Origin of the sequence: Shewanella sp. K8, from assembly GCF_028823715.1 — a bacterium.
Taxonomy (GTDB): Bacteria; Pseudomonadota; Gammaproteobacteria; order Enterobacterales; family Shewanellaceae; genus Shewanella; species Shewanella algae.
In genome coordinates this window covers 115,343-162,128 of sequence record NZ_JAPEHY010000006.1, presented here as the reverse complement: position 1 = coordinate 162,128, position 46,786 = coordinate 115,343, and the positions used below count along the sequence as shown (strand labels likewise).

Below are 46,786 nucleotides of genomic sequence, written 5' to 3'. Positions count from 1 at the left end.
CCCCGATTTGTTCTCGTCATACTGTGTTGGCTTGATAGGTGAAATGCTTCCATCTTTTATTCGCGATTGGGAGCAAGGTAAAGAGCGCTACATGGATATGAACCCTAGAGATAGGGTCATAAATACTAAGGGGCAACCTAAGTTTGGTGGGTGGATTTTTAATGGTTTTGACACTCGTAGACGTAATGGGCGCAAGCAAATGGTTGGTGCTGATGCTGAACATCACGATTCGATTATAGATGCTATTGAAAATGACTTATTACCTGAGCTGGAGAATGTAACAGCTTATCATGCTGTTCCAGATTTTATCGACGAGGATGCCATTGGGATGATTGAAGACCTAAACGTAATGGCACCAGATAGTATATTTCAAAATATTCCGATTAGGTATCTGTCTCGAGTAAGGCCTACCAATGCGCTTAGAGGTCGGGGGCAATGGGCTCAAAATCAGATTGAGTTGATGAACGATATGGCTGATGAGTACGACAGTATTGCTGAATATATAGTTGAGAACTTCTAACCCCGAAACCTTTCCAATCCAGCAGCCGTAGACAAACCGGGACAATGACAGCACGTTCATTGTCCCGGTTTTTTATGGCCTTCATATCTCACCACCGCGCCCTGGATGGTGTTCGTGCCTGAATTCGCCACGAACTGGCCGATAAATTTCGTATCGACAGCAAAAGAGAAAGGCCCATAAGGGCCTTTTCTCATTTCGCTTGCTACAGCTATAGCGGCTTATTCATCTTCTGCCGGTGGCACATAGCCTTCAATCTGTACTTCCTGACCTTCGAACAGGAAGGCAACCATCTGCTCTTCCAGCAGTTTGCGATCATCGACATTCATCATATTCAGTTTCTTTTCGTTGATCAGCATGGTCTGTTTTTTCTGCCACAGTCCCCAGGCCTCTTTGCTGATATTGTCGAAAATGCGCTTGCCGAGTTCGCCGGGATACAGTTGGAAATCCAGGCCATCGGCTTCTTTCTTGAGATAGACGCAGTTAACTGTGCGTGCCATGTTTACTCCTTGGTCAGACTCGGTTCCAGGCTGGCCAATACCCGCTCTGTTGCAGCGGCCAGTCCCACCCGGGAAGGTTGGTTTAAGTTATACCAGAGACAGGGTTTGGGTTCCATTACCCTGTCTTTACTCTGGGCGCTGTGACCTTGGTCCAGCAGCGTGTTTGTGGCTACTTTGCTCTTTAGCCGCAGCAGCATAGGCTGGGCGTCCAGGTGAAAGTGGCTGAAGGTGTGACGAAAGCCGGGCAGTTCAGTGATGCTGTGCTCTGCAAGCCCCAAGGCTTTGGCGGCTTGCAGCAGGTTTTGTCTGTTGCTGAACTCGGGGAAACACCAGAGGCCGCCCCAGATCCCGGCGGGTGGCCTTTGCTGCAGCAAGATCTCGCCATTGTGTTCCAGCACCAGTAGCCAGGCTTCTTTGGCCGGAATCGCCTTCTTCGGTTTCTTGCCGGGGAATTCGCCCTGGCGCCCCATAAGCTGCGCCTTGCAGTCGCGGGCGACCGGGCACTGGTCACAGGCGGGGCGGGAGCGGGTGCATATGGTGGCACCTATATCCATCATCGCCTGGTTGTATTTTTGGATCTCGGCCTTGGGCGTGAGTGCTTCAGTCAGCTGCCAGAGTTGGTTTTCCACATCCTTTTGCCCGGGCCAACCTTCTATGGCGCCGTGGCGGGCGAGTACCCGTTTGACGTTGCCATCCAATATGGGGTGATGTTGCCCCAAAGACAGCGACAGCACCGCCCCTGCGGTTGAGCGGCCAATGCCCGGCAGTGCCAGTACCGAGTCAAAGTCGGTTGGAAACTCGCCGTTAAACTCATCACGCACCTTGATGGCGGCCTTGTGCAGGTTACGGGCGCGGGCGTAATAGCCCAGACCTGTCCACAGATGCAGCACTTCGTCCGTGTCGGCATTGGCCAGGCTGACGACATCGGGGAAACGGGCAATGAATTTTTGGAAGTAGGGGATAACAGTCGCGACCTGGGTCTGCTGCAACATGATTTCAGAAATCCATACTTTGTATGGGGTCTTTTGCTGTTGCCATGGCAGAGTCTTGCGACCATTCAAGTCGTACCATTTTACGATACGTTCTGCGAAAGAGGCTGTTTTGTTCATCGGCGCAGTGTAGCCGCAGCCAAGGGGCGAAACAAGGAGATTGATCCCCCCAAATGATTGACTTATTTCGTTCTTGTGGATTGTTGGTATACTTTTTCAGCATCAGGGCTTGCACTGTATGGTGAACTTTGGATAATGCCCTTCTTTTTTCAAACCTCTCTAGGGGCAAAAATGAGCGAAGTCACAACGGCCGAGTTTAACGAAGAAGGCAAGTATCTGCGCAAAGTAAGAAGCTTTGTGCTGCGTGAGGGTCGCCTCACCAAGGGCCAGGCCCAGGCCATAGAAGCGCATTGGGGCAGCATGGGGCTGGATTATTCCCCCGAGCCGCTGGATTTGAACGCCGTTTTTGCCCGTGAGGCAGACACAGTGCTGGAGATAGGTTTTGGTATGGGTGCCTCACTGGTGACCATGGCCAAGGAAGCCCCCGAGCTTAACTTTATCGGTATCGAAGTGCACAAGCCTGGTGTGGGCGCCTGTCTTGCCGATGCCGGCGAAGCCGGAGTCACCAACCTGAGAGTATTCCATCACGATGCCATGGAAGTGCTGGAGCATGCCATTGCCGATAATTCTCTGGCGCGGCTGCAGCTGTTTTTTCCCGACCCATGGCATAAGAAACGCCACCACAAGCGCCGCATAGTGCAGCCGGCCTTTGCCGAGTTGGTGCGTCGTAAACTGAAAATTGGCGGTGTGTTCCACATGGCTACCGATTGGGAAAACTACAGCGAGCATATGCTGGAAGTGATGAATGCAGCCCCCGGCTATCGCAACCTTTCCAGCGATGGCACTGTAGTGCCACGCCCGGATTACCGTCCGTTGACCAAGTTCGAGGCCCGCGGTCAGCGCCTGGGTCACGGTGTTTGGGATCTGATGTTCGAACGTACAGAGTAATTACACCTGAGGGAGAAGCAGTATGGCTATTCGCAGTCGTCGTTTGCGCAAGAAGTTGCGTGTTGATGAATTCCAGGAGTTGGGATTTGACGTTAGTTGGCGTTTTGCCGACTCTGTGTCGGAGGAACAGATAGATCCCCTGGTCGACCGTTTTATTGATGAAGTCATAGAACCTAGAGGCTTGGGCTTCCACGGTGGCGGCCACAGAGAATGGGAAGGCATTATTGCCACCCAAAGAATTGGCAAGTGCACCGAAGATGACAGAAGCGCAGTCAAGGCATTCTGGGAAGCTCAGCCAATCAGCGAGTTGGAAGTTACTGAGCTGTACGACATTTGGTGGAGTTAATCCCGGACGAGGCCTTGCTTGAGCAGGTGCTCGACAGGGTTCGCCCTCTGATTGGCCAGGGTAAGGTGGCGGATTATATTCCGGCCCTTGCCCGGGTCAATGCCAACAAGCTGGGGATTGCCGTCACTATGGCCGACGGCACCACAGTGGGGGCAGGGGATTATTTAGAGCCTTTTTCCATTCAAAGTATTTCCAAAGTGTTCAGCCTGACACTGGCGCTGACACTCTATGAAGAAAGCGAAATCTGGAGCCGGGTAGGCAAAGAGCCGTCGGGTCACTCATTTAATTCTCTGGTGCAGGTGGAGTTGGAGCGCGGCATTCCCCGTAATCCCTTTATCAATGCCGGTGCGCTGGTCATAGCCGACTTGCTGCAGAGCCGCCTCGGAGCGCCCAAGCACAGAATGCTGGAAGTGGTTCGCCGTTTGGCGGGTAATCCGCATATCTGCTACGACAAGGTGGTGGCCGATTCCGAGTATCAGCATAGTGCCCGCAATGCCGCGATTGCCTATCTGATGAAGTCCTTCGGTAACTTCAACAATGATGTGGATACTGTGCTGCGAAGCTATTTCCATTACTGCGCCTTGAAAATGAGCTGCGCCGATCTTTCCCGGGCCATGATGTATCTGGTCCAAGGCGGTAAGGCAATGGATGGCAAAGAGCTGATATCACCGCTGCAGAGCCGCAGACTCAATGCGCTTTTGGCTACATCCGGGCTTTATGATGGCGCCGGTGAGTTTGCCTACCGGGTCGGCATGCCGGGCAAGAGTGGTGTCGGTGGTGGTATAATCGCCGTGATCCCCGGTGACATGTCCATCTGTGTCTGGTCGCCGGAGCTTGACCGCAGCGGCAACTCACTCGCCGGAACGGCAGCGCTGGAGCAACTCAGGCTGGCCGTTGGCCGCTCAATCTTCTGATCCCAAAGGCAGCATTCCGCTGCCTTTGTTTTTTACGCCATACCATAGCTTTCAGCCTAAAGTTGCATATTAAGCGCTTGCCGGGTTTCCGGCGACGGATGTTTCTCATTGCCTGCCGCAGGCTTATGCACAGGCGATCCTGTGACTCGGCGTTAATACGTCCTTGTAGCCTCGACGAAAACATCTGACCTACATGGACGTAGGAAATGCCGAATTTGTCGGGAACAGAATTCGGCCTTGTTTTCGACGGTCACAGTTCCGCCTGTGCCAGGGAAATAGGCGTATGTTAGTGGGTATATAAGCAATTTCAAGCAACGCTATGATTGCAGAATTGCACCAAATTCCCCTCGGTGTCGCCGAAAGCCGTTGGCGCAAATAACGTGGCTGAGGCATGGATGCCGAAGCAGCGTCAGTCGAATCAGGGATGAGCGTCTGAAGCGGTAGTTATTTGCGCCATTAGGCCGAGGGGCTTTCGACACCGTGTGGGGCGGCAAGGGAGATCCAAGAGGGGATTGCTGTTGATCCCTTCTTGGTCGGGTGTGGGGCGAAGCTCCACGACTTTAGGCCGCTGGCACAGCGGCTATCATGGCTGCCAGCTAAAAGTTACTAATTAGTATTGGCAGGGCCTCCGGCGACGGATGTTTCTCATTGCCTGCCGCAGGCTTATGCACAGGCGATCCTGTGACACGCTGTTAACCCATCCTTGGGCGCTCGACGAAAACGTCCCTGTTTTCGACGGTCACAGTTCCGCCTGTGCCTGGAATTAGGCGTATATCTGCAGCTCAAAACAACTCTGTGTGGGAAGAGTTGCACCAATTCCCCCTTCGGAGCCGCCGCTGGCGTTGTTGCAAATTGGCGTAGCCGAGACAGGGATGTCGAGGCTCGAAGGTCGAGCAAGGATGCGAGTCCTGAGTGTAGCCAATTTGTTTCATAAGCCAGCGGGGATTTCGGCTACGTCGGGGTGTCCTTGGGGATGCAAGGGGCTTTGGACAAGCAAAGCCTCTTGCTCGGTGTGGTGTGGAACACCACGACTTTAGGCCGCTGGCACAGCGGCTATTATGGCTTTTAATCCCGAATGCAGTGAAGAAAAGGAACAGTCTAGGCCATCCAGAGCTTTCCCTGTTAAACCTTTCTTTGGTTTCTTGTGTCTTATTCATCATAACGGCTACAAGTTGGTAAAATTTGCCACTCCTAGATGGTGGATTTTCATATTTTGCTGCCATACTTGATATTTATTCTTTTAGTATCAGTTAATTATAACTTTGGCACAAAGTCTGCTTTATTCTGAGCCATAAGCGGTAACCAAGTTTACTCGGCAGATTAAAACGAGAGGGAAGACAGAATGAAACAAGCGATTGGTGGAATATCTTTGGTGTGTGCACTGTTTGCGGCGGCGCCTGCTATGGCGATCAACTTTGAGCCAAGAGATGAGCAATGCGAGATGTCACTCAACTACGACATCTCACTGGAACCCAAGAAGCTGAGTGTCAGTAATCAAGGGAAAGAACACTATCGAATTGAGCCGGGCCGCCTCTACGTGGAAGGTGAAGAAGTGGCCTTGAATGCCGAGCAGAGCAAGCTTGTCAACGAGTACTCGGATGCCATGGCTCAGCAGTTACCCGAAGTCATCTCTTTGGTGGAAGATGCCGTCATCATGGCGAGCGAGGCCGTGAGCATGGCCCTGACACCACTCTTGGGTGATGCCGCCGGTGCCAAGTTGGATGAAACCATGGACAGTCTGCAACAGAGAGTCTATGAAGTGGCTCATCGCAATGGTGACCAGTACTTCCTGGGGGCCACCGAAGAGTCGCTGGAAAACGCCTTTGGTGATGAGTTTTCCAAAGAAATAGAGCAACTGGTGCAGCAGTCGCTAGGCAGTTTGATGATGGCCATGGGCAGCGCCATGATGTCAGGTGAGGGCGAAACCTTTGATGAGAAGATCAATGCCTTCAGCCAGAAGATGGAAAAGATGGGCAAGGATATTGAAGTGCAAATGGAGTCCCGCGCCCAAGAGATGGAGCAGAGAGCCGACGCGCTTTGCGACAACTTCCAACGTTTGGTGGTGCTGGAAGACAAGTTACGCAAGCAGATCCCTGAGCTGGGCGAATTCCAGGTACTGTCCGGCAAGGTTGAACTGCAGCAATAAGATTTAAGCTGGTGATTCCCCCTGTATCTTCCCCTCCCTTGATACAGGGTTTTTTTATTGATTATCTGTTGATTATGCCATCACTGCGGCGGTTTTTTTGGCTCAAGGCTATCCTTGGGTTAGAGTCAATAAGAAAGAATTGGTATACTTCGCAAAAATAATAAAACTGACACCCAAGTCAGGACTCAGTGACTCTACCCAGTGCGCTTTCCAAAACCCGGCAGCCCACACCCCATTTTGGGGTCTTGACGGTGAGGCCCGTCGCTTTTCCAGGAAAGCTTTTACCAGTGTTGTAAACGGCTTAAGGCGACTTTCATGTTAGAACTGTTAGAACCTATCGCTATTTTCACTCATGTCGCCCGTGCCGGCAGCTTCAGTGCCGCGGCGCGCAGGCTTGGAATATCCAAATCCAAGGTCAGTACCCAGGTTGCCGATCTTGAACATAAACTCGGGATCCAGTTGATCCAGCGAACAACCCGTAGCTTAAGCCTCACCGAAGCCGGTAATCTGCTGTATGTGCAGGGGGAAGAACTGCTCCGGGATGCGGATCAGGCGGTGGCCAGTGTGCACAACCTCAATGATGCCACCCGAGGCGTGCTCAAGGTAGGGATCTCCCAGTCGTTCGGCACCATGCACATTATTCCGGCACTGCCCGAGTTTATGACTCGTCACCCGGATCTCGAGCTGCAGGTGAGCCTGTTGGACCATAAGGTTGATGTGGTCAGTGAAGGCCTGGATCTGCTGCTGACCATGTCAGAGCAACTGCCTCTGGGTATGGTGGCCCGCCCGCTGATGAAGTGTCAGTTCCTGTTGGTGGCATCCCCCGGGTATGTTGCGGCCCACGGTATGCCGGCCCGGCCGGAGCAGCTGGTGGAGCACAACTGTTTGGTTTACCACGGTGAATGGCATGAGCACAGCGTCTGGCAATTCAAGAAGGGCGATGACTACTGTGAGATAGGGGTTTCGGGTAATTTCAGAGTCGACAATGCGCCGGCGCTCAAGTCTGCCGCTGTCAGTGGGCTTGGGGTGGTTTATCTCGCCAGTTATCTGCTGGAAGATGAAATAGAAAAAGGCACTCTGGTTCCTCTACTTCCCGATTGGCAACTGACCCACCATCTGCCGCTGCAGGCGGTTTATCCAAGACGTAAACACTTGGCTCCCAAGGTGAGTGCCTTTATCGAGTTCATTAAGGATCACATAGGTACACCACCCTATTGGGACAAAAAATACGCAGATCTGTTTGCCCTGCGCCAGGAAAAATAAAGAAATATCGTTCTTATAATAGAACAATGAAAAACACTCAAGTTCCGCTTGGGTGTTTTTTGTTTTTATATCATATAGATATTGAGATTTTGTTGGTTTTTTTATCGCTTTATTGTTTAGTGAATCCTAAAGGTTTTTAATAATCTTGTTGCAGTCTGTTCTGAAATCAATACAATGGTTGCAGTTGATTCGGGTGGAACCAACATACGGGTGTGCCGTGGGACTGACCCCTCCTGCTGTAGACTGCTTGGTTCAACACAGAGTGTTAAGCCCTTATCAATGCCGACCCAGGTTTTCGAACTAAAACAATGTCGGCCTTAAAACCATCATCCTGATTTTGGTTTACCCCGGCCCAGGTGGCCGGGGTATTTTTATGCCTGTTTTCAGGAGGGAATCAAGCGCATAAAAAAGCCGCTCACGGGAGCGGCAGTTGATTCAATTTCAAGCCTGGCTTTGCGCGGCCACCCAGTCTTTTACTTCCTGCTCAAGTACATCCAGCGGCAAGGGGCCGTTTTGCAATACCAGGGTGTGGAAGGCGCGAATGTCGAAACGCTCACCCAGCGCCTCCTTGGCGTAGGCTCTAAGCGCAAGTATCTTGTTCATCCCCACCTTGTAAGCGGTTGCCTGCGAGGGCATAACTATGTGCCGCTCAACCATTTTTACTGCGTCAGATTCGGCATTGGGAGTGTTGTCCATGTAATAGGCTATGGCTTGCTCTCGAGTCCATTTCTTGGCATGGATCCCGGTATCTACCACCAAACGGCAGGAGCGCCATAGCTCCATCGCCAATCTGCCAAAATCTGAGTAAGGATCGCTGTAAAGCCCCATCTCCTTGGGGAAGTACTCACTGTAAAGGCCCCAGCCCTCGATATAAGCCGTGTAAGAGCCGAAGCGACGGAAGCTGGGAAGTCCTTCCAGTTCCTGGGCTATGGCTATCTGCATGTGATGCCCGGGGATCCCTTCATGGTAGGCCAGTGCCTCCATTTGGTATTTGGGCATAGCCATTATGTCATAGAGGTTGGCATAGTAAGTTCCCGGACGACTGCCATCGGCCGAGGGCTGGTTGTAGAAAGCCTTGCCGGCAGACTTCTCCCTGAAGGCTTCCACCTGTTTGACTATCAAAGGCGCTTTGGGCTTTATCTTGAACACTTCATCCAGGCGCGAGTTCATGTTATCGATAAGGGCGGTGGCCTCTCTCAGGTAGTCCCGGCGGCCGGCGTCATTGTCCGGGAAGTAGAAGCCCTCATTCTGGCGCATAAACTCGAAGAAGGCTTTGAGATCGCCCTTGAAGCCAACTTTGTCCATGATGGCGCGCATTTCGCCGTGGATCCTGGCGACCTCGTCCAGTCCTAATTGATGAATGGTATCGGCGCTCATCTCTGTGGTGGTGGTATTGGCCAGGGCATTGTTATAGAAGGCGCTGCCGCTCGGGAATTTCCAGACACCATCTCTGCTGTCGGCCCGTTTTTCCAGGGTTTCGAGATAGGCAATCAGCTTTTGGTAAGCTGGCCTCAATTGTTCTTTGAGGGCGATGGCGGCTTGATCCAGCAGTTTATCTTGGGTGTCTTCATCCAGCTTGAGTTTTGCCAACTTGCCCTTGAAGTCATCCCAGATGGCGCTGTCCGGCTCACCATCAAACGGCGCGCCATGAATAATATTGCGACTGTCTGAAAGTACGTGGGGGAATACGAATTTGGGGGCGATTATGCCTTCCTCGGCGCGAACCTCGAGGGCGGTGATCAGCTGCTCGAACAGCTCAGGAACCCCGGCTATACGGCTGATATAGGCGCGGGCATCGGCTTCGTCGGCTATCGAGTGTTGGTTTATCAACAGTGAGGGCACCAGCGAGTGAATGCCGTACATCTGGTTGACCGGGTAGTTGTAGTGGCGGAACTTATCATCGCGGATCTGGCGTTGCAGCTTGGCGGTCAACAGCTCCAGGCTCAACTTGCTCTGTGGGTCCAACTTTGTCGGATCCAGTTGTGACAGGCGCTCAAGCTGCTGCTTGGCGCGAGCAAGCGCGGCATCATCGGCTGCATCTCCCAGTGAGTCCCATTTGCCGTAATCTGTTTTGATACCAAGAAAGGTCTGCCGCACCGGGCTGGCGGCAACATCTTCGTTGAAGATGGCTTCAAACAGGGCGTTGGCTTTGGCGGATTCGGCCTTGATGACCTCAGGAGCCAGGTTTGATGCTTGGTTACTCTGCCCGGAGACGGAGGCTGGGGCGAGAAGGGGATAACTGCTGCTTAAAACGGCGCCAAGGGCCAGCGTCAACAGACTTTTTCTTATGGTTATAGGCATGGACAACTTCCTTTTTGCTTGGCAATGGCAGGCCTGATGACGATGGCCCGAGTCAGGAAAGACGCACAGAAACCGCGACTGCTATGGCTCATTTGCGTCTAAAGAAGTTAATCCTAATGAAATACGGTAATTAAGTATTGGCGTAAATGTTAGAAAATATTTCCTCTTGCTGCTTTCGCTTTGGCAGTAGCAAGAGGAGGCTAATAAGAGATGGAGTTAACAAAACTGCGACAGCAGATCGTTGACGAACATATGCCCCTTGTTGGTGAGCTTCCAGTAACCGGGAGTGATCTCCACCAGCCCGCGCTCGGCGGCCTGCTGCATGCCTTTATCCAGGGTGTTGGCCGCAACGCCGGTGCGCGCTTCAAATTCGCTCCAGGGGATAGGGCTCATCAGTCGCAGCCTGTTCATCAGGTACTCCAGCGCCCTGTCTTCTGGCAGTACATAGCTCTCCTCAAACAGATAATCCTCTGTGGCCAAGTATCCCTTTGGATGTTTTATCTTTACCGTGCGTACTATGCGGTCCTGCTCCGGTAGCGTCAGCTTACCGTGGGCGCCGCACCCAATCCCCAGATAATCACCGAACTCCCAATAGTTGAGGTTATGGCGGCACTGAAAACCGGGTTTGGCGTAGGCGGATATTTCATACTGCTGGTAGCCAAGGGCCGCAAGTCTTTGCTGGCCCTGTTCATAGATGTGCCAAAGCGCTTCATCGTCCGGCAGCTGCGGCGGGCGTGAATGAAACAGGGTATTGGGCTCTATGGTGAGCTGATACCAGGACAGGTGCGGAGGATTGAGCGCCGCCGCCGTGTCGATATCGGCCATGGCTTCTTCAAAGCTCTGGTTCGGCAGACCGTGCATCAGATCCAGGTTAAAGCTCTGGTATCCGGCTGCAGCAACGCCTTTGGCGGCGTTGACGGCTTCATCCTTGCCGTGAATTCGCCCCAGCAGGTTGAGCTTGTCTTTGGCAAAGCTCTGCACACCGATGGAGAGGCGAGTGACACCTGCGGCGCGGTAAGCGCTGAAGTCATCATGTTCCAGAGTGCCTGGGTTGGCCTCCATGGTGATCTCTATGTCATCGGCAAAGGCAATGCGCCGGTTCACGCCTTGCAGCAGTCTGCCTATCTGGGCAGCATCGAACAGAGAGGGGGTGCCGCCACCGATAAAGATGCTGTGCAGTTGCCGGCCTTGAACATAGTGCAGGTCGGCGTCGAGATCGCCAAGCAGGGCATCGACATATTCCTGCTGCGGCAGCTCACCCTGTTTTCCGTGAGAGTTGAAATCACAGTAAGGGCATTTCTGCACACACCAGGGAATATGAATATAGAGACTCAGCGGTGGCAGCGTCAGCATCAGCCGAGGATCCCCTGTTGTTTGAAGGCTTCAAGCAGCAATTTCAGCGCCTTGCCTCTGTGGCTGAGATGGTTCTTTTCATCACTGCTGAGCTCGGCGGCAGTTTGCTGGTAACCACAGGGAATGAATACGGGATCATAACCATGGCCGTTGTCGCCCTTGGGTTCAAAACCTATTTCCCCTTCCCAGGCGGCCTGGCAGATGATGGGAGTCGGATCCTTGGCATGACGCATATACACAAGTACACACTGGAAACGGGCTGTACGGGGGGCAGGCGTTGCCTCTATGGCGCCAAGCAGCTTGTTGTAGTTGCCTTCGGCCGTGGCGTTGGCGCCACTGTAACGGGCGGAGTAGATGCCGGGAGCGCCGTCCAGAGCATCAACTTCGAGGCCTGAGTCATCGGCAATAGCGGGCAGGCCGGTGATTTCGGCGGCATGGCGCGCCTTGATAATGGCATTTTCAACAAAAGTGGTGCCGGTTTCCGCCACTTCAGGCACATCGAATTGGTTTTGTGGCAACACCTCAATATTGAAGGCGTTGAACATCTCGGCGAATTCTTTGAGTTTTCCCTTGTTGCCACTGGCAAGCACTATCTGTTTCATCTTGGATTTTCCTTATTTCACAATGCCGGCAATAGTACCATTTTGCAAAAGAGTTTACTCACTCAGCGACAATGAAAAGGTGCGAAAACAAGTAGAGCCGTGGAAGGTTTGAGCCCTAATGGCTGTTGTCGTTTCTCTAAGTCGGCGGTCAATAGCCACTCGGGGCGGCCATAAAAAAACGCCGCTCATTCGGCGGCGCTCTATTGACGGAATGTACAGCTCAATCGACGTAGAATTTCTGTTTAAAGGCCAGAGTGGTGTTGAGCTCGTTGCCGTGTTTGATCAGGATTTGAAAGTTGATCTCCTGATCGTCGCGATAGGGCACCTCGGCAATATAGTAGATGGCATCACCCTCGCGAATTTCGCGGAATTTCAACTGCATTCTGGCATCGATAAGATTGTTGGCCAGGCCGGATATCTCGACCGGTACTGCCGGATTGCCCTCTTCACTGGTATCCAATACGGCGATATTGATGATACCCGTGTAACGGCTGCGTTCTATGCCGTAGCTCTTGGCGATGGATGGCGTCAAAAAGGTGCTGCCCAGCGCCATATAGTGAATATCGAACTGGCCGACGGTCTGCTTCTGTTCGGCTTGGGCGACACCGGCCAGAGAGCCGAGACACAAAAGCAGGGTCAAAAATTTGCGCAACATAATGCTTTACCTGAGGTTAAGTGTGTTGAATTGATTATAGTCCCTTGTCTGCTGCCATGGCATCAGAGCAAGGCCTCGATTTCAGCGGGCAGTATCTTGGGCGCTTCAATACGCACCTGCTTGTGGCGGCCCAGTTCTCCCTTGACTATGGCTATCTGTCCCTTGGGCACCTTGAAGGCCTTGGACAGATACTTGGTCAGGTGGGCGTTGGCCTTGCCGTCCACAGGTGGCGCGGTAATGGCCACCTTGAACTCTTCACCATGCAGGCCAACCAGTTGATCCCGGCTGGCCTTGGGCTGGATATAGAGATTGAGCAGTAGATCCTGCTGCTCCCAACTAACGGCTTTCATCAAGCGATGGCCCAGAAAGGAATCGTCTTGGCCAGCAGTATGTTGACGAAATTCATCAACACCATCAGCACCAGCAGCGACAAGTCCAGCCCGCCCATGGGCGGCAGGAAGCGGCGAATGGGCGCCAGCAGCGGCTCGGTCAACTGCATCATCACATATTCAATCGGGTTGCGCCCCTGGCTGACCCAACTGAGGATAGCGCGAATGATCAGGATCCAGAACAGCAATACCCCGGCCTTTTTGAACAAGGACACCAGGGCAAACATCAAGGTTGCAACCAGGTTGAACGCCTGGCCCGCCATCAGGGTCAGCAAGAGTATTTTGACTACCACTACCAGTAGCGCCAGCACCACAGAGGCCGTATCCAGACTGCCTATGGAGGGCAGTATCCGCCGCATGGGCGCCACAATAGGATGGGTGGCTTTGACGATAAACTGGCTGAAGGGGTTATAAAAATCTGCCCGCACCAGCTGCAGCCAGATCCTCAGTATGACTACCATAAAATAGAGGTCGAATACGACTGTAATCAGGTAAATCAATGCTTCATTCATGAAAAGTTTCGCCCTTGGGTCGTTTAGAATTCTTTGGCCATGGCTTCAGCCCTGGCAATACAGTTATTCATTGCTTGCTTGATCAGTCCCTTGAGATCACTTCGCTGGAAGGTTTCCACCGCCTCATGGGTGGTACCGCCCTTGGAGGTGACATTCTGTCGCAGTTGGCCGGCGCTCAGCTGAGGATTTTGAATCACCATCTGTGAGGCACCCAGAGCCGCCTGCTGCACCAATAACCTGGCCTTGGATTCATCCAGCCCCAGCTCTTTGGCCGCATCCATCATGCCTTCCATAAACAGGAAAAAATAGGCTGGAGAGCTGCCCGCCAAGGCGATCACCAAATTGAGATCCGCTTCTTTGTCTACCCACAGGGTCTCGCCGCCACTGGCCATAATCTGCTGACAAAGATCTTTATCTGCCTGCTCAACCCCACTTGCGGCATAAAGGCCTGTCATGCCATAGCCAAGTTGGGTTGGGGTGTTGGGCATGGTGCGGATAAGCTTAATCTGCTGGCCGAAGTAGTCATTGTATTTGGCGGCCGGGATCCCTGCCGCTATGGTAATAAACAGCTTGTCGGCCAGCGGCAGTGTTGCCAGTTGCTCACACACCTGCTGCATCAGTTGCGGTTTGACCGACAGCACTATGATATCGGCCCAGTCACAGGCGGCTTGGTTGTCTGTGGTGGTGAGGATGCCGAAATCGCGCTTGAGTGCATCGAGTTTACCTGTGCTTGGGTTACTGGCCTGGATCAATTCAGCCGGATAACCGCTGCCCACCAGCCCGCTGATGATACTGCGGCTCATATTGCCGGCGCCGATAAAACAGATTTTCTTTTGAGCCATGCTGTCCCCTGTCACTTGTGATTGGAGTGTATCCCGCATCGGGTTTGACCGTGCGGGAGATATTAGTATTTGGGCCAATACTATCAAAAACAAGGTCTCAGCGGCCAATCTCAGATCTTATTGACTGGTTTATCAGCCGTAGTTCCGCTCGCCGAAAATAGCGCTACCGACTCTGACCATGGTAGAGCCCTTGGCGATGGCGAGCTCAAGATCCTGACTCATACCCATGGACAGGGTATCCACCTGTGGAAACTTGAGCTTCAGTTCGGCAAACAGTTGCTGCATGTGCGACAGCTCCGCCTCAAGCCTTGGGCCTTCACCGGCACTGGGAATTGTCATCAGTCCCCTGAGTCTGAGGTTGGGCAATGAGTCCACCAGGCTTGCCAGCTCAAACATTTCGCTCTGTGTTGCTATTCCTGCTTTGGAACTTTCACCCGAAACATTGATTTGGATGCAGATTTCCAGTGGTGGCATGCCTTCTGGGCGCTGCTCCGACAGGCGGCGGGCAATTTTTTCCCGCTCCAGGGTGTGCATCCAATGGAAGTGCTCGGCGACAATTCTTGATTTATTGGATTGCAGCGGGCCGATAAAGTGCCATTCTATATCGGGACAGCGCTGCGCCAGTTCCATGGCTTTCTGTTGCCCCTCCTGGACATAGTTTTCGCCAAAGCAACGTTGCCCGGCGGCATAAGCTTGTTCAATGTCGGCGACCGGCTTGGTCTTGCTGACAGCCAGCAGCTTGATCTCGCTTGCATTTCGGGACGAAATTTGCGCCGCTTGAGCTATCCTGCGCTGGGCTAGCGCCAGTCTGTCTGCTATTGTTGTCATGATGTAAACTTTTTGGTTGAACGGATATCCCAAACTATGGAAATCACTGAATTATTGGCCTTTAGTGTAAAGCATAACGCTTCGGATCTGCACCTGTCGGCCGGTGTGCCTCCCATGATACGCGTCGACGGCGAGGTCAGAAAGATTAATGTCCCTGCGCTTGATCACCAAGGGGTTCACAGACTTGTCTACGACATAATGAATGACAAGCAGCGTAAGGATTATGAAGAGTTTCTGGAAATCGACTTTTCCTTTGAAGTCCCCAATCTGGCGCGTTTTCGTGTCAATGCCTTCAATCAGTCCCGCGGCGCCGCCGCGGTTTTTCGTACTATTCCCAGCGACATTTTGACTTTGGAACAACTGGGCGCACCGGAAATCTTCAAGAAAATTGCTTCATATCCTCGTGGCCTGGTGTTGGTAACCGGCCCCACAGGTTCGGGTAAGAGTACCACCCTGGCGGCGATGATAGATTACGTCAATGAGAACCGCCACGATCATATTCTCACCATTGAAGACCCTATCGAATTCGTGCACCAAAACAAGCAATGTCTTATCAACCAGCGGGAAGTGCATCGCCATACCCACAGCTTTAACGCCGCCCTCAGAAGCGCCCTGCGTGAAGACCCCGATGTCATCCTGGTCGGTGAGATGCGGGATTTGGAAACCATACGCCTGGCGATGACCGCGGCAGAAACCGGCCATTTGGTGTTCGGTACCTTGCACACCACCTCGGCGGCCAAGACCATTGACCGTGTGGTTGACGTATTCCCCGCAGGCGAGAAGGACATGGTGCGTACCATGTTGTCTGAGTCGTTGCAGGCGGTTATCTCCCAGACCCTGATCAAGAAAGTTGGCGGCGGCCGGGTGGCGGCCCATGAGATCATGATGGGAACCCCGGCTATCCGAAACCTTATCCGTGAGGACAAGGTGGCACAGATGTATTCTGCTATCCAAACCGGTATGGCCCATGGCATGCAAACCTTGGAGCAGAGCCTGCAGAACCTGGTGAATCGCGGCTTGATCAGTCGGGAAGATGCCATGGCCAAGAGCTCCAACAAACAAGCGAATTTCTAAGGAGTTCCCATGGAAGTCAGACCTTTTCTCAAGGCTATGGTGGATCGCAAGGCCTCGGATCTCTTTATTACCGCGGCTTTTCCTCCAAGTGCCAAGGTGGACGGTGAACTCAGGCCGCTGGCGGAAAACGCCTTTACCCCGGCGCAGTCGCTGGAGTTTGTTGAGTCTTTGATGACGCCGGAGCAGAAAAAGGAGTTTCACGAGACCCGCGAATGTAACTTTGCTGTGGGCGCCAAAGAGTTGGGGCGTTTCCGGGTCAGTGCCTTCTGGCAACGGGAGTCGGCGGGCTGCGTGATGCGGCGCATCGAAACCAAGATCCCTACTGTGGAGCAGCTGTACCTGCCGCCCATTCTCAAAGATTTGGTAATGAGCAAGCGCGGATTGGTGATCATGGTAGGGGGAACCGGTACGGGTAAGTCCACCTCGCTGGCGGCACTTATCGGTTACCGTAATGCTAATGCCAGGGGACACATACTCACCATCGAAGATCCGGTGGAATTTGTTCACCAACACGGCAAGAGCATTATCACCCAGCGGGAAGTGGGTATAGATACCGAGTCGTTTGATGCGGCACTCAAGAGCTCATTGCGCCAGGCGCCGGACGTTATCCTTATCGGTGAGATCCGTACCCAGGAAACCATGGAGTTTGCCCTGTCGTTCGCCGAAACCGGCCACTTGTGTATGGCAACCCTGCACGCCAACAACGCCAACCAGGCGCTGGATCGCATCATGCACCTGGTGCCAGAGAGTAAGCACCAACAACTGCTATTTGACCTGTCGCTTAACTTGCGCGGTATTGTGGCCCAGCAGTTGGTGCCCAAGGTGGACGGCAGCGGCCGGCGCGCCGCCATCGAAGTGCTGATCAACACCCCCAGGGTGGCCAGTCTTATTCAAAAGAACGAGCTGCACGTGCTCAAGGACACCATGGCCAAGTCCAACGAGCAGGGGATGCAAACCTTCGACCAGGCGCTGTTCAAGCTCTACTGTGAAGGAGAGATCAGCTACGCCGATGCACTGCATCATGCCGACTCACCTAACGACCTGCGACTCATGATTAAACTCCACAGCAATGACACCGGCAATTCAGGTTTCATGGAGGGAGTTACCCTGGATATGGATTAGTGGGAAAGCACTGCAAAAGGCGTCGGAATGACGCCTTTTTTGTTTGTATTGAGTGGATTGTTCGAAAAAGAGCTATCTTTTTGTTATTGTGTTGCGCCTGTTTTGTGAAAAGGATGGAAGGGGAATGCAATTGCAGCAAACCACTTTATTTTCAGCTTTGGGTCTGGCTCTGGCCGGTTGTTTCACTCTGCCGGCCGCGGCCGTGCCGGTTTCCGACGAGCTGGATATCGGCGGGGCGGTACGAGTCAACTATGGCTGGAAAGACTATGATGACGATGCCAAGTTGGAGTTCGAGCTGTTTCGCGCCGATGTCAAATACGATAACGGAGAACTGTTCGCGTCGGCTCAGTACCGCTGGTATCAGGATCAGGATGTGATCCAGCATGCCTTCTTTGGCTATCGCTTTTCAGAAAACTCGGACATTCGCCTCGGGGTCACCCAGGTGCCTTTCGGTTTGCTGCCCTATGCGGCTCATTCCTTCTGGTTCGGCGCGACTTATTATCTCGGCTTTGAAGACGACTATGATGCCGGTATTCACTGGCAGTACAACAAGGACGGCTGGCGCTACGATCTCGCCTGGTTTGCCAATGATGAATATGGCGACGGTAGCCGCTTCAAGCGCTATTCCTTCGATGTCGCCACCACAGAAAACGCCCCCTATGAAGAGGCCGGGCAGTTTAACGCCAGAGTCGAGCGCAGCCTGAAGTCCGGTGAGTTTGCCCATAAACTGGGCGCTTCTGTGCAATATAGCCGTTTGGACTACAAGCCAATGGCCGGCGCCGTTGCCGGTGAAGACACAGATGGCTTGGCGGTAGCAGCCCATTGGCAAATGGATTGGCACGCCTGGCAGACTCAGGTGCAGTATCTGCATTATGACTATGACATGCCCGGCGAGCGTTTGGCGCTGTCGGCCTTTGCCTACCCGTTTGAGATAGCGGCCGAGGCCGATGTGCTCACATTTAACCTGTCGCGCACCATAGATGTTGATTGGGGCCCTATCACTCAGCTCAACTGTTATAACGACTACAGCCAGGTATTTGCCTCGGGTACCGGGTTGGATGATTCGGTGCAGAATGTCACAGGTTGCGCCATCAGCGCCGGTAAGTTCTACTCCTACGTGGACTGGATCGCCGGTAAAAACATGTGGTTTGTCAACGGCCCCGGCATAGGTATTGCCGAAGGGGACAGCAGCTGGCATTCAAGGCTGAATATCAATGTTGGCTTCTACTTTTAACGACTGAAGCTGGTAAGAATAAAAACAAATGGAGGTGTTATGGTGAAGGTGTTCAAGCCCCTGGCAAGATTGAATTTAACCGGGCCTGCATTGAAGAGGCTGGCTTTTACAGCATTGGCTTTGGCGCCCACGGCGGTTTTTGCCGGTCAGTGCCCCGATTACCTCAATATCAAGTTGAGAAAGCTCCATTCCCAGGAGTCTGTCGACCTGTGTGAACTCACCCAAGGTAAACCTGTGCTTCTGGTCAATACCGCCAGCAATTGTGGTTTTACGCCTCAATTCAAGGCGCTTGAAGCCCTGCATAAGGACTACCGCGAGCGCGGGCTGGTGGTGATAGGTTTCCCATCCGATGACTTCTTCCAGGAAGAAAACGAAGAGAAAGATACCGCCAAGGTGTGCTACATCAACTATGGCGTGACTTTTACCATGGTGGCTACCTCTGCGGTTCGTGGCAGTGATGTGAACCCGGTATTTGCCTATCTGGGGCAGCAGGCCGGCGCGCCCAAGTGGAACTTCTACAAGTACCTGGTCAGTGGCGACGGTCAACAGGTGCAGAGCTTTAACTCCAGAGTCAAACCCGATAGTGATGAATTGATCAAAGCGATTGAATCTGTGCTTTAATATCTGACTTATTCGTTTTCTATCTGAGGTGATTTTGGCTAAGTTTATCGGTCTTGATAAAGACAAGGGCCACGCCGGGCGTGGTAAAACCGGGATATTGCTGTTGAATCTGGGGACGCCGGACGCACCGACACCCGCGGCGGTGAGGCGTTATCTGGCCGAATTTCTCTCCGATCCCAGGGTGGTGGAGATCCCCAAGGCGCTGTGGAAGCTTATTCTCCATGGCATTATTCTCAGGGTCAGGCCGGCCAAATCGGCGGCCCTTTACCGTGAGGTGTGGACTGATAAGGGCTCGCCACTGATGGATATCAGTGAGCGCCAGACCCAGGCCTTGGCAGAAAAACTCAAGGCCGAAGGCGTTGAAGCCGAAGTTGCCTTGGCGATGCGTTACGGCAACCCGGCGGTGGGCGATGTGCTCAAACGTCTGCACAATCAAGGGGTCGATAAACTGGTTGTGCTGCCGCTCTATCCTCAATATGCCGGTCCTACCACGGGCTCTGCATTTGATGCCATAGCCAAAGAGTTGACTCAATGGCGTTACTTGCCGTCACTGCACTTTATCCATACCTACCACGATAATCCGCTGTTTATCGAGGCGCTGGCCGAGTCCATCGAAGCTGACTTTGCCCAACACGGCAAACCGCAGAAACTGGTGCTGTCGTACCATGGTATGCCGGAGCGGAATCTCAAGCTGGGCGACCCTTACTACTGCTTCTGTATCAAGACCTCAAGATTGTTGGCCGAACGTCTTGGGCTGGCAGAGGATGATGTGATCAGCAGCTTCCAGTCTCGTTTCGGCAAGGCCAAATGGCTGGGCCCTTACACGGATGAAACCATGATGGCTCTGCCAAAGCAGGGGATCACAGATGTAGCCGTTGCCTGTCCTGCATTCAGCGCCGACTGCCTGGAAACTCTGGAGGAGATTGCCGGGCAGAACCGTGAGTTTTTCGAACAGGCCGGTGGTAAGTCATTCCGCTATATAGCGGCGCTCAACGACAGACCGCGCCATATAGAGATGATGGCCGAGTTGGTTCGTCCCTATCTGTAAGCATTCTTCCTCCCCCCTAATCAGGGCTGCAGTCCGGCAGCCCTGCCAACAATATTTGACACTGCCGCTGTTTGCGGATCGCTTCGCTGCCCTTGTTGCCTGCCACGCTATGCCTTAGCTTGGCAAGTTGAATGTTAATTTATGGTTAACAACACAAGAATAAGGATAAGGCATCATGGATCGCGAGCAGATATATGCCAGCATGGCCGGAGAGGGTCGACTGGATTATGAAAAGTACCTCAATACTCCCAAATTGCTCAGCTGTCAGAAGCCCTATGAGCAGTTGTGTAATGCTGATGAGCTGCAGTTTCAAATAGTGCATCAGTCGGAGGAGTTGTGGATGAAGCTCATCTGTTACACCCTGCTGGAGATTGATGAGCGTATGGCCGCAGGGGAGACCTTCAAGGTGTTGACCCTGTTTGCCCGGGTACATAAGGCGATGGGGTTTCTTATCGAGCAACTGAGTATTCTCGACACTATGTCTATCAAGGATTATCAGGCCATTCGGCTGCAACTGGGCAACGGCAGCGGTCAGGAATCACCGGGATTCAAAACCCTGTTGCAGCTTTATAAGCCGCTGTGGCTCACCTTTGAGCGAGTCTACCTTGAGCAAAAGGGGCTGACGGTCGAGCAGATATACAACAGTGAATACAGTCACGATGAAAGCTATATGGTGGCCGAGGCCATGATAGAGTACGACCAGCTGTTTCAGCACTTCCGTTACCATCACATCAAACTCATCCACAGAAGCATAGGCATAGACAGCATGTCGCTGAAGGGGCGCAGCACTGAAATCCTTAACTCAGGTATGAAGATGCAGTTTTTCCCTAAACTTTGGCAAGTTCGCGGTCAGATGACAGATATCTGGGGCGGTGTTTACGGTGTCAAACGCGACTCGATTGCCGACTGAGGAGCCTGGAATGTCGTTGAAATCGCGTTTTCATCTGCCCGAAGGGCACTATTTTTTGTCCCACTCTGTGGGCGCCATGCCAAAGGGCTGCGAAGCTGCGGCCAGCGAGTTTCTCGGCGCCTGGAAGCATCAAGGCGGTGACGCCTGGCCTGTGTGGCTCGAGGGGGTTGAGCAGTTTTTGCAGCAACTTGCGGCTTTGACCCGAGTTCCCGCCAGTGGCTTTTGCCCGCAGCTGAATCTCTCTTCGGCTTTATCCAAGCTGGTCGGCGCCCTGCCGAATGCCAAGCCCGGTCAGCGGATCTTGGCCACCGAACTGGATTTCCCCTCCATGGGGTTTGTACTGCAACAGGCCGAGAAGAAGGGCTACCGCCTGCAGTTGCTTGAGCCGCAAGCCGGGCTGGTGTCTTTGAGTCAGTGGCAACAGGCCTTGGGAGAGGATGTGGCGCTGGCCTTTATCACTCATGCCATTTCCGAAACCGGTCAGTTACAGTCTGTGAGTGAAATTTGCGCTTTGGCCCGAAGCTTAGGAGTAATGACTGTGGTGGATATTGCCCAGTCTCTCGGAATCATACCGATAGATTTGGGGCAGTGGCAGGCTGATGCTGTCTTGGGGTCCTGCGTTAAATGGTGTTGTGCTGGCCCGGGGGCGGCCTTTTTATGGCTCAGCGATAGGTTGGCCCAGACGCTGGAGCCTGTGGATCTGGGATGGTTCTCCCATGAGGCGCCGTTTGAGTTCGATATCCATGATTTTCGCTATGCCAAGGGAGCAAAAAGGTTTTGGGGGGGCACGCCTTCCGTATTGCCTTACATGCTGGCAGCGGCGTCACTGCAGCAGCTGCGCGCTTTCGGCGATGGTCAAATTTATCAACACAATCAGCGTCTGGGGCAGGGGATCCTGGATTGTGCCCTGAGTCACGAACTCAAGGTGGTGACGCCCAATATCAGCGGCGAGCGCAGTGGCACTGTGGTAGTCGATTTCGCCGATAGGCAGGCGGCGCAGCAAGTGTTCAACAGATTGGGGATCAAGACAGACTTGCGCCCAAGATTTGGCTTTCGCTTTTCGCCGCATATCTATACCGATGGTGAGGATATGGAGGTTTTGCTGCAGGGGCTCAGACAGTTGGCCGGCAAAAGGCCCTGATAGCTTGTGGGGGCAGGATCTAGGGCCGATCCAGATGAGACTCATTCCTGAGGAAGCCGAAATAAGATTGGACCAGCTGCGGCTTGAACTCCCCGGGGGTCTTTAAGCCGCAGAGGTTTCAGTACTGGTTCTCGAAATAGCTTTCGATGATCAGCACAGCAGAGACGGCATCGATCTGGCCCTTGGTCAGCGCCTTGAAGCCACCGAGTTCAAATAATCTGGCCTTGGCATCGGCCGTGGTCAGACGTTCATCCTGGGTGGCCACCTTGACACCGAAGCGCCCGGCAATACGGTTGGCAAACTTACGGGCTCTCTGGGTCATCTCCTGCTCTGTGCCATCCATATTGAGTGGCAGTCCCACCACCACGAGATCCGGTTGCCATTCTTCGATTAAAGCCGCTATCTGCTGCCAATCGGGAATACCATCCACTGCCTTGATGGATGTCAGTGGGCTGGCACTGCCGGTCAACTGCTGACCTATGGCTATGCCTATGCTTTTGGTGCCGAAATCGAAGCCCAGTACGGTTTTTGCAGTCATTTTGCCTCTGTAATCAAGCGTGTCCCATCTGGCTGGACATTTGCCAGATATCGAATCCCAGTGATTGGGTGGCCTTGAGCCAGCGATGCTCATGGGGAGTATTGAACAGTATCTCGGGTGTGGCGGGAATGGTCAGCCAGCTGTTTTCCGCCAGTTCCTGTTCCAGCTGGTGGCGGCTCCAGCCAGCGTATCCCAGCGCCACCAGAAAATGCTCCGGCGCCTTTGAGGTGCCAAGAGAGGTGAGAATATCCCGTGAGCTGGTCAACATTATCTCGTCATTGATGGCAGTGCTGTTGGCCCAATAGGGTTGACTGCTGTGCAGTACAAAGCCCCGCTCCGGGTTCACCGGACCGCCTACCAGTACGCTGTTGTCTATTGAAGGCTTGAGAGATACCTCTTCTGCCAGCTCCATCTGCAGCAGTAACTCATCAACCTCAATGCCTATGGGACGATTGACCATGAGTCCCATGGCGCCCTTGCTGTCGTGCTCGCACACATAGATGAGCGAACGCTCGAAGAAAGTATCATCGAGCGAAGGCATGGCGATAAGAAAATGATTTTGCAAACTGTCCATCATACTGCTCCTGGTACTTGTTGCCTGTCAGCCGCCGGCCAGCTTCACCTTGTAGCCCAGCTTCTCCAGCAGGCCCTGGAGTTGCTCACGATTGTCGGTCTGGATCTCGATGTCGAACGCTTTTACTGTGCCGCCGCAACCGCATTGCTTCTTGAGTTTTTGCGCCAGATCTTTCAGCGCCTTGGCGTCCAGTCCCAGCCCCTTGATTACTGAAACACCTTTGCCTTTGCGGCCCTTGCTGTCCTTGTGGATCCGGACGATACCATCGGATGTCGGGACTGTGGCTTGTTCCTTGGGCTGGCTAATACGGCCTTTGTCGGTACTGTATACCAAACTGACATTGGGATCTGTTTTCATTGTTGATGCTGATCTATGGCTTATGGGCGCAGTCTAGCAGATTTAGCCTAAGCGCCCAATGGCTTGCTCCAAGCCGCTGAAATCAAAAAAAAGCCACCATTAAGGTGGCTGGTAAAAAACTGAAATTGTGCAGGGAACAATATCAGCCACCGGCTTGGAAGCCGGCAATCACAAGAAGATGTCAGGAAAGCAGTATTCCGCCAAGCACTGCCACCACAGATAAAAAGGCGCAGGGCAGCATCAGTATTCTTAGCTTGGGCACCAGTAGTGTCAGTGTCGTCAGGACGAAGCCGAAAGCGGCCAGATCAAAAGGTGAAATCTGTTGCTCGACCAATCTGGCACCGAGCCAACCGAGAATGAGCAGCGGCAGGATAAGCAAACGCCTGGCTTGATTGATGCTGCCTATTCCGGCCAGTTCCTGCGCCTGTTGCAGCAGAGAATTTCGAGTCAGCAAAACGCCACTGGCAATAATAAAGAATGCGAGATACCAAAGCATGAGTCATTCACCATTTAATCTACATGATAATCATTATCATTTGGTGCTATGCTGAAGTCAAGCTGAATCGGTAAACTAAATTTTGTTAAATTCGGTTGTAGAGCAGAAGATTGAAATGTAAGCTGATTTCATGGGTTTTTATGGCCGTTTCCTGGCCTGGGTAAACGAGGAAATTTCGATGAAGTATCTGATAACAGCCGCAATGGCACTGGTGCTAAGTGCTTGTAGTACACTGAATACTGGCTGGGATTATGACCCGGGTGTGAACTTCAGCCAGTACAAGAGTTATGCCTGGGTGGAAAAGCAATCCGAAGACACCAGCTATCATCTGGATGGTTTGATGGATCAGCGAGTACGTGATGCCTTGGATCGGCAGTTGGCACAAAAGGGCCTGCAGATTGCTACCAAGGAAAACGCCGATATCCTGGTTAACTATCTGACCAAGGTAGACAAGAAAATCAATGTCGACACTTTCAACACCAACTATGGTTACAACCCATATTGGGGGCCGGGTTGGGGCTGGGGCGGCAATATGCAGACCCAAACCACAGTACGCGAATATGAAGTCGGTACCTTGATTGTGGATCTGGTCGACGCCAAGTCCGGCAAGCTCATCTGGCGTGGCTCAGTGGCTGACACTATTCGCGATAGCGATACTCCGCAAAAGCGAATTGCCAAGGTTAACGAGGCGGTAGCCAGTGTAATGAGCAACTTCCCGCCCAAGGTGGAAAAATAACCTCTGATCCACACGGGCACAATGTGGGAATTCAATATTGGAATAAAGCGGCATAAAGCCGCTTTATTGTTTTTTAAGCAGTTCACGCAGTAGTTGCCGCATTCTGACATTGACTCTAGACACCTGACTGGCCGATGACTGGAGTACATCCACATTGGCCTGCCAGCCGCCTACTTCAAAATCCAGCTTTACGGCCTGTAATTCCCCCTTACTCATTGCTTCCTGAGCCAAAGGCCTTGGCAGCAGTGCCCAACCAAACCCTTGTTTGGCCAGCTCCAACAGGACGTAATAGTTGTCGGCAAACCAAACATCCGGCGAGTGCACCTGATCGAACCAGAAATTACTCGAGTATTTGCTGCCTATGACCAGTTGTCTGTGCAGTTTGAGAATATCCGTATGCATGGCACGTATCTCGGCCAAGGGGTGTTTGGGGCTGACCAGTAACTCAAAAGTCACAGTGCCTATGGTTTCAAAGTCCAGGGTTTCGGGGTAAACCGGTTCACTAAACAGCAGGCCCACAGTGGCTTTGCCTTCCTTGACCAGAGCAATCACATCTTTGCTCGAGGCGCACAGCAAACTCAGGCAAATTTGCGGAAACTCTAGCTCCAGTTGCCTGAGCAGATCGCCGAGGCGGTTGTAGGGGATCCCTTCATCAACCGCCAGAATCACTTCCATTGATGTGTCACTGCCCAAACCGGATACCTGTTGAGCCAATCTGCGGTGCTGAGCCAACACGGCTTTGGCGTAGGGCAACAGGTGATGCCCAGCCGCGGTCAATTGGGGATAACGACCGCTGCGGTCAAAGAGTTGCAGCCCGGTATCCAGCTCCAGATTCATTATCTGCTGGCTAATACCGGATTGCACTTTACCCAGTTGTCTGGCGGCGGCTGAAAAGGAGCCCGTCTCGACACTGGCGACAAAAGCTTCTAATTGTTCTGTGGTTAACATATCACTATTGGTGATGGTATCTAACTTTTATGTATCTTGATGATAGATGATAATCCGCGGCCTGTTAATCAGAATGGAAATAAGCATGACTACTCAAGAACGTATTTTTCAGGCGCTGCTATTCGAAGCCATAGCCCTTATTCTATTAATCCCGGTTGCCTCCTGGGCCACAGGCAGCGCAGTGGGCACCATGGCAGGCGTGAGTGTTTTCTTAAGTTTGTGTGCCATTGTGTGGAACTACTTGTACAACCTGGGGTTTGACCGGCTTTATGGCAATAACCGTGATGCCCGTGGTATTGGGCTCAGGTTATTGCATACCCTGGGGTTTGAAGGCGGACTCATTCTGGTGACGGTTCCCGCTATTGCTTGGGCGCTGGAAACCAGCTTGCTCAACGCTTTCTTTATCGAGGCCGGTATTCTGGTGTTCTTCTTTTGCTACAACCCCTTGTTTAACTGGTTCTATGACAGTTTGCGGCTCAAGTATGTCGGCCCATATCAGCAAGGTGTTTAATAAAAAGGCAACTATATGTAGGAGATTTCTGCTGTAGTAGCGACTCTTTACCGCAGATACTGGTTTATCTTGGCTAAAATTACAGACGATTATACAATGCGTTAGCAAGTGACCTGTGACTTGGCGCACTAAAGCCAAGTGAACCGGCGGCGGATTGTGTTCTGCCTGGAACTCATCTATACAGATGAAGGATTGATAGTTAGGGAGGCCTGAGTGAACCGTTATTTGGGCTTGGCGGGAGTTATTCCTCTGCTGTTGCTGAGCAGCGCTGTACTTGCCTGGGAAGATTCAGACGGTGATGGTGTCCCTGATGCTAAAGATGCCTGTCCCGATACCCCGGCACAGGCAGCTGTGAGCGCCAATGGTTGTGTCTTGGGCAAGGCCATCTCCCTGACGGATATCTGTTTACCGACAACGTCAGGTGGCGCCTATCCCCCAAAATGCGGGACAGTCAATCCAGTAAGGCTGTATTTTGACTTGGGTTCGGCGCAGATCCCCCTGGCTCAGTGGCCGCAACTTGCCAGAATGAAAGCTTTTCTTCATCAATATAAGGTAAACTTGTGCATTGAAGGACATGCCGACATCAGCGGTTCAGATGCCATAAATCAACCTTTGTCTGAAGCCAGGGCCGAAAGTGCCAAAATGGTACTGATTGAAGATTATGGTTTTCCGGGGGCGCAATTCAGTACCCGCGGATATGGCAGTAAGCAGCCTGCCGCCGATAATACCAGTGTCTCGGGTCGCAGCCTTAACCGTAGGGTTGAGTTTGTGGTCGATTTAAAAAAGTAAGTTAAATAAGGTTTTTAAGGGAGTATTTCAATGGAAAATCTCGAAGGGCTGTTCAAACAAGCGCCCGAGTTAATCGCGGCCTATGGCATCAAGATACTGCTTGCCATTGTCATTTTCTTTGTCGGTAAGTATCTGTCCAATGTGGCCAAGAAAGTCACGGCTAAAATGTTGGGCAAGCGCAAGATAGATCAGACAGTGGTTTCCTTCGTCGCCAACATGGCTTGGGCCGTGGTGTTTGTATTTACCGTTATCGCTACCTTGGGGCAGCTAGGCATTCAGACAGCCTCTCTGGTTGCAGTTCTCGGTGCCGCCGGTTTGGCCGTGGGCTTGGCGCTGCAGGGCTCACTGTCCAACTTTGCCGCCGGTGTCTTGATGGTACTGTTCCGCCCTTGTCGTGTGGGTGACTATGTTGAAGCCGCAGGTGTTGCCGGTACTGTAGATGAAATCACCATTTTCTCTACCCGTCTGAAAACGCCGGACAACAAGGTCATCATAGTGCCCAACTCCACTATCATGAATGGTAGCATCACCAACTACTCTGCTATGGACAAGCGCCGTATCGATCTGGTGATTGGGGTTTCTTACGATGCCGATATCCGTCATACCAAGCAAATACTGACAAGCATTCTCGATAACCACGAGAAAGTGCTGAAAGAGCCTGGCTATACTGTGGGTCTGCACACACTGGCTGACTCTTCGGTTAACTATGTGGTTCGCCCTTGGGTGAAGTCCGCTGATTACTGGGGGGTCTACTTCGAACTGATGGAGCAGATTAAACAGTCTCTGGACGAAAACGGCATTGGCATTCCATATCCTCAGATGGATCTGCATGTCAAAGAGCTGCCTTCCAAGTAAGTTCAGCTTTGGACAAAGACCGGCAGATGCCGGTCTTTTTTTACCTGTATTCTGACAATGGGTTATATTAGCCAGGATGAATTTGAACCGGGATTGAGGGAGAAAACTATGTTGAAACTGACAAAGTGGAGCGCCGTGTGTGTATTGGCCTTGGCGAGCGCCTCGGCTATGGCGACAGAAGGGAAGGTGGCAGCCGAAGTCAAAATGGGTGGCCAGAGTGTCACCTTGATGGGTAAGTTGCCCGAGCTTAACCAGCTTGCACCAGGGTTTAAGGTGGTGGATGACAAGTTTGCCCCAGTGACTTTAAGTGACTTCAAGGGTAAGACAGTACTTATCAGCGCGGTTCCCAGTCTGGATACCGGCGTCTGTGCCCTGCAGACCAAGAGATTCAATAAGGAGTTCAGCAAGTTTGATGATTCAGTGGTCATGTTGACAGTCAGTGAGGACTTACCCTTTGCCCAGAAACGTTTCTGCAAGGTGGAGAATGTCGATAAAATCAAGGTATTATCAGACTCAGTCTGGCGTGATTTTGGTAATAAATATGGTCTGTTGATCCCTAACCGAGGCTTGCTGGCCAGAGCGATATTTATTATAGATGCCAATGGCCAGCTCAAGTACCGTGAGCTGGTGGCAGATGTGTCTCACCATCCTGATTATGACGCGGCGCTCAAGGCCTTGAGCGAAATCAGCAAGGGCTGAATGTGAAAACGCCGGCTTGTGTGCCGGCGCTTTCAGTTTTAGAGGGCTACCTGCTCACTTAGTCCAGATGTGGATCTGAGCCGGTTTGGTAGTCGAAGGTTGGCATGGCCCAGTGATACTTGATGGCCAGCATCCGCAAACTGAAACCCAGAGTGAGACACAGGCTGAGATTGATCCATTCGGCCAGTTGCCACTGCGACAAAAATACATAGAGCCCTGCAGTGATGATGGAGATCACTGCGTACAGCTCCTTGCGAAAGATCAGCGGCATCTGATTACAGAGAATGTCGCGAATAATACCGCCGAAAACCCCGGTAACCACCCCCATTACCACAGCCACTACGGGACTGAAACCCAGCAGCAGGGTCTTTTGGGCTCCGACAATGGAAAACACAGCCAGGCCAAGGGCATCGATTGCCAGAAACAGCTTTGACAGGTAACGCATCACAGGGGCAATTATCACAGTCAACAGTGAAGCAAAGCCGATAGCCACCAGATAATGCCAGTTTTCTACCCAGATCAGCGGGTAGTTACCCAATAGCATGTCTCTGAGCGTGCCGCCGCCTATGGCGGTAGCGCACCCCACAATTACCACGCCAAAGAGATCCATCTGTTTTTTACCCGCCGCCAATGCGCCGGTCATTGCTTCGGCCAGTACACCAATCAGCCAAAGTATGGCGATAAACTGAGCTTCTTGCATAATATTCGCATCAAAATAACAAAGGATCAGAATTCTGCCGGAAAATACCGCAGTTTAACAGTGATTTTATTTAAATTTTTGGATTAGTTTTATTTATGGTTGATTGGTATTTGTCGTGCATTGTTTTTGTATTTTTATGATTTTAAATGGTTTTAGTTTTTATATTGCATGAGGATTACTGATTAATGTGTACGCTTGTCTTTCTCTCGTTTTGTTTGGGATGTTTGGCGGTGTCAATTTGGTAAAAAGTCCAGTTATTTAGCTTTGCTCTCCTGGTGCTGTACAGTCAAGCCGAGCGGCGCTAGAGTGTTTTGGCCCCATGTATCTTAATGCGGGGCAACTGGATGTGATATGGGGGAGAAATGATAGATTTCAGAAGCGATACCGTGACTCAACCTACTGCCGCGATGCGCCAGGCCATGGCGGCCGCGCAGGTAGGCGATGACGTCTACGGCGATGACCCGACGGTTAACCGCCTAGAAGCCATGGCCGCCGAGATGTTCGGCTTTGACAGTGCCTTGTTTACCAGCTCGGGCACTCAGGCCAACCTGTTGGCACTCATGTCCCACTGCGAGCGGGGCGATGAATACCTGTGTGGCCAACAAGCCCACAATTACAAGTTTGAAGGCGGTGGCGCGGCCGTGTTAGGCAGTATTCAGCCTCAACCACTGAATAATCAGGCCGACGGCAGCATAGCGCTCGAAGATATTCGCGCTGCCATCAAACCCGATGATTTTCACTTTGCCCGCACTCGTCTATTAAGCCTGGAAAACACCATAGGCGGAAAGGTATTGCCGCAGGAATATCTGGCCAGGGCGCAGCAGCTGGCCTTCAATCACGGTTTGAAAATCCATCTCGATGGTGCCCGGGTGGCCAATGCCGCCGTGGCGCAAGGACTGGAGATAGCCGATATAACCCAGTATTTCGACTCGGTATCCATCTGTCTCTCCAAGGGGTTGGCGGCGCCGGTTGGCTCTTTATTACTCGGGGATGAGCGGCTTATTCATAAGGCGCGTCGCTGGCGGAAGATGCTGGGTGGCGGGATGCGCCAGGCCGGGATCCTGGCTGCTGCAGCTGAGTTGGCCTTGACTGAGCAGGTGGCGCGTTTGGCGGAAGATCACGCCAATGCCAAGGCTTTGGCCGAAGGTTTGAGTCAGTTGGATGAGCTGGCACTGGATATGAGCCAGGTACAAACCAATATGGTGTTTGCCACTTTGGCCGATGAAGTGGATATTGAAGCTCTGGTCAAAGGCTTGTTGCAGGAAGGAGTGCGTATCAGCGGCGCTCGGCAACTACGCCTGGTGACTCACAAAGATATCAGCGCTGCCGATATCGATAAGACTCTGCAGGCTTTCAAGCGGGTGCTCAGCCAGGTTTGAACACGGTCCATTACGGTGCAGCAGGAGTGATCCTGGTGCATCGCAATGGCAGTTATGAGCATAAGTGTGGTGTAACTTATTGAATTATATTGATTGAATGTTTGGCGTCCAATTTGCTTTAGTTCAATTGAGAATTCCAATCACAGGCGAATGCGAGGACGCAAACATGAAATACTACAGTCGGCGTTTGGTTAAACACGAACATCTCAACCCGGCGGGAGCCTTGTTCGGTGGACAGTTGATGAGCTGGATCGATGAGGAAGCGGCCATCTTCGCCGCATGCCAGATGAAGAGTGTCAGCCATGTGACCAAGCTTATCTCGGAAATCAACTTTATGACCCCGGCCAAGCTTGGGGATGTGATTGAATTTGGCCTTGAGCTTATCAGCCTGGGGCATACTTCCATCACCATTCGCTGCGAAGTGCGCAATAAACTGAATCTGGCGCCTATTGTCAGCATTGACAAGATGGTCTTCGTCAATGTGAATGAAGCCGGCTTGCCCGTGCCTCACGGTATGCGGGCCAATGCCGCCTGATAACTCTGATGTTTGAATGCGCTTGCCAACCAGGCTGAGCTTTGCCCGGTTGGCTGGCGCGCTCAGTCTTTCAATTCTTCCTTGACTGATTTGGCGGCATCACGGGAGGCGTGGCCGATTTCACGGGTCACATCCCGGGTGGTGTGGCCTATCTCCTTGGTCACGTCTCTGGTGGTATGGCCTATGGTACGGCCGGTTTCCTTGAGCTCGGCACAGGCGCCAAGACTGAGTAATGCAGCAAGAAGCAGTAATGTTTTCATCATTTTATCCTTATAGCTTGCCGGTCAGTTGAGCGTATTTTACCAGCAATTTGTCTTGGGTTTCCTGATGTTCGGGATCCTTGTCGATACAGTCTATAGGGCAGACAGAAACACAGGTTGGGTTGTCGTAGTGGCCAACACATTCGGTGCAGCGCGTCGGATCTATTTCATAGATCTCTTCACCCATAGTGATGGCTTGGTTGGGACACTCGGGCTCACACATGTCGCAGTTAATGCAGCTGTCATCAATGATTAAGGCCATTGCCTTGTATTACCTCGGAATTACTTATCCTGCCGAGCAGGTTTTCGGTCAACGCTTGGCGCACAAAACAGTAGCAGGTGCAGCCCAAACTAAGTCATAGCACAGATTTTATCACAGGGCCTGTGCCTGTGAGCAACACTATTAGTGTGAGCCGGGCGGCACAGCAAAGATTGGTGTTAGGCTTTGCCTGCCTGAAGTCTCAATTCGACAGCGAACTTCCTTGGGTTTGGGTGCGAAATCTTTCAATCAAAAAATCCACAAACAGGCGAATGCGCTTGGGTTGGTATTGTCGACTCAAGTAAATAACATTCAAATCAGCCCCAGTTGCCGAGGAGGAAGCACTGAAGTTTTTCATATAGCCATTCAGCACAGTAACCAGACGTTGCTGCTTGATGTCTTGCTGTACATCGAGAATTGATTTCAGGGCAATGCCGGCACCTTGCAGCGCCCACTGGCGGATCACTTCACCATCGTCCGAGAAGCGTTTGGGCACAACCGTGATGGCCTTGTAGCCTTCATCATCCTGAAAATGCCAGGTTTTCAGCTCTTCATTACTGCGGATCATGGCCAGGCAATCATGGCCGACCAAATCCTGCGGCGTAATGGGGGTGCCTTTTTTGGCCAGATAGTCGGGCGAGGCGCACAAAACCCTTCTGCTGGAAGCCAGCTTGCGGGAAATCAGATTGCTGTCGGCCAGTTCACCATAACGTATCACTATATCCAATCCGGATTCTGCCAGGTTGGTGAGATTGTCGTTCAGATAGAGGTAGGGGATGACATCCGGGTAAAGCTCAGTAAAGGCCGTCAGTATCGGCGACACATATTGTTTGCCTATGTCCCGCGGCGCCGAGATTTTCAATGGCCCCCGTACTTCTTTGGTACCGGTTTGCAACAGGTTTTCCGTCTCTTTGACACTGCTGATTATTTCAAGGCTGGCCTGGTGATAGAGGGCGCCGGAATCTGTGAGGGAGATATGACGAGTGCTGCGATTCAGCAGCTTGACACCATAGCGCTCCTCAAGGGATTGCAATCTGGCGGTGACTGTCGCCGGCGACAGGCCCAATTCCCGACCGGCGGCGGCCAGGCCCTGATTCTTGACGATACTGACAAACAAGGTCATGTCTGCAAATTTGTCCACTTGTCCCGCTTATTATTTGGTTGAGCTGAATAATCAATTCAAATGCTAACCAATTATCAAAATTTATCCAATAAATATACTGGCTCCATCTTAGTAATTGGAGACAGACACAATGCAAACAGACAACCAAATTTATGTGGTTATAGGCGGAACATCCGGCATAGGCGCCGAACTCGCAGGGCTATTGAAGGCCGAAGGAGCACAGGTTCATGTTGCGAGTCGTAGAACCGGGCTGGATATCAGCGATGAGCAATCTGTTTATCACTTCTTTGAATCAGTAGGTGCCTTCGATCACCTGATCATTACCGCAGGTTCCTTCGCTCCGGCAGGCAGGGTGGTTGATGTTGAGCTGGCTCAGGCCAAAGCCGCCTTCGATACCAAGTTTTGGGGCGCAATAAATGCTGCCAAACAGGCTGCACGTTACATCAAACACGGTGGTTCCATCACTCTGACTTCCGGAATGTTGGCACGCAAAGTGGTTGCCGCGACTTATGTGAAAGCGGCAATCAATGCCGCTTTAGAAGCCGTAACCCGAGTGCTTGCCAAGGAGTTGGCTCCGATTCGTGTCAATGCCGTCAGTCCCGGGTTGACTGACACACAAGCGCACCATGGCATGTCAGACGAAGCCAGAAACACCATGTATCAGCGCGCCGAAGCGGCCTTGCCGGTAAGGAGGATTGGCCAGACTGCTGATATCGCCATGGCCTACCTGTTATTGCTGCAAAACCCCTATATGACGGGCGTGGTTATCGATGTCGACGGCGGGGCGCTGCTCAACTGAGCGTCTTTTACCAAAGCGATTCCCAACAACAATAGTGCGGTGTCTGCGCCAAGCCGACATCGTTCAAAGCTCAGGAAATTTCATTATGAACAAGCAAAAAATGCCGCTGCAGGTCTGGATCTTGACACTTGCAGCATTTGCCATAGGCACAGCCGAGTTTGTTATCGCCGGTATACTTCCCCAAGTGGCCGCCTCATTGTCAATTACCGAAGGGCAGGCAGGCTATCTCATCAGTGCTTATGCCCTGGCCATAGTATTTGGTGGGCCGATACTCACCATCTACCTGGCACGTTTCAACAAAAAGAAAGTTCTGGCCGGTTTGATGGTGTTGTTCATTGCCGGCAACCTGTTGTCGGCATTTGCCCCTGACTATCAAGTCTTGATGATAAGCCGCATTGTCAGCGGCCTGGTGCAAGGTCCTTTTTACGGCATAGGGGCCGTGGTGGCCACTAATCTGGTGTCCGAAAAAATGGCCGGCCGAGCCGTGGGGCAGATGTTCGCCGGCCTGACCCTGGCCAATGTGCTTGGCGTCCCAGGAGGAACCTGGATTGGTTTACAATTTGGTTGGCATACCACTTTCCTGACCGTTGCCGCATTGGGTCTGGTTGCCTTGTTTTTCATCCTGACAGTGATCCAGTCCACAGGCAGCAGTCAGGCCAAAGATGTCAGGGCGCAACTGGCGGCTTTTAAAAATCCCATGCTGCTGCTCAGCCTGGCGATAACCGTCTTTGCCTGGTCCGGATTCATGACCCTCTACGGCTATCTGGCTCCCATTGCCATGCATGTTACCGGTTTTGGTGAAAGCGCGGTGACCTGGATCTTGGTTGTGGTGGGTGTCGGCTTGATTGTGGGCAATACCTTGGGTGGGCGCTCCTCTGACAAGGATCTGCAGAAGGCATCTGTGTTCTGGACCTTGGCGATGATAGTTTCTCTGCTGCTGGTTGGCCTGACACTTGAGAGCAAACTGATGTTTATCGTGACGACTTTCATCTTCGGTATCGCCTCTTTTGCCAACGTGCCCGCCATGCAGCTAAGGGTCATGAATCACGGTGGCGATGGTCAGGAGCTTGCGGCGACCGCCAATATCTCGGCATTTAATTTGGCCAATGCCTTTGGCGGATTTCTCGGCGGCATGGTGCTCGATAGCCAAGTGGGTGCCGATATGATCCCATTCGCTGCCATTCTGGTTCCCGTGATTGGCCTGCTGTTTATCACAGCGACCAATCGCCGTGAAAATGCCCGTATACCGGCTGCCGAGATCTCCTGATAAGTCTCGCCCCGTAGCAGGAGACTATTCGATATAGAACACAGTGGTATTCGGTAATGTGAATGTGTGCAAAAAGCATATAAAAAAGGCTGCCAAGGCAGCCTTTCTCTGTTTTCAATCAAGCCTGGTTTATTTTGTTGCGGCTTTGGTTTCGGCTTTTGTTTCGGCGTGGGGATTACGGGTGTCCGTCCCCTCCGGCAAGTTACGCAGCAAGATGGCTGAGTCCAGTTCCAAATCGGCCGGTACCGGCATATAGACGGTATGGCCCGAACCTAAACCGGCCTCAATGGCTTCACCCTTACGGTTTTGCAGGCTTTCCAATGTCAGGTTGATGTTGCCCTGCGGTGTCATCATCTCCAGGCTGTCGCCCAGCAAAAACTTGTTCTTCACTTCGATTTCGGCCAGGCCTTCGGCGTTACGCTGACCGGTAAACTCACCGACAAACTGCTGGTTGTCACTGATAGAGTGGCCGTATTCATAGTTCTGGTACTCATCGTGAACATGACGCCGCAGGAAGCCTTCGGTGTAGCCTCTGTGGGCCAAGCCTTCCAGGCGGTTCATCAGGCTACGGTCGAAGTCCTTTCCGGCTGCGGCATCATCTATGGCCTGACGGTAAAGCTGCGCCGTGCGGGCCACGTAGTAGAATGACTTGGTGCGGCCTTCAATCTTCAATGAATCCACACCGATACGGCTCAGGCGTTCTACGTGCTGAATGGCGCGCAGATCTTTGGAATTCATTATGTAGGTGCCGTGCTCGTCTTCAAAGGCCGGCATATATTCGCCGGGACGGTTGGCTTCTTGCAGCAGGAAAATCTGATCGCTGCTTGGGCCCTGGCCCAGAGTCGGCTGCTCTATCTGCACCGGGTTGACTGCGACTATGTCGCCGGTTTCATTTTCCTTGGCCTCGTGAGCATCATACTTCCAGCGGCAGGCGTTGGTGCAGGTGCCTTGGTTGGGATCGCGTTTATTGATATAGCCGGACAACAGGCAACGGCCGGAATAGGCCATGCATAGTGCGCCGTGAACAAACACTTCCAGCTCTATGTCCGGACAACGCTGGCGTATCTCTTCGATTTCATCCAGCGATAGCTCGCGGGAGAGGATCACGCGCTTGATCCCCTGAGACTGCCAGAATTTAACCGAGGCCCAGTTGATGGCGTTGGCCTGTACCGACAGGTGCACTACCTGCTCGGGAAAGGCTTCACGAACCATCATGATGAGACCGGGATCTGACATGATAAGGGCATCCGGCTGCATGGCGACCACAGGCTCCATGTCCTTGATATAGGTCTTGAGCTTGGCATTGTGGGGAGCGATATTGCTGACCACATAGAGTTTCTTGCCCAGAGCATGGGCTTCCTGAATCCCCGTAGCCAGGTTTTCCATCTTAAAGTCGTTGTTACGTACCCTTAAGCTGTATCTGGGTTGGCCCGCATATACGGCATCTGCACCATAGGCAAAGGCATAACGCATATTTTTCAGGGTCCCGGCGGGAGACAGAAGCTCTGGTTTAAACATAATTTACTCTCAATTAACGGCAGTCCGGCGGTTGCACGACTTGGCAGCAGGGGCGGCATTTTACTTAATTAAAGTAGGGGTATGCAAATATCCCAAACATTGGCTGTCAATCACAACGGGCATAACAACAAGAAACCTTGCCTTATCAAAGGAAGGTGCGACTTCTGGTACCATTTGGGACAAGGTGGCGATTAAACAGTGACCGGCAGTCGATTTCAGTAGCCAACTACGGCAACTTGATATCACTTGGCGTTTTTTTACGCTCACGGCTGCCGGGGTTGCTGATATACTGAGTCACAGTATCTGAACAGTTTTTTTACATTGGAGAGTGCATGTCTACCGAACATCAACTCTTGGTTGGTTTGTTGCGGAAACTCAAGAACGATACCCTGGTGCTGCCAACCTTGCCGGAAGTGGCCATGCGGGTGCAGGAGGTGGTCAGTCGTCCCGACTCAAGCCTGAGGGAAGTTGCCGATATCATAGGTCAGGATGCCGCCATATCGGCGCGTTTGATCAAGGTAGCCAACAGTGCTTTCTACAGCCGGGGTATTCCTGCGGAAAACATCAACAGCGCCGTAACCCGTATAGGCTTGGCGCAGATCAAATCCATCGCCACCTCTATTGCCATGGAGCAGTTGTTCATCTCCACCAACGAGATGGTGTGGGAAGTCATGGATGAAGTGTGGCGCACTTCCATAGATGTAACCGCCGCGGCCGGCGCCATGTTGCTTATCTATAACAAGACCCATCCGGGCAGCGGCCTGAATTATGATACTTTAACCCTGGCGGGGCTGGTGCATAATATCGGTGCCTTGCCGGTACTGACCGAGGCCGAGGCTCACCCGGAGCTCTTTGGCAGCATAGATCAGCTAAGAGCCTTGGTGCGCAAGATGCAAGGGCCCATAGGGCGGGCGGTACTTAAGAGCTGGGACTTTGCCCCGGATGTGATGGAAGTGGTCGAGCGCTGGGCTGATTTGCCCTATCTGCCGGATCATGTGACTTACCTGGACTTCATTCGCTCGGCGGCCTTCTATGCCGGGGAGTTGCGAGCCGGCGCCGAGCTTGAACAGCGTCTGGAAGTCTTTGTCGACAGGGGCTTGCCCGTCAGTGCCGAACTGCTAGGCACTGATGAGTTTCTGGACAAGTACCATTCAATCAAGCAAAGCTATGAGTAAGTATTGAATTAACCCATCTTTGTCGTTCACGGGAGAATACCGCTTTGATGATAGGCCCATGGTTGCTTTCTATCGCGTTAATCACAGTGTTTATTCTCCTTTTGTGGCGTCGCCAACGTCAAAAAGAGCGGCGCTTTATCAAGCTGCTCGGCAAACAACTCGACAATCAGATAAAAGCGCGCGCACCACTTGAACTGCCTTGGGTGCCGGTCGCCTTCTATGAGCTGGTCAATAGCCTGGAGAAGTTGCTGCAGGCCCTTCCGCCACCTGTGGGGAAAGATAAACTCACAGGTCTTGCCAATAGGGTAGGGCTCAAGCGCAGCGTTACCGCCTTGATGCCGCTGCAACAGGGCACCATGGTGCTGCTGGACATCTACCGTTTCCGTTACGTCAATGACCTGTTTGGCTTTGCCTTTGGCGATCAGCTGCTCAAGCAGATGGCAGACCGCCTGCTGGGATTGCAGCAGGCGCCCAGATTACTGGCTCGGATGAATGAAGATGAGTTTCTGCTGTACTTTGAGCAGCAACAGACAGAAGAAGATCTGCATCGGCTGCGGGGCAGGTTACAGGTGCCTTTTGATATTGAAGGTACGCCTGTGAGTATCCGCATTCAGATGGGCTATCTGGATTTGCATGCCCATCATACCGATCTCAGCCTGATGTTGCGCCGCCTGGATCTGGCGTTGAAAAAAGCCCGCAATAGCCGTGATCTGCTTGCCGGTTATCAGACGGGTGAAGACAGTATCCAAATGCGCGAGCTGGAGATCATCAACAGCCTGCCCAAGGCGTTGAAGACAGGGCAGTTGTATCTGGTTTATCAGGCCAAAGAAGAGGTGAGCAGCGGCCTTTGTTGCCAGGTTGAAGCGCTCATCCGTTGGGAACATCCCAAATTCGGCACCATTTCTCCGGCCGAGTTTATTCCACTGGCCGAGTATTCCGGCATGATAGGCCTGGTGAGTCAGTGGGCGCTGGAGCAGGTGATGATGCAGCAGCGCAAGTGGCGCAGCGGTGGCTTCAAGGTGCGGATAGCGCTTAACCTTTCGGCGCAGGATCTCAACAACGGCTGCATGCTGCAGGAGATTGAACGCCAACTGCAGGAGTATCAGTTGCCGGGTGAGGTACTGGCGATAGAGATCACCGAGAGCAGCCTGATGGCCGATCTTGAGCAGGCGATAAAAATCCTGGAGCGGCTGCGGCAACTGGACATTCGTCTGGCGATAGATGATTTTGGTACCGGGCACTCGTCGCTGGCCTATTTGAAAAATCTGCCGGTAGATGAAGTCAAAATCGATAAGGCGTTCAATGAAGAGTTGCTCAGCAACAGCAATGCCAAGCATATTATGCGTGCCAGCATCCAGATGGCCAAGTCACTGGGTTTTGAGGTCACTGTCGAGGGGGTCGAATCTATGGCGCTGAAACAGATGCTGATCTCCCTGGGGGCCGATCAGCTGCAGGGTGATATTGTCGCCAAACCCAAGACGGCGCCTGAGCTTGAATACTGGTACGCCAAGCACAGCATGCAAACCAAGACGGTGAGCTGAACTATTGGCTATAGGTCCAATCTTGTTGCTGCTATGCCTTTAACTGCGTCCCCAACTGTTCGAGTAGTGTCGCCGGCATAGGGCAAAGCTGGCGCTGACTATTCATGCACACCATTTCAACCCGGCCACTGACTGCCGCCCTGGCGGCGTTTTCGCGCCAGATCTCCTGTTCCCACACTGTGCGGTATTTGCTTTCGAAGGCAAAGCGGGTACGGACATCCAGGATATCGGCAAACTCGACCCCTTCCTGACAGGTGAGCTCGGAGCGATAGACAGCAAAACCTATTCCATCCGAATGCCACAGGCGTTTCAGTTCGTTGGCACCTATAACCTGTTCACGGGCGCGCTCGAAGTACTTCAGAAAATTGGGGTGATACACCACGCCGGAAAAGTCCGTATCTTCATAGTAGATCTGCAATTGAAAATGAAACCAAGGGCTGAAGCTGAGTTGCATGCAAATACCTGTAATTGAGTCGCGCCAGGCAGTTTAGCACTCGCGCCAGCAAAGGTCAGCTCAGAGGCGGCTGCTACTGATGATCTGCTGGTATTGACCGCTTTGTTTCATCTGTCTCAGTCCTTCATCCAGTGCCTTGGCCAGCTTTGGAGAAGAGGCATTTTGCAGCGAAAATGCCAGAAATATTCGGCTCTGGTGATTGGAAAATGCCGGTAGGATCTCCTCTTCAACCCCCATACGTTTGATAAAACCTTCGGCCACCTTGTCGAACATAATGGCTGCATCTATGCGGTTAAGCAGCAAGAGGTTGAGTAATTGCTCCTGGCTGGCTACCGGTACCAACTGTAACTGTTGGCTCAGTTTGGCAAATTCATCGCCGTATTCGTAACCCTTGATTATCCCAACGACGCTGCCCTTGGGTAGCTGCCATTTGTTTTGGGCATTCAGTGGCCGATTTCTGTTGTAGTAGAAGGAGGCATTGGCAACAAACAGCGGCTCTTCACCAAACAGAAAATCCGGCTCGGTACTGCGCTCACGGGTCACATTGAACACCCCTTGCACCTGTCCCTTACGGGCCATCATCAAGGCTCTGGAATAGGGCACTACCAAGCTTTCCACTTGAATATGCTCAATAGAGAAAGCGGCGGTTATCAGTTGGTGGGATAAGCCTTGCCCGGTTCTGTCGGCAAAAGGTGGCCAGCTGTCTTCGGCGGCGAGTAAGACTTTTGTCTCTGCTTCGGCCCAAGCCAGTGTTGAAGAAAACATGTAAATAAAACAAGTTAATACAGCTATTATTCCAGATCTCATTCTCATCCTTTGATTGAGTCGCCTGGTTTGGAAAGGTTAAAAATAGTACCTGAGTCTTAGGGAAGATGCGAGCAAGTCCCATCTGTGCCCTGAGTCGAATCACAGGCCACTGAAATCAGCAAATACCCGGGCCACACCTTCCGCAAAGGGTGTGTGTTTTGCTTAAATTGCATCCCCTCATAGCGAGTGCCGCAAAGCCCGGGTTTTCGATTGTGAACCAGTTGGCGTTTATTATTGTGGTGGTTTGCATTCTATATATCATTAGATTATTCTCAATGAAGTTTTTCTAATGGATAGGGGTGTACCATGCCAGAAAAGATTATTGAACTTGAAACCAAAATGGGTAAAGGCTGGAAAGTGACAGCGCAGGTGCGTGAGCATACCTTGGTCATTGACCAACCGACGGCCGGTAACGAAGGAGCCAATCCGCTTGAGACCTTCCTGTTTTCTCTGGGGGGCTGTATTTCTGCCATTGCCAGAATGGTAGCCAGAGAGCAGAAAATCGATCTCCGGGGGATGAACATCAAGGTGCGTGGCGAGATGAATTCCGACGGTTTACTTGGGAAAGCCAGCGAGGATCCTGTCGGGTTTCGCCGTATTACCCTGGATGCCGATATTGACGCCGACATGACTGCAGAACAAAAGCAGCAGTTTCTCGATACTGTCTGCCATCGTTGTCCCGTGCATGACAACCTGTTGAGCGCCTCCAGAGTAGAGCATCAAAGTATCTGATGCCTGAAGCTTCAAATGCTCTTGGCTTGAGCGCTGTCAGTCCTTGCCAAAATAAAGTAAAGCGTTGAACCAAGCCTGCTGCTGTGAATACTGACAGGCTGACAGATAACCATTGGATCAGACGGCAAAATGCCGTTTCGCCTCCTACACTTGCAAGGGAAGATGCAAGTTCAGGGATAACATAGCAAAGGAGGCGAGAATGAGTTATATCGATGTGATGGTCGCTCCGGTTCCCAGCGCCAAGAAACAGCAGTATCTTGAGCATGCACGCCGGGCGGCGGGTCTGTTCAAGTCTCAGGGGGCTTTGGAGCTGGTAGAATGCTGGGGGGATGATGTCCCGGAAGGTAAGCTTACTTCCATGCCTATGGCGATAAAGCGCCAGGACGATGAGACTGTGGTGGTTTCCTGGATCGTTTGGCCGGACAAGGCCACGCGTGATAAAGGTATGCAGTTTATCATGACAGATCCTTCCGTTCCCGAGACTCTCGGCGATATGCCGTTCGATGGCAAGAGGATGATCTGGGGTGGCTTTGAGATGCTGCTCAAGGAGTAGCCTTTCTTTGACTCCTCAATAAAACACGGGATGCCGCTTGGCATCCCGTGTTTTATTGAGCCCGGCAGAATCAATCTGAACCTGAGCCTATGTTTATCTGCGCCTGCTGCCGGGCGATAGCGGCATTGAGCCTGTCTTTGACATGGCCGGGCGACTTGGTGTTATAGGACAAGAGTCGATACATGGCCGGGATCACCAACAGGGTGACAAAGGTCGCAAACGCCATACCGAAGAACACCACGGTTCCCACGGCAATAAGGCTCTCAGAGCCGGCACCGGTGGAGAAGATCAGCGGAATCGCGCCGACAATCGCGGTGAAGGAGGTCATCAGGATAGGCCGCAAACGCCGCGCCGAGGCATCGATAACCGCCTGTTCAAAGGCCAGCCCCTTGTCTCGCAGTTGGTTGGCAAATTCGACTATCAGAATACCGTTCTTGGTCACCATGCCTATCAACATGATCATCCCTATCTGGCTGTAGAGGTTGAGCCCTTGTTGTGTCAGCCACAGGCCAAGGAAGCCGCCGAATACCCCCATGGGGACGGTCAACATCACCACCAGTGGGTTGATAAAGCTTTCGAACTGAGCCGCCAGAACCAGATAAACCACCAAGAGAGCCAAACCGAATACCAGCAGCATGCTGCTCTGGTTTTCCTTGAAGTCTTTCGACTCACCAGTGTAGCTGATACTGATATCACCGGGCAGGGATTCAATCGCCTTGGCGTCGAGGAAATCCAGCGCTTCCCCCAGAGTGGCGCCATCCATGAGGTTAGCCTTGATGGTGATGGATTTTTGCTTATTGGTATGGCTCAGTCGCTGCGGCGAGGCCACTTCTTCAATATGCGCCAGGCTGTCGAGGGTAACCAGCTCACCCTTGGTGGTACGCATATAGATCTGGCTAAGGTCGCTCATGCTGCTGAACTGCTTTTCATCCCCGCGCACGTAGACATCATACTCTTCACCCCTGTCCACATAGGTGGTTTGCTTGCGGCCGCCGAGCATCACTTCCAGGGTTTCCGAAACATCGGCAACACTGACACCAAGCTCTGCCGCCCTTTGTCTGTCAACCGTGACCAGAAGCTCAGGGGTGGTTTCGGCATAATCCAGATCGGCGCCGCGCATCAGGCCACTGCTGTTGGCCTCCTGTTGCAGCAGCTGTGCCCATTTGAACAGCTCTTTATAGTCGGATCCGCCGATAACAAACTGCACCGGCTCACTGGAGCGGCCACGGAAGCCGGGTAACATGGGCCGCACCATCACATCGGGAATATCTTTCAATACCTGGGCTATCATCACCAGCGCCTGATCGGCGTTGATATTCCTGTCCTCCCAATCCTCGAGCTGCATGATCACAAAACCTGTCTGATCACCGGCGCGGCCACCAAAGGCCGGCGCCTGCACACTGAAGGACTTGAGCACGCCCTGGCCCAGCAGCGGCATCAGCCTATCCTGTACTATGTCCATGTTGGCTGTCATGCGGTTGTAGCTGGTGCCTTCGGCGCCCTTGATAAAGGCGAAGATCACCCCGCGGTCTTCCTGCGGTGCCAGCTGTGCAGGGATATGGTTTACCAGCAAGGCGCTGCCGCCGATACAGGCGAGGATCACCAGGGGCGCCGCAACCTTGTGACGTATGGCAATGGCCACCATGGCGCGATACTTAAGCTCGAGCGCGGCAAAGAATCGATTCAAGGCGCGGTTGAAGGCGTTGGGTTTGACATTGGCCTTGAGCAACTGGCTGCTGAGCACAGGTGTCAGTGTCAGCGCCACCAGGGATGAGAACAGTACAGACACCGCCAGCAGCACGGAAAACTCGGTGAACAGCAAGCCGACCATGCCTTCCATAAAGGAGATGGGCAGAAATACCATCACCAATACCGCCGTGGTGGCAATAACGGCAAAGCCCACCTCGCGGGTGCCCTTGTAGGCGGCCAGCAGCGGGTCTTCCCCGCGCTCTATGTGGTGAAAGATATTCTCTACCACCACAATGGCGTCATCCACCACCAGGCCTATGGCCAGGATCAGTGCCATCAGGGTCAGCAGGTTGATGGAAAAGCCCAAGAAGTAGGCGGCCATAAAGGCCGAGATCAGCGATACCGGCACAGTCACAGCAGGAATAAGCGTTGCCCGCAGCTGGCCGATGAAAATATACAGCACCAGCAGTACCAGCGCCGCCGTGATATAGAGGGTGTAATACACCTCGTCTATGGCCTGATCGATAAACACGGTCGAGTCGTAGTCCACATATAGCTGGGTACCGGCCGGCAGAAACTTTTGCAGCGCGTCCACCTGCTTGTAGACATCTTTGGCGACATCCAGCGGGTTGGCATCCGATTGCGGCACTATCCCCAGGCTGAGGTTGACTATGCCGTTGCTCTTGAAGGTGGAGTTCTCATTCTCGGCGCCGACAAACACCTCGGCCACATCCTTGAGATAAACCGGCGAGCCATTTGCGCTGCTGACCTGCAGATAGTCGAATTGCTCAGGGCTCAGATAGAGGCGGGCGGTGCGCACTGTCATCACTGTGGTGTCGTTACGCAGCTCACCGCCGGGGGATTCCATATTCTCCGCCTTCAGGGCTGCAAGGATATCCTGCACAGTGACATTGCGGCCGGCCATCTGCTCAGGCTTGAGACGCACATACATCACCTTGTAGAGGCCACCTGAGATATCCACCGAGCTGACCCCTGTGATCAGGTTGAACTTATCTTCCAGTACCCGGCGGGAATAGTCAGTGAGCTGGGTACGATCCATCTCGCTGGAGCTCAAGTTGACATAGATGGAGGGCTCGCCCGAGCCGTTGTCTTTGGAGACTATCGGGTCGTTGGCTTCTTCCGGCAGCCTGCGCTGCGCCCGGGCCACGGCATCACGGACATCGCTCACCCCTTCGGTGAGGTTCCAGCCCAATTTGAAGGTCACAGTGATCCGCGACATGCCGTTGCGGCTCACCGAGGTGATTTCATCGATACCGCTGATGCCTGTCAGCTCATCCTCAAGGTTTTTGGTGACCTGACTCTCCATGATAGAGGCGCTGGCCCCTTCATAGGTGGTCATCACAGTGACGACCGGGCTCTCCACATCCGGCATTTCCCGCACCGACAGCTTGCTGAAAGACACCAGACCAAAGACACACAAAAGCAGGCTCAGCACTATGGCGCTGATCGGCCGTTTGACCGAGACATCGGATAACAACATCAGTGAAGCTCCCCGGTCTGCTGTACTGCTTCGGCGGTCAAGGGCTTGACACTGGCGCCATCACGAATATTCACCAGTCCCTGCACCACAATGCGATCCCCCAGGCTGACGCCATCTGTGATAAGCACCAGATTGTCGACCCGGGCGCCCAAATGCACTTCGGTGCGGTGGGCTATGCTGTTTTCATCTATGCGGTAGACATAACGCTTGGTGCCGGAATACTCCAACGCCTGTACAGGTACTACCGCCTGATGAATTGGTGGGAAGGTCAGGGTGGCCGATAACATCATGCCAGGTCTCAAGCGTTTGTTTTTATTTTTGAATTCCACTCTAACCCTGACATTGAGAGTATCCGGGTTGACTCTGGGATCTATGGCAACCACCTTGCCCTGAAACAGTTGGCCGTTCCAGGCACTGCTGCTGCCTTGTACCTGCATGCCGACACTCAGTTGCGACAGATAAGACTCGGGCACCTGCAGATCGAGCCGCAACAAGCTCAGATCATCGAGACTCAAGAGTTCGGTTCCTTGGCTCACCAGTTTACCCTTGCTGAAATCCACCAGGCCCACTGTACCGGAAAAGGGAGCCCGCAGATGATGGTAGGAAAGTTCGGCCCTGGCCGAGGCCAGCCTGGCTTCGGCGATACTGACGCTGGCGCGTTGGGCATCAATTTCTGTCTGGGTAATGGCGTTGCGGCCGATCAGTTTTTCATACTCGCCCAACTTACGCCGCTCATCGGCCAGATAAGATTCAGCTTCCATTACCGCCGCCTTGGCCTTGGACTCTTCCAAAACCAGCAAGAGTTCACCTGCCTTCACCTCCTGGTTGGAGCGCACTGCGATAGCGTCTATCTTGCCGGCGACTTGAGGCGCTATAGTGACCGAGCGTTCTGCTTCCAGCTTGCCTATCAGAGTCAGGGATTGCGCCAGGGATTGCTCTGTGACTGTGGCGGTAATTACGGGAACGGCGGCTTTGCCCATCCCCATGCCTGAGCCAGGTTTGTTGCCGGCTTTATCTGCCGTCGGAGTCAAGAGGAGATAGGCGGCCACACAAAGGCCAAGGACCAGAAGTCCGATATAAGGTTTTTTCATTGTGTCCCATCTGATGCCGGTAGAGATCCGCTAGGATCTGAAGGTTGCCTATTTTACGGGAGCCTCAAGCATAAAGCTGGTAAATGAGTGTAAAAAAGCGCAAATTCCAGTGTGAAAATGTGACCGATGGCGAATGTCTGAATCTGTTCTCTCAAACTGTTCCTTGCCTGCAACAGTTTTTAATAAAATGAGTTGTAAGATGTGCAGTTGTAAATTTTTGCCGAGTCAGATATTTGTCAGGAGTCATTTTACTTTGGTTTTAATGAGACTTGGTCATCATATTTATAAGTCATATTAAATTATTTTCTTCAGTGCTTGTGCGCCTGTTTTTATATGTGCTAACTGAGTTGTTTATATTGGTGTTGTTATTTGGTTTGGTGTTCTGTTTATTAATGGAATACTGTATTGGTGCCTGTATAAATATGGTGAAACACAATGAATATTTACAGGGGTATAAAATTTTCACGTTATTGTTATGGCGGAAAGCAAGCTCGTAATTTAATTCTGCTGGCTATTTTCTTTATGATGGCGCGGCCGGTACCAGCCGATGATACTGAGCTTTATGTTTACGAATCCTCCTCGCGA

51 protein-coding genes (1 of these 51 only partly in view) are annotated in these 46,786 nt (G+C 52.5%); 27 read left to right on the top strand and 24 right to left on the bottom strand.

Annotation, left to right across the window (positions count from 1 at the left end):
• The coding region (locus ON072_RS05420) for a hypothetical protein (protein WP_274625985.1) at positions 1–520 on the top strand (520 nt) is incomplete at its 5' end.
• A 218-nt stretch (positions 521–738) separates the two neighbouring features.
• Here ON072_RS05420 and ON072_RS05415 read toward each other — a convergent pair.
• Positions 739–1,017, bottom strand: coding sequence for an oxidative damage protection protein (locus ON072_RS05415; protein WP_039034915.1), 279 nt, complete (start codon positions 1,015–1,017; stop codon positions 739–741).
• A gap of 2 nt (positions 1,018–1,019) precedes the next feature.
• Positions 1,020–2,126 (bottom strand): A/G-specific adenine glycosylase, encoded by a 1,107-nt coding sequence (gene mutY, locus ON072_RS05410; protein ID WP_261752892.1) that lies wholly within the window; start codon positions 2,124–2,126, stop codon positions 1,020–1,022.
• Between the two features lie 171 nt (positions 2,127–2,297).
• On the opposite strand from mutY, the gene trmB reads away from it, so the two are divergent.
• From trmB to ON072_RS05385, 5 genes are all read left to right on the top strand, one after another.
• Positions 2,298–3,014: a tRNA (guanosine(46)-N7)-methyltransferase TrmB gene (gene trmB / locus ON072_RS05405; RefSeq protein ID WP_025009473.1), complete on the top strand. Its 717-nt coding sequence runs from the start codon at positions 2,298–2,300 to the stop codon at positions 3,012–3,014.
• Positions 3,015–3,036: 22 nt separating this feature from the next.
• A complete protein-coding gene (locus ON072_RS05400; protein WP_025009472.1) occupies positions 3,037–3,360 on the top strand; it encodes a YggL family protein in 324 nt (107 codons plus the stop codon).
• Complete coding sequence (gene glsB / locus ON072_RS05395) at positions 3,360–4,274, top strand: glutaminase B (protein WP_144438023.1); 915 nt, start codon at positions 3,360–3,362, stop codon at positions 4,272–4,274. Before ON072_RS05400 ends, glsB begins: the two co-directional genes overlap by 1 nt.
• 1,342 nt (positions 4,275–5,616) lie before the next feature.
• Positions 5,617–6,420, top strand: a complete 804-nt coding sequence (locus tag ON072_RS05390; protein ID WP_261752893.1) for a YggN family protein — start codon at positions 5,617–5,619, stop codon at positions 6,418–6,420.
• A gap of 315 nt (positions 6,421–6,735) precedes the next feature.
• Positions 6,736–7,683: a LysR family transcriptional regulator gene (locus tag ON072_RS05385; RefSeq protein ID WP_025009469.1), complete on the top strand. Its 948-nt coding sequence runs from the start codon at positions 6,736–6,738 to the stop codon at positions 7,681–7,683.
• Positions 7,684–8,124: 441 nt separating this feature from the next.
• Here the strand turns inward: ON072_RS05385 and ON072_RS05380 are convergent, their stop codons facing one another.
• The 8 genes from ON072_RS05380 to ON072_RS05345 all read right to left on the bottom strand — a co-directional run bounded on the left by ON072_RS05380 (position 8,125) and on the right by ON072_RS05345 (position 15,165).
• Positions 8,125–9,984, bottom strand: a complete 1,860-nt coding sequence (locus ON072_RS05380) for a DUF885 domain-containing protein (protein WP_261752894.1) — start codon at positions 9,982–9,984, stop codon at positions 8,125–8,127.
• Between the two features lie 216 nt (positions 9,985–10,200).
• On the bottom strand, positions 10,201–11,337 hold the full coding sequence (gene hemW / locus ON072_RS05375; protein WP_144134414.1) for a radical SAM family heme chaperone HemW: 1,137 nt from the start codon (positions 11,335–11,337) through the stop codon (positions 10,201–10,203).
• Positions 11,337–11,939 (bottom strand): RdgB/HAM1 family non-canonical purine NTP pyrophosphatase, encoded by a 603-nt coding sequence (gene rdgB / locus ON072_RS05370; protein ID WP_025009467.1) that lies wholly within the window; start codon positions 11,937–11,939, stop codon positions 11,337–11,339. Before rdgB ends, hemW begins: the two co-directional genes overlap by 1 nt.
• 220 nt (positions 11,940–12,159) lie before the next feature.
• Positions 12,160–12,594, bottom strand: a complete 435-nt coding sequence (locus tag ON072_RS05365; RefSeq protein WP_025887551.1) for a DUF4426 domain-containing protein — start codon at positions 12,592–12,594, stop codon at positions 12,160–12,162.
• A 62-nt stretch (positions 12,595–12,656) separates the two neighbouring features.
• Entirely contained in the window at positions 12,657–12,944 is a 288-nt protein-coding gene (gene yggU / locus ON072_RS05360; protein ID WP_037467122.1) for a DUF167 family protein YggU, read from the bottom strand.
• Positions 12,944–13,495 (bottom strand): YggT family protein, encoded by a 552-nt coding sequence (locus ON072_RS05355; protein ID WP_025887553.1) that lies wholly within the window; start codon positions 13,493–13,495, stop codon positions 12,944–12,946. Before ON072_RS05355 ends, yggU begins: the two co-directional genes overlap by 1 nt.
• A 23-nt stretch (positions 13,496–13,518) precedes the next feature.
• Entirely contained in the window at positions 13,519–14,337 is an 819-nt protein-coding gene (gene proC / locus ON072_RS05350) for a pyrroline-5-carboxylate reductase (RefSeq protein ID WP_261752895.1), read from the bottom strand.
• Positions 14,338–14,469: 132 nt separating this feature from the next.
• Entirely contained in the window at positions 14,470–15,165 is a 696-nt protein-coding gene (locus ON072_RS05345) for a YggS family pyridoxal phosphate-dependent enzyme (protein ID WP_044733987.1), read from the bottom strand.
• Positions 15,166–15,201: 36 nt separating this feature from the next.
• Here ON072_RS05345 and ON072_RS05340 point away from each other — a divergent pair, with 36 nt between their 5' ends.
• From ON072_RS05340 to ON072_RS05310, 7 genes are all read left to right on the top strand, one after another.
• On the top strand, positions 15,202–16,239 hold the full coding sequence (locus ON072_RS05340; RefSeq protein WP_025009461.1) for a type IV pilus twitching motility protein PilT: 1,038 nt from the start codon (positions 15,202–15,204) through the stop codon (positions 16,237–16,239).
• A gap of 9 nt (positions 16,240–16,248) precedes the next feature.
• Positions 16,249–17,361, top strand: a complete 1,113-nt coding sequence (locus ON072_RS05335) for a PilT/PilU family type 4a pilus ATPase (RefSeq protein ID WP_025887558.1) — start codon at positions 16,249–16,251, stop codon at positions 17,359–17,361.
• A 124-nt stretch (positions 17,362–17,485) separates the two neighbouring features.
• Positions 17,486–18,595 (top strand): hypothetical protein, encoded by a 1,110-nt coding sequence (locus tag ON072_RS05330; RefSeq protein WP_052678495.1) that lies wholly within the window; start codon positions 17,486–17,488, stop codon positions 18,593–18,595.
• A gap of 39 nt (positions 18,596–18,634) precedes the next feature.
• On the top strand, positions 18,635–19,216 hold the full coding sequence (locus ON072_RS05325; protein WP_044733988.1) for a glutathione peroxidase: 582 nt from the start codon (positions 18,635–18,637) through the stop codon (positions 19,214–19,216).
• Between the two features lie 34 nt (positions 19,217–19,250).
• On the top strand, positions 19,251–20,264 hold the full coding sequence (gene hemH / locus ON072_RS05320; RefSeq protein WP_044733989.1) for a ferrochelatase: 1,014 nt from the start codon (positions 19,251–19,253) through the stop codon (positions 20,262–20,264).
• A gap of 175 nt (positions 20,265–20,439) precedes the next feature.
• On the top strand, positions 20,440–21,174 hold the full coding sequence (locus ON072_RS05315; protein ID WP_156020028.1) for a tryptophan 2,3-dioxygenase family protein: 735 nt from the start codon (positions 20,440–20,442) through the stop codon (positions 21,172–21,174).
• A gap of 10 nt (positions 21,175–21,184) precedes the next feature.
• Complete coding sequence (locus tag ON072_RS05310) at positions 21,185–22,315, top strand: aminotransferase class V-fold PLP-dependent enzyme (RefSeq protein ID WP_261752896.1); 1,131 nt, start codon at positions 21,185–21,187, stop codon at positions 22,313–22,315.
• Positions 22,316–22,433: 118 nt separating this feature from the next.
• On the opposite strand, the gene ruvX is transcribed toward ON072_RS05310, so the two are convergent.
• The 4 genes from ruvX to ON072_RS05290 form a co-directional block, all read right to left on the bottom strand.
• On the bottom strand, positions 22,434–22,853 hold the full coding sequence (gene ruvX, locus ON072_RS05305; RefSeq protein WP_025009458.1) for a Holliday junction resolvase RuvX: 420 nt from the start codon (positions 22,851–22,853) through the stop codon (positions 22,434–22,436).
• Between the two features lie 13 nt (positions 22,854–22,866).
• Positions 22,867–23,427: a YqgE/AlgH family protein gene (locus ON072_RS05300; RefSeq protein WP_062793315.1), complete on the bottom strand. Its 561-nt coding sequence runs from the start codon at positions 23,425–23,427 to the stop codon at positions 22,867–22,869.
• A 27-nt stretch (positions 23,428–23,454) separates the two neighbouring features.
• Entirely contained in the window at positions 23,455–23,784 is a 330-nt protein-coding gene (gene yciH, locus ON072_RS05295; RefSeq protein WP_025887568.1) for a stress response translation initiation inhibitor YciH, read from the bottom strand.
• 181 nt (positions 23,785–23,965) lie between these two features.
• Complete coding sequence (locus tag ON072_RS05290) at positions 23,966–24,280, bottom strand: hypothetical protein (RefSeq protein WP_025009456.1); 315 nt, start codon at positions 24,278–24,280, stop codon at positions 23,966–23,968.
• Between the two features lie 178 nt (positions 24,281–24,458).
• Here ON072_RS05290 and ON072_RS05285 point away from each other — a divergent pair, with 178 nt between their 5' ends.
• Complete coding sequence (locus ON072_RS05285; RefSeq protein ID WP_025887570.1) at positions 24,459–25,016, top strand: DUF4136 domain-containing protein; 558 nt, start codon at positions 24,459–24,461, stop codon at positions 25,014–25,016.
• Between the two features lie 63 nt (positions 25,017–25,079).
• Here ON072_RS05285 and ON072_RS05280 read toward each other — a convergent pair whose 3' ends face one another.
• Positions 25,080–25,964, bottom strand: coding sequence for a LysR family transcriptional regulator (locus ON072_RS05280; protein WP_025009454.1), 885 nt, complete (start codon positions 25,962–25,964; stop codon positions 25,080–25,082).
• Between the two features lie 85 nt (positions 25,965–26,049).
• Between ON072_RS05280 and ON072_RS05275 the strand changes: the two genes are divergently transcribed.
• From ON072_RS05275 to tpx, 4 genes are all read left to right on the top strand, one after another.
• Complete coding sequence (locus ON072_RS05275; RefSeq protein ID WP_025009453.1) at positions 26,050–26,475, top strand: PACE efflux transporter; 426 nt, start codon at positions 26,050–26,052, stop codon at positions 26,473–26,475.
• Between the two features lie 213 nt (positions 26,476–26,688).
• Positions 26,689–27,264 (top strand): OmpA family protein, encoded by a 576-nt coding sequence (locus ON072_RS05270; protein ID WP_144166374.1) that lies wholly within the window; start codon positions 26,689–26,691, stop codon positions 27,262–27,264.
• A gap of 30 nt (positions 27,265–27,294) precedes the next feature.
• Positions 27,295–28,119, top strand: coding sequence for a mechanosensitive ion channel family protein (locus ON072_RS05265; RefSeq protein ID WP_025009451.1), 825 nt, complete (start codon positions 27,295–27,297; stop codon positions 28,117–28,119).
• 108 nt (positions 28,120–28,227) lie between these two features.
• Positions 28,228–28,818, top strand: a complete 591-nt coding sequence (gene tpx / locus ON072_RS05260) for a thiol peroxidase (RefSeq protein WP_025009450.1) — start codon at positions 28,228–28,230, stop codon at positions 28,816–28,818.
• 58 nt (positions 28,819–28,876) lie between these two features.
• On the opposite strand, the gene ON072_RS05255 is transcribed toward tpx, so the two are convergent.
• A complete protein-coding gene (locus ON072_RS05255) occupies positions 28,877–29,518 on the bottom strand; it encodes a trimeric intracellular cation channel family protein (protein ID WP_025887582.1) in 642 nt (213 codons plus the stop codon).
• Positions 29,519–29,880: 362 nt separating this feature from the next.
• Between ON072_RS05255 and ltaE the strand changes: the two genes are divergently transcribed.
• Entirely contained in the window at positions 29,881–30,897 is a 1,017-nt protein-coding gene (gene ltaE / locus ON072_RS05250) for a low-specificity L-threonine aldolase (RefSeq protein ID WP_071237897.1), read from the top strand.
• 166 nt (positions 30,898–31,063) lie between these two features.
• The gene (locus tag ON072_RS05245) at positions 31,064–31,432 is read left to right on the top strand and encodes an acyl-CoA thioesterase (protein WP_025009448.1); all 369 of its coding nucleotides are present in this window, start codon (positions 31,064–31,066) and stop codon (positions 31,430–31,432) included.
• Between the two features lie 62 nt (positions 31,433–31,494).
• Here the strand turns inward: ON072_RS05245 and ON072_RS05240 are convergent, their stop codons facing one another.
• The 3 genes from ON072_RS05240 to ON072_RS05230 all read right to left on the bottom strand — a co-directional run bounded on the left by ON072_RS05240 (position 31,495) and on the right by ON072_RS05230 (position 33,092).
• Positions 31,495–31,695: a hypothetical protein gene (locus ON072_RS05240; protein ID WP_025009447.1), complete on the bottom strand. Its 201-nt coding sequence runs from the start codon at positions 31,693–31,695 to the stop codon at positions 31,495–31,497.
• Between the two features lie 7 nt (positions 31,696–31,702).
• Entirely contained in the window at positions 31,703–31,954 is a 252-nt protein-coding gene (locus ON072_RS05235; RefSeq protein ID WP_261752897.1) for a YfhL family 4Fe-4S dicluster ferredoxin, read from the bottom strand.
• A 199-nt stretch (positions 31,955–32,153) separates the two neighbouring features.
• On the bottom strand, positions 32,154–33,092 hold the full coding sequence (locus ON072_RS05230) for a LysR family transcriptional regulator (protein WP_234502936.1): 939 nt from the start codon (positions 33,090–33,092) through the stop codon (positions 32,154–32,156).
• A gap of 112 nt (positions 33,093–33,204) precedes the next feature.
• On the opposite strand from ON072_RS05230, the gene ON072_RS05225 reads away from it, so the two are divergent.
• Entirely contained in the window at positions 33,205–33,873 is a 669-nt protein-coding gene (locus ON072_RS05225) for an SDR family oxidoreductase (protein WP_261752898.1), read from the top strand.
• 85 nt (positions 33,874–33,958) lie between these two features.
• The gene (locus tag ON072_RS05220) at positions 33,959–35,140 is read left to right on the top strand and encodes an MFS transporter (protein ID WP_144217354.1); all 1,182 of its coding nucleotides are present in this window, start codon (positions 33,959–33,961) and stop codon (positions 35,138–35,140) included.
• Between the two features lie 129 nt (positions 35,141–35,269).
• Here the strand turns inward: ON072_RS05220 and trhP are convergent, their stop codons facing one another.
• Positions 35,270–36,658 carry a prephenate-dependent tRNA uridine(34) hydroxylase TrhP gene (gene trhP / locus ON072_RS05215; protein ID WP_025009443.1) on the bottom strand — a complete coding sequence of 463 codons (1,389 nt, stop codon included), beginning with the start codon at positions 36,656–36,658 and terminating at the stop codon, positions 35,270–35,272.
• 332 nt (positions 36,659–36,990) lie between these two features.
• Here trhP and ON072_RS05210 point away from each other — a divergent pair, with 332 nt between their 5' ends.
• Together ON072_RS05210 and ON072_RS05205 are read left to right on the top strand one after the other, a co-directional pair.
• Complete coding sequence (locus ON072_RS05210; RefSeq protein WP_123115959.1) at positions 36,991–37,833, top strand: HDOD domain-containing protein; 843 nt, start codon at positions 36,991–36,993, stop codon at positions 37,831–37,833.
• A 47-nt stretch (positions 37,834–37,880) separates the two neighbouring features.
• Entirely contained in the window at positions 37,881–39,374 is a 1,494-nt protein-coding gene (locus ON072_RS05205) for a putative bifunctional diguanylate cyclase/phosphodiesterase (protein ID WP_261752916.1), read from the top strand.
• Between the two features lie 31 nt (positions 39,375–39,405).
• Here ON072_RS05205 and ON072_RS05200 read toward each other — a convergent pair whose 3' ends face one another.
• A complete protein-coding gene (locus tag ON072_RS05200) occupies positions 39,406–39,828 on the bottom strand; it encodes a thioesterase family protein (protein ID WP_025009441.1) in 423 nt (140 codons plus the stop codon).
• A gap of 60 nt (positions 39,829–39,888) precedes the next feature.
• On the bottom strand, positions 39,889–40,641 hold the full coding sequence (locus ON072_RS05195; protein WP_037436415.1) for a substrate-binding periplasmic protein: 753 nt from the start codon (positions 40,639–40,641) through the stop codon (positions 39,889–39,891).
• 300 nt (positions 40,642–40,941) lie between these two features.
• Between ON072_RS05195 and ON072_RS05190 the strand changes: the two genes are divergently transcribed.
• Both ON072_RS05190 and ON072_RS05185 read left to right on the top strand, forming a co-directional pair.
• Entirely contained in the window at positions 40,942–41,367 is a 426-nt protein-coding gene (locus tag ON072_RS05190) for an OsmC family protein (protein WP_045282530.1), read from the top strand.
• 199 nt (positions 41,368–41,566) lie between these two features.
• Positions 41,567–41,920 (top strand): DUF1428 domain-containing protein, encoded by a 354-nt coding sequence (locus ON072_RS05185; protein ID WP_025887599.1) that lies wholly within the window; start codon positions 41,567–41,569, stop codon positions 41,918–41,920.
• 70 nt (positions 41,921–41,990) lie between these two features.
• Here the strand turns inward: ON072_RS05185 and ON072_RS05180 are convergent, their stop codons facing one another.
• Entirely contained in the window at positions 41,991–45,110 is a 3,120-nt protein-coding gene (locus ON072_RS05180; protein WP_107005688.1) for a multidrug efflux RND transporter permease subunit, read from the bottom strand.
• Positions 45,110–46,201, bottom strand: a complete 1,092-nt coding sequence (locus ON072_RS05175) for an efflux RND transporter periplasmic adaptor subunit (RefSeq protein ID WP_144437979.1) — start codon at positions 46,199–46,201, stop codon at positions 45,110–45,112. The genes ON072_RS05180 and ON072_RS05175 overlap by 1 nt, the downstream gene beginning before the upstream one ends.
• 435 nt (positions 46,202–46,636) lie before the next feature.
• On the opposite strand from ON072_RS05175, the gene ON072_RS05170 reads away from it, so the two are divergent.
• Positions 46,637–46,786: the 5' portion of a pilus assembly protein gene (locus tag ON072_RS05170; protein WP_240539461.1), read on the top strand. It continues 3,423 nt past the right edge of the window; the window shows 150 of its 3,573 coding nt (coding positions 1–150); it begins with the start codon at positions 46,637–46,639; the stop codon falls past the right edge of the window.

Coding starts and splice junctions, on each gene's coding strand:
- ON072_RS05210 (WP_123115959.1), top strand. CDS start 36,991: ATGTCTACCGAACATCAACTCTTGGTTGGTTTGTTGCGGAAACTCAAG.
- ON072_RS05245 (WP_025009448.1), top strand. CDS start 31,064: ATGAAATACTACAGTCGGCGTTTGGTTAAACACGAACATCTCAACCCG.
- tpx (WP_025009450.1), top strand. CDS start 28,228: ATGTTGAAACTGACAAAGTGGAGCGCCGTGTGTGTATTGGCCTTGGCG.
- ON072_RS05280 (WP_025009454.1), bottom strand. CDS start 25,964: ATGTTAACCACAGAACAATTAGAAGCTTTTGTCGCCAGTGTCGAGACG.
- trmB (WP_025009473.1), top strand. CDS start 2,298: ATGAGCGAAGTCACAACGGCCGAGTTTAACGAAGAAGGCAAGTATCTG.
- ON072_RS05400 (WP_025009472.1), top strand. CDS start 3,037: ATGGCTATTCGCAGTCGTCGTTTGCGCAAGAAGTTGCGTGTTGATGAA.
- ON072_RS05205 (WP_261752916.1), top strand. CDS start 37,881: ATGATAGGCCCATGGTTGCTTTCTATCGCGTTAATCACAGTGTTTATT.
- proC (WP_261752895.1), bottom strand. CDS start 14,337: ATGGCTCAAAAGAAAATCTGTTTTATCGGCGCCGGCAATATGAGCCGC.
- ON072_RS05380 (WP_261752894.1), bottom strand. CDS start 9,984: ATGCCTATAACCATAAGAAAAAGTCTGTTGACGCTGGCCCTTGGCGCC.
- ruvX (WP_025009458.1), bottom strand. CDS start 22,853: ATGACTGCAAAAACCGTACTGGGCTTCGATTTCGGCACCAAAAGCATA.
- ON072_RS05225 (WP_261752898.1), top strand. CDS start 33,205: ATGCAAACAGACAACCAAATTTATGTGGTTATAGGCGGAACATCCGGC.
- ON072_RS05390 (WP_261752893.1), top strand. CDS start 5,617: ATGAAACAAGCGATTGGTGGAATATCTTTGGTGTGTGCACTGTTTGCG.
- mutY (WP_261752892.1), bottom strand. CDS start 2,126: ATGAACAAAACAGCCTCTTTCGCAGAACGTATCGTAAAATGGTACGAC.
- ON072_RS05265 (WP_025009451.1), top strand. CDS start 27,295: ATGGAAAATCTCGAAGGGCTGTTCAAACAAGCGCCCGAGTTAATCGCG.
- ON072_RS05240 (WP_025009447.1), bottom strand. CDS start 31,695: ATGATGAAAACATTACTGCTTCTTGCTGCATTACTCAGTCTTGGCGCC.
- ON072_RS05290 (WP_025009456.1), bottom strand. CDS start 24,280: ATGCTTTGGTATCTCGCATTCTTTATTATTGCCAGTGGCGTTTTGCTG.
- ON072_RS05235 (WP_261752897.1), bottom strand. CDS start 31,954: ATGGCCTTAATCATTGATGACAGCTGCATTAACTGCGACATGTGTGAG.
- ON072_RS05220 (WP_144217354.1), top strand. CDS start 33,959: ATGAACAAGCAAAAAATGCCGCTGCAGGTCTGGATCTTGACACTTGCA.
- ON072_RS05345 (WP_044733987.1), bottom strand. CDS start 15,165: ATGACAACAATAGCAGACAGACTGGCGCTAGCCCAGCGCAGGATAGCT.
- ON072_RS05330 (WP_052678495.1), top strand. CDS start 17,486: ATGCAATTGCAGCAAACCACTTTATTTTCAGCTTTGGGTCTGGCTCTG.
- ON072_RS05185 (WP_025887599.1), top strand. CDS start 41,567: ATGAGTTATATCGATGTGATGGTCGCTCCGGTTCCCAGCGCCAAGAAA.
- rdgB (WP_025009467.1), bottom strand. CDS start 11,939: ATGAAACAGATAGTGCTTGCCAGTGGCAACAAGGGAAAACTCAAAGAA.
- ON072_RS05385 (WP_025009469.1), top strand. CDS start 6,736: ATGTTAGAACTGTTAGAACCTATCGCTATTTTCACTCATGTCGCCCGT.
- ON072_RS05255 (WP_025887582.1), bottom strand. CDS start 29,518: ATGCAAGAAGCTCAGTTTATCGCCATACTTTGGCTGATTGGTGTACTG.
- ON072_RS05315 (WP_156020028.1), top strand. CDS start 20,440: ATGGATCGCGAGCAGATATATGCCAGCATGGCCGGAGAGGGTCGACTG.
- ON072_RS05190 (WP_045282530.1), top strand. CDS start 40,942: ATGCCAGAAAAGATTATTGAACTTGAAACCAAAATGGGTAAAGGCTGG.
- ON072_RS05365 (WP_025887551.1), bottom strand. CDS start 12,594: ATGTTGCGCAAATTTTTGACCCTGCTTTTGTGTCTCGGCTCTCTGGCC.
- ltaE (WP_071237897.1), top strand. CDS start 29,881: ATGATAGATTTCAGAAGCGATACCGTGACTCAACCTACTGCCGCGATG.
- ON072_RS05310 (WP_261752896.1), top strand. CDS start 21,185: ATGTCGTTGAAATCGCGTTTTCATCTGCCCGAAGGGCACTATTTTTTG.
- yciH (WP_025887568.1), bottom strand. CDS start 23,784: ATGAAAACAGATCCCAATGTCAGTTTGGTATACAGTACCGACAAAGGC.
- ON072_RS05355 (WP_025887553.1), bottom strand. CDS start 13,495: ATGAATGAAGCATTGATTTACCTGATTACAGTCGTATTCGACCTCTAT.
- ON072_RS05300 (WP_062793315.1), bottom strand. CDS start 23,427: ATGGACAGTTTGCAAAATCATTTTCTTATCGCCATGCCTTCGCTCGAT.
- ON072_RS05335 (WP_025887558.1), top strand. CDS start 16,249: ATGGAAGTCAGACCTTTTCTCAAGGCTATGGTGGATCGCAAGGCCTCG.
- ON072_RS05195 (WP_037436415.1), bottom strand. CDS start 40,641: ATGAGAATGAGATCTGGAATAATAGCTGTATTAACTTGTTTTATTTAC.
- ON072_RS05285 (WP_025887570.1), top strand. CDS start 24,459: ATGAAGTATCTGATAACAGCCGCAATGGCACTGGTGCTAAGTGCTTGT.
- ON072_RS05415 (WP_039034915.1), bottom strand. CDS start 1,017: ATGGCACGCACAGTTAACTGCGTCTATCTCAAGAAAGAAGCCGATGGC.
- ON072_RS05200 (WP_025009441.1), bottom strand. CDS start 39,828: ATGCAACTCAGCTTCAGCCCTTGGTTTCATTTTCAATTGCAGATCTAC.
- ON072_RS05275 (WP_025009453.1), top strand. CDS start 26,050: ATGACTACTCAAGAACGTATTTTTCAGGCGCTGCTATTCGAAGCCATA.
- ON072_RS05340 (WP_025009461.1), top strand. CDS start 15,202: ATGGAAATCACTGAATTATTGGCCTTTAGTGTAAAGCATAACGCTTCG.
- trhP (WP_025009443.1), bottom strand. CDS start 36,658: ATGTTTAAACCAGAGCTTCTGTCTCCCGCCGGGACCCTGAAAAATATG.
- ON072_RS05180 (WP_107005688.1), bottom strand. CDS start 45,110: ATGTTGTTATCCGATGTCTCGGTCAAACGGCCGATCAGCGCCATAGTG.
- yggU (WP_037467122.1), bottom strand. CDS start 12,944: ATGAAAGCCGTTAGTTGGGAGCAGCAGGATCTACTGCTCAATCTCTAT.
- ON072_RS05175 (WP_144437979.1), bottom strand. CDS start 46,201: ATGAAAAAACCTTATATCGGACTTCTGGTCCTTGGCCTTTGTGTGGCC.
- ON072_RS05325 (WP_044733988.1), top strand. CDS start 18,635: ATGGTGAAGGTGTTCAAGCCCCTGGCAAGATTGAATTTAACCGGGCCT.
- hemW (WP_144134414.1), bottom strand. CDS start 11,337: ATGCTGACGCTGCCACCGCTGAGTCTCTATATTCATATTCCCTGGTGT.